Genomic DNA, 44,894 nt, shown 5'->3' with positions numbered 1-44,894 from the left:
GCCCGCCTTCGACCTGCACCACCCGAAGATCGCCGCCCAGGCGCAGCCGCGCCAGACGGACCCCACCAACCCCTCCGAGGAGATCTGAGGCGCTCCCGCCCGGCGGTCCCGCCCGGGACGGCCGGGCGGGACCGCCCGCGGGGCCGCGGCCGCCCGTCCTGAGCAGGGGAGCGGGCGTGGCAGGATGCGAGGGTGCACGACGCCTCGGACCCCCGCCTGGCAGACTTCGCCGACCTGCGCGACGTCGAACTCCGCAAGAGCCTGGAGGCCGAGCACGGCCTGTTCATCGCCGAGGGGGAGAAGGTCATCCGGCGCGCCGTCGCGGCCGGCTACCCGGTGCGCGCGGTGCTGCTGACCCGCCGCTGGGTCGACTCCCTCGCCGACGTCCTCGAAGGGCTCGGCGACCGCGTCCACGTGGTGGACGACGCCGTGATGGAGAAGATCACCGGCTTCCCGGTGCACCGGGGCGCGCTCGCCTCGATGGAGCGGCGGGCCCTGCCCCCGGTGGCGGAGATCCTCGCCGGGAGCCGGCGTCCGGGCGGGGAGCCGGTCGCGGCCCCCCGCCGCGTCCTCGTCCTGGAGGACCTCGTCGACCACGGCAACGTCGGCGCGATCTTCCGGTGCGCCGCCGCCCTCGGCGTCGAGGCGGTGGTCCTCTCCCCCCGGTGCGCCGACCCGCTCTACCGGCGGGCGGTGAAGGTCTCCATGGGCGCGGTCTTCGCGATCCCGTACGCGCGGATGGACGACTGGTACGGCGGTCTGGCGGAGCTGCGCGCGGCGGGCTTCCGCACGCTGGCGCTGACCCCCGACCAGAGCGCCGTCCCCCTGGACGAGGCGGAGATGGGGGAGCGGGTGGCGCTCCTGCTGGGCTCGGAGGGCGACGGGCTCTCCTCGCGCTGGCTGCGCGAGGCCGACCTGCCGGTCTGCGTCCCGATGAGCCCGGCCGCGCTGGAGAGGGGCGTCGACTCCCTCAACGTGGTGGCCGCCGCCGCCATCGCCTGCCACGGTCTGATGCGCCGGGACCGTCCGGCCCGGTAGGGGCCGCGCCCGGGGAGGGCCTCACGGCAGGGTGCCGTCCAGGGCCAGGGCGGGCGGCGGGCCGGACGGCCCCGGCACCGCGCCGCCGGGCACCGGGCCGTCCGGGACGGGGGCGCCCGGGACGGGGCCGCCCGGGACGGGGCCGCCGGGCACCGGGCCGTCCGGGGTCGCGCCCTCCGGGACGGGACCGTCCGGCGCGTCCTCCGCCGCGGCCCGGCCCGCCGCCCAGTCCAGCAGCCGTCCGGCGGTCCGGAAACGCCGGTCCGACCTGGTCTCGCCGAGCAGGACGCCGACCAGCCTGCGGCCGCCGCGGTCGGCCGCGAAGGCCAGGCAGTAACCGGCGGCGCCGGTGTAGCCGGTCTTGACGCCCAGCACGCCGGGCGCGCCGAGCAGCTCGTTGGTGTTGGTCCAGACGTGCCGGCGGTGCGCGGCGCTCCCGCGCACGACGTATCTCTCGGTGGCGGCGATGGCCGCCAGCACCGGGTGGCGCAGCGCGGCGTCGGTGAGCCTCGCCTGGTCGGCGGCGGTGGAGTGGTTGCCGCGGGGGCGGGGCAGCCCGTCGGCGTTGGTGTAGACGGTGTCGGCCAGCCCCAGGGAGCGGGCGGCGGCGTTCATCTTGGCCACGAACCGCGACTGCCCCGGACCGTAGACCCGGGCCAGCGCGTGGGTGGCGTCCGCGCCGGAGGGGAGCATCACCCCGTGGAGCAGGTCCCTGACGGTCAGCCGCTCCCCGGCGCGGAGCGAGGCGTGGGTGGCGTCGTTGCGCCGCGCGTACGTGACGTCCCGGGCCTTGATCGTCACGATGTCGGTCAGCCGGGCCTCGCGCAGCACGACGTAGGCGGTCATGATCTTGGTGAGGCTGGCCACCGGGAACCGCCGCCCGGCCCGCTTGCCGAGGTGCACCGTACCGGTGGTGGTGTCCACCAGGTAGGCCGCGCGCGCGGCGACGGCGGGCCGGTCGTGCGGCGCCGCCCGCCGCTCCCCGGGTGCGGTGGCGGGTACGGGCGCGGCGGCCGGGGCGGGTACGGCGTGCGCGGCGGCCGGGCCGGCGAGCCCGGTCAGACCGGCCAGGCCGGTCGCGGTGGCGCATGCGGTCAGGCGGATTCCCCCGTTAGGCATGCGAGCCATCGTGGCAGGGCCCGCCGGAGTCCTGCGTGATCCGCTCCTCCTCGGCGCGCCGGGCGGCCCGGCGCCGGCGCCGCCACCGCAGGAGGAGGGCGGCCGCGGCGAGCACGGCGAGCGCGGCGGCGCCCGCGGCCAGAGGCGACTCGGCGGCCAGCCGGACCCAGCCCCAGATGACCGAGTAGAGCCCGAAGGACGTGACCGGCACCCAGGTCAGGCAGCCGAGCGCGCTGGCCACGACGTACCACGGGTAGGAGACGCGCAGCACGCCCGCCACCCACGGCAGCGTGTGCCGGAGCACGGGCACCCAGAAGCAGCCGTAGACGGCGAGCGCGCCCCACCTGCGCACCGCGTTCTCGGCCGCCCGCACGCCCTCGGGGCTGATCCGGCGGCCGATCCGGGAGGCGTACAGCCGGGCGCCGAGGGCGTGGCCGATCCAGTAGTAGGCCTGGAACGCGCCGAACAGCGCGATCCCGCCGACGACGACCCACAGCCAGAGCGGCAGGCCGAAGACGGACGCCGACGTGGGGTCGGGAATGGCCGCCGCGAGGGGTCGCATCGTGAACGTCACCGCCAGGGTCGCTTGCTCCTCATACGTCATCTTAGGTCAGGCTTACCTCAGTTCGGGAGGCGTGCGGGGAGGCGGTCGTCACTGCAAGCAGGCCGCAAGCGGAGGTCAACCCGCCTGCCGTACACCTGGGGCGGAACGAGGAAAGGTGCCTGTCATGAGTCCGCGCAACAGTGTCGTACCGGTGGTGGCGAGCGGGACCGCGACCGTCGTGAGGCTGTCGGTGGCCGCGCTCCTCCTGGCGGGGCTCTACGCGGGGGCGGACACCCTGGGCGGCTCCGCCGCCCGGGAGCAGACCGGCGGTCAGGACCGGGTGCGGACCGTGACCCTGTCGGCCGACGCGGTCGCGGCCGCCACGGAGCGGGCGCCGCGGGAGGGCACGGTCGCCGTCGACGAGCTCGCCTCGGGCGGTCGCTGCGACCGGCCGTACCGGGCCCGGAGCGTGATCGCCGGTGCCGACCCCGAGGCGACCGTCTCCTACGACTGGCACCTGCAGCGCTGGAGCCCCGCCACGGAGCGCTGGCTTACCTACCTGACCTCCGGCGGCGGGTTCGGCGGCGGGAAGCGGACCGTCGAGTGGCGGCCCCGGATCGTCGACAACCCCGGCGTGTACCGGGTGAAGCTCTCGGTATCCGGCGGCGAGACGCTGTACAGCGGGAAGTTCACGGTCGGCTGCTGACCCCGCGCCCCCGGCCCGCTCCGGTGCCCGCACGCGCGGGCACCGCGCCGCCCGCCCGGAGGGGACCGCCCCGCGGCCCGGACGGCGGCCCCGTCCCGGCGGGCCGGGACGGGGAGGGCTCACTCGCCGTCGGAGCCGAGCGAGCGCCGGGCGGCCTCGATCCAGCGGGCCACGCCGACCCGCTCGGCCACCGCCAGCGCCTTGGCGTAGTGCGAGCGCGCCGCGTCGGCGAAGCCCAGCCGGACCGCCAGGTCGCCGAGGGTCAGCGCGACCGGCCAGAGGGCGACCACTCCGGTGCCGGCTCCCGCGATCCGCTCGGAGAACGGCTTCAGCGTGTCGTACGCCTCGACCATGCGCTCCCGGTCGTCGAGCAGCATGCCCGCCAGCGCCCGCCAGATCAGCGCCAGCTCGTACAGGAAGTCCGGGCGCACCGGCGTCTTGACGGAGATGAGCGCCCGCGCGTCCCGCTCGTGCCCGGCCGAGGCCAGCGCCACCGCGTAGGCGTCCAGGGTCCACTTGGCGCCGCGCTGGTGCGCCTCGGCCAGCGGCTCCACCATCTCCGCCGCCTGGCCGTTGACCAGCCGCAGGCAGAACGTGGTGATCAGCGGCAGGTCCTGGCGGCCCTCCAGCATCCCGGCCCGGGCCGTCAGCCGTGCCGCGTCCCGGTAGGCCCGCTCCGCCCCGGCGAAGTCACCGGCGATCATCAGCCGCTGCCCGGCGTACCACGCGCCGACGGCCAGCGGCGCGGGCAGGCCGTACTGCCGGGCCAGCCGCTCGGCGGCGGCGACGTGCCGGTCCGCCTCCGCGAACGCGCCCGAGGCCGCGGCGCACTCCATCAGCACCAGGTGGGCCAGGGCCTGCACCGCGACCTGGCCGCTGGCCTCGCCGACCTGGAGCAGCTCCCGCCCGATGACCTCCCGCTCGCCGACCGGGGCGATGCCGTACGACTGGCGCAGCCGCCCGCTCAGCGCGGTCGCCAGCAGCGCCGGGTCCCCGGTGCGGCGGGCCAGCTCCTCGGCCTCCAGCGAGGCCTGCTCGCCCCGGGACGTCGCCGAGCCCTCCAGCTCCAGTGCCACCGTGGCCAGCAGGCTCGCCCGCAGCGACTGCTCGGCCGCCGGCAGCTCCACCAGCGCCTGCTCGGCGACGTCCACGATCTCCCACGCGGTCCGCGTGAAGTCGCGGGCCATGCCCTTGTGCGGCACGGCCAGCGAGGCGGCCACCCGGGCGGTCAGCTCCAGGTCGCCGAGCGGCCGGGCCGCCTCCATCGCCTCGCGCCGGTACCGCCGGGCCGCCGCCATGTCACCGCAGAGCGCCAGCGCCCGGATCAGCCGCAGGGTCAACTGGAGCCGCTCGCGGGTCGTCTCCGGCGTCTGGGTGACCCCGGAGCGGTCGAACGCCGCGATGGCCTGCTCCCAGAGCGTGGCCGCCTCCCGGTGGGCGAAGCGCCGCTCGGCCTGCTCGGCGGCGAGCCGGGCGTAGTGGACCGCCTTGACCGCCGTCTCCGCGGTCCCGGCCGCGTCGTAGTGGTGGGCCAGCGCCGCCACGTCGGAGGGGGTCCTGCGCTCGATCACCGCCGCCACCGCGGCGTGCAGCCGCGAGCGGCGCAGCCGGGAGGCGTCGGAGTAGATCGTGTCGCGCATCAGGTCGTGGTCGAAGCGGACCCGCCCGGGGCCCGGCTCGGTGACCAGGCCGGCCAGCAGTGCGGCCTCCACCGCCTCGACCACCGCGTCCTCGTCGCCGGCCACGTCCACCAGCACGTCCACGTCGACGTCGCGCCCGATCACCGCCGCCTGGAGCAGGATCTGCTGGGCGCCGGCGGGCAGCCGGGAGATCCGCCGCCGGAGCACGTCGCGCACGCCGGACGGCACGCCGGAGATCACCTCGGCGGCCGTGGCGCGGTCGCTGACCGCCTCGGCGTCGAGCAGGCGCACGGTCTCGCGGACGAAGAAGGGGTTGCCGCGGGTGCGCTCCACGATGCTCTCGACGGCCTCGGCGTCCACCTCCCGCACGCAGGTCGCCCGGACCAGCTCGGCCACCGCCTCGGGGGCCAGCCCGGACAGCGGCACCCGGACCGGGCCGAGCCGGGCCAGCGCGGCCAGCACCTCGGACTGCTGGGCGGTCAGCTCGCTGTCACGGCCGGTCACCACCAGCAGCACCCGGCTGCCGGCCAGCAGGCTCGGCAGCGCCCGCAGCAGCGCCAGCGTCTGGTCGTCGGCCCAGTGCAGGTCCTCCAGCGTGAGCAGGATCGGGATGTCGCGCGCGATCGCGGCGATGTAGCCGCCCACCGCCCGGTGCAGCCGGAAGCCGCCGGAGGCCTGGTCGTCGTCGGGGTCGGGGGCCGTGTCGTCCAGCAGCGGCGCCAGCAGCGGCGCGTACTCGCCGGGACCGGCCATGCCCACCAGGGTGCGCAGGATCTCCACCCACGCCCAGCCGGGAGGCGTGGCGCTGCTGTCCGGGCAGGCGCCGGAGGCGGTGCCCCAGCCCTCGGCCGACAGCCGCGCGGCGAGCTGCCGGACCAGCGTGCTCTTGCCCGCGCCCGCGTCACCGCTGATCACCGCGACGGTGAAGCGGCCGGTCCTGGCCGCGGCGGCCAGCAGGCGCTCCAGCTCGGCGTCGCGGCCGACGAACGGCTCCGGCTCCAGCGGCGGCGGCTCGACCGGGGCCAGCGCGGTGGGCCGGGGCGGCCAGGTGTCGGCCGGTACCACGGGGCGCTGCCGCTGCGGGACGGGCAGTTCCAGGCCGGGGTCCTGGGCCAGGATGTCGGACTCCAGCTTGCGCAGCGCGGGGCCGGGGTCGATGCCCAGCTCGTCGGCGAGGATCGTGCGGGCCCGGCGCAGCGCGGCCAGCGCGTCGCCCTGCCGCCCGCACCGGTACAGGCCCAGCGCGAGCAGCCGCCAGCCCTCCTCGCGCAGGGGGTGCTCGGTGGTCAGGGCCTCCAGGTCGGGCACCGTCTCGGCGGCCAGGCCCAGGCGGAGCCCGGTGTCGGCGTACCGCTCCCGGGCGACCAGGCGCAACTCCGCCAGCCGGTTCACCTCGGCCTCGGCCCACGGCTGGTCGGCGAACTCGGAGTACGGGGTCCCGCGCCACATGCCCAGGGCCTTCTCCAGGCGGACCCGGGCCGAGGCCGGGTCGTCGCCCTCCATCTGCTCGGCGGCGGCGCGGACCAGGGACTCGAAGCGGAGCGCGTCCACCTGGTCGGGGGCCACCCGCAGCGCGTAGCCCGAGGCGACGGTCACCAGCAGCCGGTTGGGGCCGCCGCGCGGGCGGCCGGGCTCCAGGACCCGGCGCAGGCGGGAGATGTAGACCTGCAGGCCCGACTGCGCGCCCTTGGCCGCGTCGTCGTCCCACAGGTCGTACAGGATCGTGTCGACGGGGACGACCTGCCCCCGGGCGACGAGCAGCCGGGCGAGGACGGCGCGCTGGCGCAGCCCGCCCAGGTCGAGCGCGTCCTCACCGGAGTGGGCCTCGACCGGACCGAGAACCCGGAACGCCACCATGTCAGTCGTCACGCTACGCGGGCCTTCGAATCGCGTACAAGGTCTTTCCTCATCTGGCAGGTGAGGTCCTCCGGGGGGCCGGCGGACCCTCCGCCGGAGCGGGGGCGCCCGGCGTGTCACCCCTGACGGCCGGCCGGCTCCTCGGTGGGCGCCTGCGCGCCCTCGCGCCGGCGCAGCAGCGCCCACGCGCCCAGGGCCAGACCGCCGAAGGGGATTTCGACAGTGTAGGTCCAGAACCCGAAAAGCAGTGCGGCGGCGGCCGCCGAATCGGCGGGCACACCGAAGAAGACCAGCGCGCCGACGGTGCCGGCCTCCATGATCCCGGTCCCGCTCGGGGTGACCAGGGCGGTGGTCAGCACCCGGGACAGGGCGAAGGCCGCGATCGACTGCGCCAGGCCCGGGTAGGCGCCGGTGGCGTGCAGGCAGCAGAGCAGGACGAGCCACTGCAGGCCGAGGAAGGCGAGCATGCCGCAGGTGAGGCCGGGCCAGCGGCTGCGCACGACGGCGGAGGTGTCGGCGCGCAGCCGTGTCAGGGCGGTGGAGGCGGCGCGCTCGGCGGGGCGGACCGGCGCCGGCGCCAGCCGTACGAGGGCGTCCAGCACGCGGCCGAGCAGGGCCGCGGCGCGGTCCCAGTAGATCGCCGCGCCCGCCACGGCGACCAGGACGCCGATGGAGGCGGCGCCCGCCCAGCCCGCCTGCACGACGGCGGGGCTGAGCGCCTTCCCGCTGGCCAGCAGCGCCACGATGCCCACCGCGGGCAGCAGGAACCGGAACAGGGTGTTCCAGATGCCGCTGGTCAGGGTGGAGACCACGACGGCCCGGGTGGGGAATCCCCAGCCCTTCGTCATGGCGAAGGTCAGCGCGACCCCGGCCGCGCCGCCGAAGGGCAGCAGGTTGCTGACCGCGCTGCCGCCCGCGTTGAGGGTCAGCGCCTGCAGGTGCGTCAGCCCCGGCAGGGACGAGGTCAGCACGAGCGTGTAGGCCAGCAGGCTGGCCAGCCAGAGGACGGCCATCAGCGCGATCGCCTGCCAGCTCAGCGCGGCGAAGCGGGCGCCGATCTCCGCCCAGGAGACGGTCTTGCCCGTCAGCGCCTGCACGACCTGCGGCAGGAAGACCACCAGCACGGCGGCCAGGCCCAGTGACGCGGCCGACAGACCGATCTGGACCCATCTGTTCTTCATGTGCCCTCCCGGACCAAGTGTGCCGGGCCGGGCCTCATGCTTTGGGAGGAACTTCGAAGGGGTGCCTCAGCCTGGTGCCGGACGGCAGGCCCCGCTGGACGTACCACTCGGTGCCGAAGACCAGCCGGTAGAGCGGCTGGGGGATCTTGAGCATCACGCCCAGCGTGCGGGTGTCGGCCCCGGTGGCCTGGGTGGCGTGGGCCGCCATGCTCGCCCGCTTCTGCCGGGCGAAGCGGCGCACGTTCACCCGGTGGGTGATCTCCTCGGCGGGGGAGTAGGCCCGCTCGAAGGCCCGCACGTCCAGCTGCGGGTAGAACCTGCGGACGAGCCTCAGCCCGCGCAGCAGCGGGTCGCGGTTGACCGTCGCCTCCAGCACGATCGGGGTCCCCGCGAGCTGGGCGGCGCGGCCGCCCACCCGGTTCACCTGGACGTGGTCGGGGTGGCCGTAGCCGCCGGCGGGATCGTAGATCGTCAGCAGGTCGGCGCCCTCCTCGGTGAGGATCGCGGCCAGCCTCCTGGCCGCCTCCTCGCCGTCGGCGTCGATGAAGGCGTCGGCGGGGCGGTCCTCGGCGACCCCGCCGCCCGGGGCCAGCCCCGAGTCGCCGTAGCCGAGGTTGACCACCCGGGCGCAGCCGAGCGCGGCCGCGGACTTGTAGAGCTCGGCGATCCGGGTCTCGCCGAGCGCCTCGCCCGGGGCGATGTCGGCCTGGCCGCGCTCGCCGGAGGTGGCCACGACGAGCACCACGCGGTGCCCCTCGGCGGCGAGCATGGCCATGGTCCCCGCGGTCAGCAGGGCCTCGTCGTCGGGATGGGCGTGGAAGAACACCGCGGTGCGGGCGGTGGACGGGCGTCGTGTGGAAGCGGGCACGCGGCCATGATCTCACGCGGGACTACGCTGGCAGCGTGAGGATCATCCACGTCAGTGACTGTTACCTGCCGCGCCTCGGAGGGATCGAGGTGCAGGTCGCCGACCTGGTCCGGATGCAGCGCGAGGCGGGTCACGACGCCGAGGTGGTGACCGCGACCCCGGGGGAGCCCCTGCCGGGGGTGCACCGGATCGTCGCGAAGCTCCCGTTCGACCTGCCCGTCCACCCGACCGGGACCGGGCACCTGCTCCGGTTGCTGGCGGCGCGGCGGCCGGACGTCGTGCACGTGCACGCCGGGGCCGTCTCGCCGTTCGCCTGGATGGGCGTGCGCGCCGCAGCCCGGGCGGGGCTGCCGGTGGTGGTGACCGTGCACAGCATGTGGGACCCGGTCACCCGCGTGCTCTACCGGGCGCTGCGGGCGCTGACCGGCTGGCAGGGCTGGGGGCTGGTGGGCACCGCGGTGAGCGAGGCCGCCGCCCGGCCGATCCGCGCGGTGGCCGGGCCGGGGGTGCCGGTGCACGTGGTCTCCAACGGCCTGGACGTCTCCGCCTGGCGCCCGGAGGCTCCCGCCGTACGGCCGGCGGACGGCGGCGCGGCGGCGGGGGAGCGGGACGGCGAGGGGGACGGCGGGCCGGACGCGCGGCCCGCGGCGGTGCACGTCGTCGCGGTGGGGCGGCTGGCCCCGCGCAAGCAGCCGGTCCGCCTGCTCCGGCTGCTGAAGGAGGCCCGCGCCCAGGTGCCGGCCGCGGTGCCGCTGCGGGCCACCATCGTCGGGGACGGCCCGGCGCGCGCGCAGATGGAGCGCTACCTGCGGGCCAACGGGATGACCGGCTGGGTCTCGCTGCCCGGCCGCTACAGCCGCGAGCGGATCCGGGAGGTGCTCGCCTCGGCGGACGTGTTCGTGGCCCCGGCGCCGCGCGAGTCGTTCGGGCTGGCGGCGCTGGAGGCCAGGGCGGCGGGCGTCCCGGTGGTGGCGCGGGCGCAGAGCGGCGTGGCCGACTTCGTGCGCCCGGGCAAGGAGGGACTGCTCGGCCGGAGCTTCGACGAGCTGGTCGCCTCGGTCGCCCGGCTGGCCCGCGACCGGGGGCTGCGCGAGTCGATCGCGGCGCACAACCGCGCGACCGAGCCGGTGCGCTGCGCGTGGCCGGCGGTGCTGGAGGGCTTCGACCGCTGCTACGCGGAGGCCCGCACGCTCAAGGGGTGATCGCGGACTGTGCCGCCGGGCGGGACGGCAGCGCCCGGAGGCCCGGACGCTCAAGGGGCGATCAGGGGGGCGGGAAGACGGCGGCACGGGCCGTCGCCCCCGTGCGGTGAGGCGGCCCGTGCCGGTGTCCCCGGGCGGGGCGGCCCGTGGTGGCGGGCGCCCCTGTGGTGACGCGCGGGGCGGTCCGTGGTGGCGGAGGCCCCGGTGGGATCGGGGGCGGCCGCCGCGCCGTCCCGCCCCCCCGGCGGGCGGAGCGGCGGCCGCACCCGGCTGCGCCTCCTCCCCGAGGAGGCGCAGGACCATGTCAGGCGCAGGCGGTGCCGAGCTTGGTGCCGGCCTCCGTGGCCTTGTTGCCCAGGTCCTGGAAGGCGGTCAGCGCCGCGCTGGGGTCTCCGGCGTCGATCTTCAGGGCGCCCCAGGTGGCGGAGAACTCGTTGAGCGCGGCGGCCAGGTCCCCGTCGGTCTTCTCGGCGAGCGTCTTGAAGTCGTCGGAGAGCTTCTGGTTCGCCGCGTTGAACTTGTCGAGGTCGCCGGCGCTCGCCGCCATCGACGAGCTGTAGTCCGTCAGGAGCTTCTGGGCGGCGGTGCAGATGTCCGCCTTGGAGTCACCGCTCGCCGCGGAGGTGGAACCGCCGTCCGCCGCGGAGGTGGAACCGCCGGCGGCGGTCGTGGAGCCGCCGCCCGTCGAGGTGGCGGAACCCCCGCAGGCGGCGGTCATGGAGATGAGTGCGGCTCCCGCAACGGCTGCGGCGACGCGACGGGAGGAGAGGAGGGAGAACATCGGCTGCCTTTCACTGCAATCTGGGATGAGTGGAACTCTAGGCACCCTCCTTGCGGACCACTTACACGCGGCTTACAGCGCCGATGCCGTGAGGCCGTGCTGATCACGGGTAGGGGAGGCGCATGACCGAGACGACCGCTGATCCCGATCCCGGCCCGCACTCCCTGAAGAGGGTGATCGGGCGCCGGACGCTGCTGCTGTTCGTGGTGGGGGACATCCTCGGCGCGGGGATCTACGCGCTGGTCGGCAAGGTCGCGGGGGAGGTGGGCGGGGCGCTCTGGCTGCCCTTCCTGGTGGCGTTCGCGCTGGCCGCGCTGACCGCGACCGCCTACGCCGAGCTCGTGGGCAAGTATCCGAGGGCCGCCGGGGCCGCGCTCTACGCCAACAAGGCGTTCGAGATGCCCTTCGTCACGTTCATCGTGGCCTTCGCGGTGCTGATGAGCGGGATCACCTCGGCGAGCGCGGCGGCCCTGGCCTTCGGCGGCGCCTATCTCGGTGAGTTCGTGACGCTGCCGGTCGTGGTGGGGGCGCTGGTCTTCCTCGCCCTGGTGACCCTGGTGAACTTCGCGGGCATCTCCGAGTCGATCAAGGTCAACGTGGTTTTGACGATCATCGAGGCGTTCGGCCTGCTGGTCATCGTCGCGATCGGGGTCTACGCCCTCCTGCAGGGCGACGGCGAGCCCTCCCGGGCGCTGGAGTTCCACGCCGGGGGCGGCGCCCTGCTCGGCGTGCTGGGCGGTACGGCGCTCGCCTTCTACGCCCTGCTCGGCTTCGAGGACTCGGTCAACCTCGCCGAGGAGGCGAAGAATCCGCAGCGCGACTTCCCCAGGGCCCTCTTCGGCGGCCTGGCGGTCGCGACGCTGATCTACATGGCGGTGGCGTTCACCGCGACGACGCTGGTGGAGACCGAGACGCTGGCGAGCTCGACCGGCCCGCTCCTGGAGGTCGTCCGGGTCGCGGGGCTGGCCTTCCCGCCCAAGCTGTTCGCGCTGATCGCGCTGCTCGCCGTGGGGAACACCGCCCTGATCAACATGCTGATGGCCTCGCGCCTGGTGTACGGCATGGCGCGCGAGGGCATCGTGCCCCGGGTCTTCGCCGCCGTCCATCCCCGGCGCGCCACCCCCTGGGCGGCCATCCTGTTCACCGTGGCCGTCGCGGTGGTGCTGGTCGCCACCGGGGACGTGGGCGGTCTGGCCGACACCACGGTGCTCCTGCTGCTGTGCGTGTTCGCGATGGTCAACGTGGCCGTGCTGGTCCTGCGGAAGGACCGCGTGGAGCACGGGCACTTCCGGGCGCCGAGCTGGATGCCGGCGCTGGGCGCGGTGGTCTGCCTCGTGCTGGCGCTGCCCGTCACGGGCCGCGACGCCGACGTCTACGTCCGCGCGGGCCTGCTGATCGGGATCGGGGCGGTCCTGTGGTTCGTGAACCGGCTCTTCCTGAGCGGGCGGGACGGCCGCCGGCCCCGGTCAGAACGGCAGCCGTCGCCCTGAGGGCGTGCGGAGGTCGAGCGGGTCCGGCCGGCGGGGTGGCCGGGGCTTCTGGATAGTTTGAGCCTTTCTCATCTTTCACTCCCTTTTGTCGGAGTAGAGAGAGACTACGTCAGCCCACCGACTGTTTCGTCCACTCTCTGAGACTTTCCGTCTCGAAACCGACGGCCGGCACGGGGTGGCGGCGTCAGCCCGCGACCGGTCCGGGATCGTGCTCCGGTGCGGCCGGCAGGGTCAGGCGCACGCGGGTGCCCGCGCCCGGGTGGCTGTCGATCCGCACGTCCCCTCCGTGCATGAGCATGATCTTCCGCACGATGGGCAGGCCGATCCCGGTGCCGCCGATGGCCTGGTCCTCGACCTGCGGCGCCCGGTAGAAGTCGTCGAAGACGCGCTCCAGCTCGTCCGGCTCGATGCCGATGCCGGTGTCGGCGATCTCCACGGTGGGGACGGGATCCCCCGTCACGGTGACGGTGATCCGCCCCTTGGCCGGGGTGAACTTGACCGCGTTGTCGAGCAGCTGGGCCAGCACGTGGCGGATGCGCTCGGCGTCGGCCCGCACCGCCACGGGCCGCGGGGCCTCCAGGGCCAGGGAGTGGTCGCCGGTCCAGTCCTTGGCGGAGATCTCGCCGACCGCCTGCCGGGCGAGCTCGGCCAGATCGACGCGGGCCGGGTGGAAGGTCGCGGTCCGGGCGTTCAGGCTGGACATCAGGAGCAGGTCGTCGACCAGGCGGAGGATGCGGTCGCCGTTGCGCTCGATGACCCGCAGGAAGTGCTGCTCGGTGGCGGGGTCCAGGTCACCCTCCTGGATCAGCTGCAGGTAGCTGCGGATCGAGGTCAGCGGCGTGCGCAGCTCGTGGTTGACGGTGCGCAGGAACTGGTGCTTGAGCTCCTCCAGCCGGCTCAGCCGGGCGATGACCTCCTCGGCCTGGCGGGCGTGGTGCTGCAGCTCCAGCATGCCGACGGAGCAGACGGCCAGGGTCTCCAGCGCCCGGTGCTGCTCCGGGCGCAACCGGCGGGGGCGGTGGTCGAAGACGCACACCACGCCCAGGGCGTGGCCGCGGTCGCTGATCATCGGGGCGCCCGCGTAGAAACGCACGTACGGCTCCCCGGCGACGGCGGGGTCGTCGCGGAAGCGCGGGTCGGCCAGGGCGTCGGGCACCTCCACCAGGGCGCGGGCCGTGACGGTCGCGGGGCAGAACGCCGCCCTCCGCTCCATGGCCTCGGAGACGACGCCGGCGCGGCCCTTGAAGTACTCCCGGTCGCGGCCGAGCACGCTGACCAGCGCGACCGGCGTCCGGCAGACGTGAGCGGCCAGCTCCGCGACGGCCTGGAAGATCGGCTCCGTGACGACCTGCAGCACTCCCAGCTCGTCGATCTCCTTCAGCCGCGCGGCCTCATCGTCCGGACCCGGCGCCTGCGCCATCATGCTCCGCCCACCTGCTCCTGCATGGCATGTCCGGGGACTCCTACCCGCTCCACCCGCCGTTGGCGCCTGCCGGGGACGGCGCGCCGGGTAAAGAGCGGGCCGGACCGGCTCGTACGCGGTGGCCGGACCGGCGGCTCCGCCGGTGTGGCCGTGCGACCGGCGGTCCGGCACACTTGTCAGGGTGGCGTCCGGTTACGAGGAACTCTCCTTCGGCGGCGATCCGGACCGGGAGCCGCGGATCCGGGCCTGGGCGGCGGCGCGCGCCGGGCGGCTGGCCGTCTGCGGCGCGGCGCTCGCGGCGGCCGGGGCCGTGGGCGTGCACCTGTACGGATCTTCCCGCACGCCGCCTCCCCCGCCCGACGCCCCGTTCCCGGTCCAGTTGCGCTTCCTGGTGTTCACGTGCGACGCCGACCCGGGGCCGGGGAACTGCTCCCCGCAGGAGGGCGCGGCCCACCGCCGGACGCTCGCCGGGCGCATGCGGGCGATGCCGGAGCTGGCCGAGGTCACCGTGGTGACGGGGGAGGAGCAGCACCGGCGGGTCGTCGCCGAGGCGGCGGTGACCGGGGAGTGGACGGGACCGGCCGACCGCGCCCTGTTCGCCGACGAGCTCGGCGGGACGCTCCGTCGGAGCGGGGACTTCGCCGCCGTGGCGGCGCGCATCGAGGCGATGCCCGGCGTCTACGACGTGTTCCGGGTCCCCACGGACTTCTGGGCGGGCAGGGCGGATCTCGCCGTCATCCTGTGCGGCACCGACGGCTGGTCGATACAGGAGTGCCCGAGGAACAGGCCGCCGGGGGCCGTGGGCGCCGCCACCGACACGGAGAAGGAGGCGATCTTCGCCTGGCTCCGGGGGCGGCCCGGCGTGGAGGCGGTCCATCTGGAGGACCGCGGACACGCCGCCCGGCTGCAGCGGCACTACAACCCGGAGCTGCCGGCCGGCGACCGCCGCTTCCGGGCCGACGTGATCAACGAGTCCTTCCGGGTCAAGCTCTCCGGCCCGGCGGCCGCTCCGGAGATCGCCAAGGGGGTGCGGAGCAGACCCGGTGTCCGGAACGTCCAGGTCATCGGCTCCCGGTGACGCACCGCCCCCGGTGATCTGCCGCGTCCCGGTCGTGGCGCGGCGCGTACCCGCGCTCCCGGCGCGTCACCCGGGACGGTCGGCGGGCGGCCCGGCGAGCCCGTGCAGGATCAGGTCGGTCAGGGTGTCGATCACCTGGTCGTCGGTGACCTGCGGCCCCTTTCCACCGGAGGTGAGCAGCGCGTAGGCGAGCATCGAGAACATCGCGCCCATCGCGGCGCCGACGAGGACGGGCTCCCCGGGGAGCCGGTGGCCCCGCTCCCGCAGGTGCTCCAGGTGGTCGCGGAAGACGGCGGTCTCGCCGGTGAGCCGCTCCCAGGCACGGCCGGAGCCGAGGTCCTCGGTCATCGTCGACTGCAGGAGCGCGACCATGACCGGCAGGTGGTCGCGGAAGACCGCCCAGGCGATGGCGATGTGGTCGCGGAGCTGCTCGCGGTCGGTCAGGTCGTGGTCGGCGGGATGCTCGCGGGCGGCGATCTCACTGTCGGCCTGGGCGTCCATGTCCCGCAGGAGTGCCTGGAGCAGTTCCTCCTTGCCCGCGAAGTGGTCGTAGAAGGAGCCGGTGGCCCGTCCGGCGGCGGCCGTGATGTCGGTGATCTTGGTGTTCAGGTAGCCCCGCTCCGCGAACAGACGGCGGGCCGCGTCCTTCAGCGCGGCCTCGGTCTCGGCCGCCCTGGCCTTGCGTACACCCACCCGGTTCCTCCTCGCCTGTCTCTTGACCTACGACCGTAGCAATCCGCATACTGAATCCATATTCGGTGAATTGAGATTCAGGGAGATGTCGTGCGAGCCATCGTGGTGGGCGGGGGCGTCGCCGGTGCGGCGAGCGCGATCGCGCTGCGGAAGGCGGGGGCCGAGGTCACGGTCGCCGAGGCGTACGAGGACCCCGCGGGGGAGGTGGGCTCGTTCCTGAGCCTGGCCGTCAACGGGCTGCGTGCCCTCGACGCGCTGGGCTGCGGCGAGGCCGTCGCCGGGCGCGGGTTCGAGGTGGCGCGCCAGCGGATGCGGGCGGGCTCCGGCAGGTTGCTGGGCGACGTCCCGCGGGGGCGCCCGCCGGGCGAGCCGCGCAACAGCGTGACGCTGATGCGCGCCCACCTGGTGGAGGAGCTGCGCGCCGCGGCGCTCCGGGCGGGGGCGGAGATCGTCACGGGAGTGCGCCTGACGGCGGAGGCGGTGCGCCCGGCGCCCGTCCCGGCGGGCGGGGCCCGGGTCTCCGCGCGCGGGCCGGCGACCTCGGCGGGCCGGGGGACCGCTCCGGTGGGCGGGCTCCCCGGGGTGGACGTGGACGGGGCCGATCTGGTGGTCGGGGCCGACGGCATCTGGTCGGTCGTCAGGAGGGCGCTGGATCCGGCCGCCCCCGAGCCGCGCTACGCCGGCATCTACAGCGTCTCCGGGGTCTCCCGGAGCGTCCCCGCGGGCGTCGCGGGGGAGCCGGGGGTCTTCACCATGACCTTCGCCCGCAACGGGGCCTTCATCCACCTCGTCGCCCCCGGCGGGGAGGTCTGGTGGACGGCCCAGGTCTCCAGCGGGCGGGAGCCGGTGGAGGCGGGTCTGGAGAGGTTGGAGGAGCTCTACCGGAGGGAGGAGGCCCCCCTGGCGATCATCCGGGCGGCGACCCGGGTCCACCGGCCCGCGCTCCACCACGTGCTGGCGGAGGTGCCAGTCTGGCAGGACGGCCGGACGGTGCTGGTCGGCGACGCCGCGCACCCGGTGGGCGCCGGCCAGGGGGCCGCCATGGCGGTCGAGGACGCCGTCGTCCTCGGCCGGGCCCTGCGGCAGGAGAGGTCCGTGTCCGCCGCGCTGGCCCGCTACGACCGCGAGCGCCGCGCCCGTCTGACGAAGACGGCCAGGGCGGCGAGCGCCAACCGGGACGCCAAGACGGCGGGCCCGGTCGGCCGCCGGGTGAACGAGCTGCTCATGCCGTTCGTCCTCCGGTACTTCTATGCCAGGGCGACCGCCTGGCTCTACGCCGAGGACCTCTCCCGGGCGCTGGACTGACGGGTCCCGGCGGGTCTAGAAGGGCAGCACCCGGCCGGACGGCGTCCGGAGGTCGAGCGACACCGGCTTGCGCGGCGGACGCGGACGCTGCTGGGTGATCTGTGTCCTCTTCACGGGCCGCTCCTTTCTGCTCTTGATCACGGGTGTTACCCATGTGCCACCCAAGAAACACCTATCTCCGTATCACCTGCAGGACGGTCGCCACCCGTTCCGCCGCGGTGGCGACGTCCTCGGCGTGCCCGATGCGCCCGGCCCAGGAGAGCCAGAACCACCACTCGCCGTCCTCCTCGTGGGCGGCGAGCACGTCCTCGGTCCGGGCCGGGACCATCGGATTGGTCACCTGGAGGCGGGGGAAGAGCCCCTCGCGCGCCTGCAGACGCGTGCGGAACGCCTGCGCCTCCAGTTGGGCGGCCAGCCGCCGCAGGTGGCCCACTGCCTCGCCCCGATCAGCCGTCATCCGGATCACCCCCGATGGGCGCTGGTGACTGTCTTATCCCGCAGAGTGCGGTCTCGGGGGACAGAACGGCAATCGGTTTCCTTCGCCGGAAGCGGGGCGGATACGTGGAATACCTGGGAAACCGGCGAGTATTCCGTGCGGAAACCACGGGTAAAGGAAATGTGGTGCACAGGTCTCGTTACGCTGAGGTGCGCCCTCGTTAATCTTCTGTGAACAGGGACCGGGAGGGGCGCCGTGGCACGAGGGGAGCATTCGCCTGCCTGCGCCAGACGGTGGCGGGAGCAGGCCGAGTCCCGGCAGTGGACATTGTGGCAGACCGCGCAGGCCGTCCACGGCTGCTGCGGGGTGAGTCTGCTGAAGGCGCACCGGCTGGCCCGCGGGTGGTCGGCCAGGGAGGCGGTGCGCGAGCTGGAGGAGCTGTGCGAGCGGCAGGACCTCGGTGAGGCCCGGGTCAGCATCGACCTGCTCAACGCGTGGGAGAACCACCGGGCCCGACCGCGGCCGCAGACCATCGAGCTGCTGGCGCGGCTGTACCGCGCCAACGCCGTACGGCTCGGCCTGGCGGGCGACTACTGCGAGGACGGCGGCGGCGGGGCCAAGGTCGTGGTGGTCGCCGGCGGCGGCGCCGAGGGCGGGGCGGGCCCGCTGCACGAGGCCAGGGGACAGGGCGACGGCGACACCGAGCGGCGCGCGCTCTTCCACCACGCGCTGCTCGGCTCCCGCGTCGCGATGAGCGGGCGGTTGATGGCCGAGGTCGAGCGGACCCGCCAGGACCTCGACCGCACGCTCGCGCTCGCCGGTGTGACCGAGGACCAGCTCGACCGCCTGGACGAGCAGGTGGTCCGCTACCGGCGCGAGTACATCAGCAGCGCCCCGCTGCCGATGCTCTACCGGCTGATGCTGGAGCTGTCGGACGTGCGGACGCTGGTGGCCGCCCGGCAGCCCGCGATGCACCAGCGCCGCCTGCTCAACGCCACCGTGATGCTCACCCTGCTCTCGGCCGACGCGCTGATGAAGCTCGGTGACACCCGCCAGGCCCACGCCTGGTACGGCACCGCCCGCACCGCCGCCGACGACATGGGAGACCTGCGGCTGCGCGCCCTGGTCCGGGCGCAGCAGGCGATGCTGCCCTACTACTACGGCGATCTGACCGAGACCCTGCGGCTGGCCCGTGAGGCCAGGATGCTGGCCGGGAACGCCCCCAGCTCCCCGGCGGCGCTCGGCGCGGCGGCCGAGGCCCGGGCGCTGGCCCGGATGGGCGAGCACAAGGCCGCCCGGGCGGCGCTGGCCGAGGCCGAGCAGATCTTCGCCCGGATGCCCCCGGAGGGCCACGACCACCTGGCGTTCCGCTTCTCCGAGCGGCGGCTGCAGTTCTACCGGATCGGCACGCTCATCGAGCTGGGCGAGGAGGTCGACTGGACGCCCGCCCCCTCCGGGCCCTACACCATCGACCCGGTGCTCATCCTGCTCGACCAGGCGGCCCACCGGGTGCGGGACGGCCGCGTGGAGGAGGGCTGCCAGCTGGCGGAGCGGGCCCTGCTCCAGGTGCCGCCGGAGCACCGCACGTCGATCGTGGTGGACCGGGCCCGGACGCTGCTGGCGGCGGTGCCGGCGGGGCCGCGGAAGACGGCGGCGGCGCGCCGCCTGGCGGACCTGCTCGCCGACACCGCCCCGGCCGGATCATGAGCGCGCTCGCCGCCGAGGCGTTCGCGGTCCTGCGCGGGGTCTGCGACGGCATGGGCATCGACCACCGCGGCGCGCGGCTGCTGCGGGTGCGCAGCAACGCGGTGTTCAAGCTGCGCAGCGAGATCGTGGTCCGGATCGCCACCGCGCCCGGCGCGCAGGCCCGGCTGCCGGGGGTGCTCGCGGTGGCCCGCTGGCTGGCGGGCCAGGGCTTCCCCGCGGTGCGCCCGGCCGACGAGATCTCCGACCAGCCGGTGGTGCACGGCGGCCGGGCCGTCACCTTCTGGCACTACGTCCCGGCCAGCGGTCGGCCCACCACCACCGAGCTGGGCGAGGTCCTGCGCGCCCTGCACCGGCTCCCGGTGCCGCCGGTCGCGCTGAAGCGGTTCGCCGACCCGCTGGCCGAGGTGCGCCGGGCGGTGGGCCGCTCGACGGTGCTCACCCCCGCCCAGCGCTCCTGGCTGGGCGGGCGCATCGCGGAGCTGACCGAGCGCTGGGCCGCCCTGGAGGCGGACCACCCGCCGGTGCTGCTGCACGGGGACGCCTGGATCGACAACCTGCTGCGCCGTACCGACGGCCATGTGATCCTGTGCGACTGGGACGGCGTGGCGGTCGGCCCCCGGGAGTGGGACCTGGTGCACACCTACCACGGCCAGCGCCGCTTCGGGCTGACCGCGGCGGAGGTGGACGCCTTCGCCACCGCCTACGGCAGCGACCTGCGCGCGTGGCCGGGCTACTCCACGCTCATGGAGGTGCGGGACATGTACGCCGTGGGCATCCACATCCGCAACGCCGCCACCGACCCCTTCTCCCGCAAGGAGCTGCCCCGCCGCCTCGACTCCCTCGCGCGGGGTGAGAAGAACGCCCGGTGGTACATGGCCGAACCCGTTACTGTCTCCCCATAAAGATCACCAATATGGGGGCAAGACGGTGCCTAAGGTCACTTTGCGACATACCTTTCACGTGCGGAACAGCCCGGGCGCACTCCGGGCGCACCTGAGCCAGCCGCAGAGCTACGTGGGACTCTCGCCGCTGGTCGTGGCGGTCCACGACGTGGAGCGGGCGGAGGAGGAGACGCGCTACGTCGCGGTGGAGCGGCTGCGCCTGTTCAAGCTCGTCAAGTACGACAACCGGATCAAGGTGACGCTGCGCGGCACGCCCTCGGGGGTGGAGGGCCGGGTCGTCAGCCCCGGCGGGGTGCGCCTGGACTACCGCTTCCGGCTGACGGAGTCCGGCGGCGGGACCGACGTGGAGGACACCCTCGTCGTGCAGGCGTGGACGCGGCCGCTGCTGACCTTCGCGGCGCGCAAGGCGCGGGAGGTCCAGCTCGCCCGGGCCGAGGTGCTCACCGCCCGGCTGGGATGAGCGGGTGTCCGGGGCCGGGGTGCTCACCGCCCGGCTGGGACGAGCGGTGTCCGGAGCCGGCCGGCCCGTCCCCTCCTCCCGGGTCGGCCTGGCCCCGCGGCCCGGGATCCCTCCCGCGGGAGGGCCGTCCGCCGCCTGCTCGTGATCTGCGGCCCCGATACTGTCCCGGCGGACGGATCGCGGGCAGCCGGGGAGGCACGGAGTGGAAACCGAGGGCCGTACGGCCGAGATCATGGTCGACGAGGCCCGGAAGGCGTTCTGGGTCATGGTCGGCTTCCTGGCCCTCATCTGGGCGCTGCACATCCCCAACTGGCTGTCGGGTTACGAGCTGGCCTACGAGCACGGAAGGGTGGCCCGCGACCTCTCCAGTCTGCCCGACATCGTCTCCGCGCCCTTCCTGCACTGGAGCTGGGAGCACCTGCAGGCCAACTCCGGGCCGCTGTTCATCTTCGGGTTCCTGGCCGCCTACCGGGGTGTCGCCAAGTTCCTCGGCATGACGGGCTTCGTCATCGCGATCAGCGGCTTCGGGGCCTGGCTCACGGTGGAGGCGGGCACCACGAGTGCGGGGGCGAGCAGCGTCCTGTTCGGCTACTTCGGCTACATCCTGGTGCGCGGGCTCTTCGACCGGCACCTGATCGACATCGTGGTGGGCGTGGTCATGGCCCTGTGCTTCACCCCCACCTTCACCGGGCTGCTGCCCCAGGAGGGCATCGGCTGGCAGAGCCACCTGTTCGGCTTCCTCGCCGGCCTCGTCGGCGGCTGGCTGTTCCGCGACCGCCGCAAGAAGGCCCCCGCGGCGCCGCCGGACTCCCGGTCGGCGCTGCTGAAGGAACTGGACGACCTGGGGCTGTAGACGCGCGGGCCCGCCGGCGGGAGGCGGACGGGAGCGGGGGCGGCCGAGTGGATCCGGCCGCCCCCTCTCCGCGCCCGCGAGACGGGTGCCGCTAGAACAGCGGCACCCCGTCGCGGGTGAGCCTCCAGTTGACCTCGGCGAAGTCGGCCGGGTCGATGGTCCCGGTCGCCGCGGCGTGGTCGATCAGCGCCTGGCGGATCTCCACCTGGGCGTTGTAGACCACCGGGGCGGTGGTGATGTGCGGGAAGCCGCCGCCGCCCGACTGCCGGTAGTTGTTGACCGCGACCACGAACTGCTGGTCGTCGGTGACCGGCCGGCCCTGGTGGGACAGGCCGGTGATCCGCTGCCCGGCCGGCTTGGCGACGTCGACGTCGTAGGTGACGCCGGCGAGCTGGTCGTAGTTGTAGTCGGGCGTGCCGCCGGCGTTGGTCAGCGCGGCCGGGTCGACCGGCGCGCCGGGGGCGATCTGGTTGAAGTACTTGGCGGAGTACTCCAGGTACTCCTTCAGCTGCGCACCGGTGAGCTTCACCGCCATCAGCGTGTTGTCGTAGACGTACAGGCCCGCCATGTCGCGGACGCTGACCGGCCCGGCGGGGAAGACCGCGGTCCGGCTGAACGGCGCGGCGATGGACAGCACCGGCAGGGAGGCGTCGGCCGTGCCCTCCAGGGCCTCGGCGACCGTCTCGGCCTGCACCTTCTGGATGTAGTCCACGATCGCGGTGTCCTTGTAGGGGGACTCCGCCGCCGACAGCTGCTCCTTCGACTGGGCCACGACCGTGTTGACGTACTTGACCGTGGTCTCGTGCTGCTCCTTCATGAGCGCGACGATCTTCGGGTCCTCGGCCACGGTGTTGGTGTTCAGCAGCGTCGCGGACTTGCCGACGACCGTCCACTTTCCGCGCTTCTTGGCGAGCCGGAAGTCCAGCACGCTCAGCCGCTGGCCCCACTTGCCTGGCTCGGAGAGCAGGACCTGCTCGCCGGTGACCTTGTTGGTGACGAACTTCTCCGGCACCTCGTTGTGCGCGTGCCCGAACAGCACCGCGTCGACGCCCGGGACCTGCTCGGCCACCAGGGCGGAGGCGTTCTCGATCGGCAGGTCGCCGCCGTAGGACGACATCCCGTTGTCACCCGCGTGCGCGGTGACCACGACCACGTCGGCGCCGAGGCCGCGGATGACCGGCACCCACTTCTTGGCGGTCGCGACCAGGTCGGTGAAGCGCAGCCTGCCCTCGACGTTGGCCTTGTCCCAGATGGCCACGCCCGGGTTGGTCAGGCCGAGCACGCCGACCCTGATCGGCTTGTCGCCCCGGACCTTCATGGTCTTGATGGTGAACGGCCGGTAGGCGGGCAGGCCGCTCCTGGCGTGCACGGCGTTGGCGCCGAGCACCGGGGCCTTCATCTGCTTGACCCAGGTGGCCAGCAGCGGCAGGCCGTAGTTGAACTCGTGGTTGCCGAGCGTCACCGCGTCGTAGCCGATGGCGTTCATCGCGCGGGCCATCGGGTGGAGCTTCCCGGTCTCGTGGACCGGCTCGACCTTGGCGTAGTAGTACGCCAGCGGGGTGCCCTGGATGGTGTCACCGGAGTCGAAGAGCAGGGTGCGGTCCGCACCGCGTTCGGCCCTGACCTGATTGACGAGGGTCGAGACCTTGGCGAGACCGACGTCGTTGTTCCGGCTGTCGGTGAACTCGGCGTTCTTGAAGTAGTCCCAGTTGAGGGTGTTGCCGTGGAGGTCGGAGGTGCCCATCACGGTCACCGTCACGGTCTTCGCGGGGGAGGACGCCGAGGCGGCCGCGGGTGCGGCCAGCGCCGCCACCGTGGCCACGCCGACGACGGCGAGCTTCTTACTGTGCATGTGACCGGAGAGTAACCAGATCAGGTCGCTCTCCGGTCACGGCGCGCTCACCGGTCGGGCGGATGTCCCTCACCGGCCGCCCGGAGGCATGCCGGGCGGGCCGCGCCGGGTCCCCGGCGGATCGTCGCCTGGTCGTCGGCGACCGGAGCGGAGGCGGTCACCGGGACACCGTGATCCGCTCGGCCAGCGGGAGGGAGACCCGCACGCCGTACCCTCCGGCGGGCAGGGGGCCGGCCGACAGGCGGCCGTGGAAGAGCGCGACCCGCTCGCGCACGCCGACCAGGCCGTGACCGGACCCGCCGCCGGGGGCGCCGGGGATACGGCCGTCGCGCGGGCCGTCGTCGACGATGTCCAGGCAGAGCGCCCGGGGCCGGTAGGAGATGGTCACCCGGGAGCGGGTGGGACCGGCGTGCCGGAGCGTGTTGGTGAGCGCCTCCTGGACGATCCGGTAGGCCGACAGGTCCAGGCCCGCCGGGAGCCGCGCCGGGGTGCCCTCGACGGTCAGCGACACGTCGAGCCCGGCCGCGCGCGCCTGCTCCACCAGGTCGTCCAGCAGGGCCAGGCCGGGCTGCGGGGAGAGCCCCCCGCCCTCCCGGCCGGTGCGGAGCAGCCCGACCATGCGGCGCAGCTCCTCCACGGCCTCGCGCCCCGTCTCCTCCACCACGTTCAGCGCCTCGCGCTGGGCGACCTGGCCGGGATCGAGCATCAGCCGCGCCGCCCCCGTCTGCATGACCATCGCGCTGACGCTGTGCGCGACGACGTCGTGCAGTTCCCGGGCGATCCGGACCCGCTCCTCGGTCACCGCCTCCCGGGCGAGCAGCTCGCCGCGCTCCTCCGCCTGGACCGCGAGTTCCCGCGCGCGCAGCGCGAGCCGCCGGTGGCGCCGTGCGGTCACGCCCGCGCCGACCACGGTGGCGCACGCCGCCAGCGCGACCGCCGCCTCACCCGGCCCCGCGCTCCCGGACGGCCACGCGACCGCGGCCAACGCGGCCGTGCCGGCCACCGCGAGCAGCCACTCGGCGACGGCGGGAGGCGGACGGTGACCCATGAGGTCGAGGGTAGAACGGATCTTCGGCCATGAAATCCACCTTCGGGCGGATACCGAGCCGGATGAGCCTCGACGGTGCGCGGACGGACGGTCCCCGGCCTCCTCCCGCCGTCCGCGCTCACGCCCGCCGCCGCTCCGCCGGTGACGCGGTCACTTCTCCACGGAGGACATGTCCGCGTAGCGGTCGCCGCGCACGGCGCCGCTGGGCACGGCGGTCTCCAGGGCGGCGACCTGGGCGGCGGTCAGCGTGATGCCGGCCGCCGCCGCGTTCTCCTCCAGGTAGCGCAGCCGCTTGGTGCCCGGGATCGGGACGACGTCCTCGCCCCGGGTCAGCAGCCAGGCCAGCGCGAGCTGGGCCGGGGTGCAGCCCACCTCGTCGGCGATCTTGCGGACCTCCGCGACGAGCTCCTCGTTGCGGGCCCCGCTCTCGCCGGTGAAGCGGGGCAGGTGCCTGCGGAAGTCGCCGTCGGGCAGCTGCTCGGCCGGCGGCAGGGTCCCGCCGAGCAGGCCCCGGCTGATCGGGGAGTAGGCCACCAGCGCGATGCCCAGCTCCCGCGCGACCGGCAGGATCTCCTCCTCGATGCCCCGGGTGAACAGCGAGTACTCGCTCTGCAGCGCGGCGACGGGGTGGACCGCGTGCGCCCGGCGCAGGGTCTCGGCGTTCACCTCCGAAAGGCCGAGATGGGCGACCTTGCCCGCGGCGACGAGCTCGGCCATCGCGCCGACGGTCTCCTCGATCGGCACCCGCGTGTCGCGGCGGTGCATGTAGTACAGGTCGATGTGGTCGACGCCGAGCCTGCCCAGGGAGGCGTCGCAGGCCTGCCGGACGTACTCGGGGCGGCCGTCGATGGCGCGCGCGGCCGGGTCGTCGCCCCGGACGATGCCGAACTTGGTGGCCAGCACCACCCGGTCCCTGCGGCCGGCGATCGCCCGCCCGACCAGTTCCTCGTTGTGGCCTCTGCCGTACATGTCCGCGGTGTCGAGGAAGTCCACCCCGAGCTCCAGCGCCCGGTGGATGACGGCGATCGACTCGGACTCGTCGGCCGGGCCGTAGAACTCCGACATCCCCATGCAGCCGAGCCCGATGGCGGACACCTCGGGGCCTGCGGCGCCCAGACGTCGCTTGTTCATGTGATCTCCATGGCGTGGTAGGAATCGATCTTGTGGTCGAGGGCGGCGAGGTCCTCGTTGAGCCGGGCGATCCGCTCCCGCACCCGCTCGCGGTGGACCTCGAGCATGCGCCGCCGCTCGGCCGCGGTCTCCGGTCCCTGGCGGCGCAGGGCGGCGTAGCGGCACATGTCGGCGATCGGCATCCCGGTCGTGCGCAGCTTCGTCAGGAACTCCAGCCAGGCGAGGTCGGAACCGGCGTAGGTGCGGTGGCCCGCCGCGTCGCGTTCCACCTCGTGGATGAGCCCGATCCGCTCGTAGTAACGGAGCGTGTGCGCGCTCAGCCCCGAGGTGCGCGCGGCCTCCTGGATGGTGATGCCCATGGGCACCACCGTGCACCTTTGAGCGCACTCCAAGTCAAGCGGCCCCGCCGCCGGTCCGCCGGTCGGCGGGGCCTCTCCCCGTCCCCGCACCCTGAGGGGGAGGGCCCTACCCCCGGGGGCGTCCGCGCAGCTCACCGGCCCGCCCCGGAGGGCGTCCCCCTGAGGCGTCCCGTACCTGCCGCGGGTGTCCCTCCGGGGTCGCTCAGGGCCGCTTGGGGATCATCTCGGATGGCCCGTGACCTGGCCCGCGGCGATCGTTGGGGCATGGCGAGCACAGCGACTTCGGGAACCAGGACGATGCTTGTCGGCTACGCGGCGATCGGCGCCGGGGCCCTGTCCATGCTGGGGCTGCACGTGGCCGCGGGCCTCGATCCGCTGCACACCGTGATCAGCGAGTACGCGTTCGAGCCGGACGGCTGGCTGCTGCCGACCTCGCTGACGCTCTTCGCGGTGGGCGCGACGGCCTTCGCGGTGCTGCTGGCCCGCCGCGGCGAGGACCGGCAGGCGGCGCTGCTCGTCGGACTCTGGGGGCTGTGCATGCTGCTGGTCGGGGCCTTCCCCACCGACCGGCCCGGGGTGCCGCTGTCGATGTCGGGCGGCATCCACCGCTACGCCGCGTTCGCCGCCTTCCTGGCGATGCCGGCCGCAGGGCTGATCCTGGCCCGGCGGTACGAGGGCCGGCCGTACGCCCGGGCGGTGAGGGCGCTGAGCCTGCTCTCGCTGGGTGTGCTGGTCCTGGTGGTGGTCCCGTACGCGGTGCGGATGCTCGGCATGGAGCCGGCCGGGGTGCCGGCCGGGGTGGTCCAGCGGGTGGTGGTCGTCTCCGAGGTCGCGGTGCTGGTGCTGCTCGGACTGGTGCTGGCCGTCGGCGGGCGGCCGCACGGGGCCGGGTGCTCAGCCGAGACGGGCGGCGAGCCTGCCGTAGGCGGCCAGGGCCAGCTCCCAGCAGCGGCCGGCGTCGAGGCCGGTGGCGACCAGCGCGTTCGCCGGGCCGTCCGGGTGGCGGACGGCGACCGCCGTGCCCGCGGTCTCCGGCCCGCCCGTGTCGACGGTGACGCGGGCGGGTACGGCCGGCACCACCCGGGGGTCGACCACCCGGGCGACCGCGCAGGCGTCGTGGACCGGCGGCCCCTGCGCGGGGTCGTCCCCGCGGGCCCGGCCGTAGGACTCCACGCACGGGACGAGCAGCTCGCGGCCGAGCCGTCCCAGCGCCCGCATGCGCTGCCGTACGGCGGGGCCCGCCCTGGCCCGCGCGGAGACGCCGAGGCCGATGGCGGTCACCGGCCGGCCCGCCCCGAACACGACCGCGGCGGCCTCGGGGTCGGCGGCCAGGTTGAACCCCGGGTCCGGCCCGGCGGCGCCCGGCGGGGCGGCGGGCCCGGGGGGACCGCCCACGACGACGAGGTCGCGGGCCCACTCGGAGACCCGCGGCTCCTGCCGCAGCGCCAGCGCCACGTTGGTCAGCGGGCCGATCGCGATCAGGACGACCTCGCCGGGGCGGTCCCGGACCGTCTCGGCGATGAAGTCCGCGGCGTGGCCGTCCGCGGCGGGCAGGAGCGGCTCCGGCAGCACGGCGGCCCCGAGGCCGGACGGCCCGTGCGCGCGGCCGGTGCGCTCCGGGCCGTCCCGCACCAGCGCGCGTGGGCTCCCGGGCACGACCGGTACGCCGTGCGCACCGAGGAACTCGCGTAGCCGGAGCGCGTTGCCGGTGGCGCGCTCCAGGGAGACGTTCCCGGCGACCGTGGTGACGCCCAGGACCTCCAGCTCCGGGCTGCCGAGGGCGAACGCGAGGGCCAGCGCGTCGTCGACGCCGGGATCGCAGTCGACGATCACCTTGGTGGGCGCCATGGACGGCACCGTACACCCGTTGACGTGATCCGCCTCACAGCCCTACGTTCGCATGAACCGACCAGTCGGTACGAAACGGGTGTGTGGAGGGTGCGCACGTCGTCGAACGCCAGCTCCGGGACCGGCCCGACCGTGGAGACCGTGCGCGGCCCCGTGCCCGTCGCCGACCTCGGCCCCACCCTCATGCACGAGCACGTCTTCGTCCTGTCCACCGAGCACCTGGACAACTACGGCCGCGGCTCCTGGTGGGACGAGGAGTTCCGGGTCGCCGACGCGGTCGCCAAGCTGCGGAACGTCGCCGCCAAGGGCGTGCGCACGATCGTCGACCCCGCGGTCTGGGGGCTCGGCCGCTATCTCCCGCGGGTCCAGCGGGTGGCCGAGCAGGTGCCGGAGCTGAACGTCGTCGTCGCCACCGGGCTCTACTCCTACGACGCGATCCCCCACCAGTACGAGCACCGCGGCCCCGGCCTGCTGCTGGACATGCCCGAGCCGATGGTCGAGGACTTCGCGCGCGACCTGACCGAGGGCGTCGCCGACACCGGCGTCCGGGCGGCCTTCCTCAGGTGCGTGGTCGAGAGCAAGGGGCTGACCCCCGGCGTCGAGCGCATCTGCCGCGCGGTGGCCCGCACGCACCTGCGGACCGGGGCGCCGATCACCGTGCACACCGACTCGTCCACGCGGAGCGGCCTGCCCGCCCTCGGCCTGTTCGCCGAGGAGGGCGTCGACCTGACCAAGGTCGTGGTCGGCCACGCCGGCGACAGCAACGACCTGGACTACCTGATGCGGCTGGCCGACACCGGGGCGACGCTCGGCATGGACCGGTTCGGGCTCGACCTGTACAATCCGACGCCGCAGCGGGTGGCGACCGTCGCGGCGCTGTGCGAGCGCGGCTACGCCGACCGGATGGTGCTCAGCCACGACGCCGCCTGCTTCATGGACTACTTCGGCGACGCCTGGGACGGCACGCTGAGCCAGGCCGCGCCCAACTGGCGCTTCGACCACATCCACGACGACGTGCTCCCGGCGCTGCGCGAGGCCGGGGTGAGCGACGCGCAGATCGAGCAGATGCTCGTCGGGAACCCGCGGCGGTACTTCTCCTGACGGCCGCCGGCCCGCCCGGTCACCCGGCGCAGCGTGGTCAGCTCCCGCTCCACCGCCAAGCAGGCGCCGGTGCTGTGGCGCTTCGCCAGCGGCGCGGCGGCCTTCGGCGTCTTCGTCGACGCCGAGCGCTGCTGGGTCGGCAACCAGCGGGGCGACGTCTACACCGTCACCCACGGCGGCACCGTCACCGGCCGCTTCCGGCTGCCCGACGGCGTCAAGTGCATCGTCGCCGACGACTTCTGGATCTACGCGGGCGCCGACGACGGCAAGGTCTACGACCTCAGCGGCAAGGTGCCCCGGGTCGCCTACGAGATCGCCGAGGACGTCGACATCTACTGGCTCGACATCCACGACGGCGTGCTCGGCGTCTCCGACCGGGCCGGGCGGATCACCGCCATCGACCACGAGGACGAGTTCCAGTGGGCGCGCACCGGTTACGGGCAGTACGCCTGGATGGTCCGCTGCGACGGCGAGGCCGTCTACCACGGCACCACCACGGGCGTGGCCCGCTACGACGCCGCCGACGGCACCCCCGCCTGGCGGGCCGACCTGCGCGGCGAGGTGCTGTTCGGCTGGCAGGAGGCCGCCTCGGTCTACGCGGGCACCTCCGACGGCGCGGTGCACCGCCTCCGCAAGTCCGACGGCGCCACCGAGGCGGTCTACCGCTGCGACGCGACCGTCTTCTCCTGCGCCACCGCCCCCGGCGGCCGCTACGTCTTCGCCGGGGACAACCACTCCTCGATCTACTGCTTCGCCGCCGACGGCACCCGCCTGTGGAAGCTGGGCACCGGCTGCGGCTCGGCCTTCTCGATGCAGTACCTCGACGACCGCCTCTACATCGTCACCACCGACGGCACACTGGCCTGCATCGACGCCACCGAGGCCGCGATCGGGGCGGCGCAGGCCGGCACCGTCCCCGAGCCGGTGGACGTCAAGGCAGCGGCGGGCCTGGCCGCGGTGGAGCCGGCCGTGACGCTGGAGACCGCCTCGCAGATCGCCGTCGACGCGGGCGGCGGCGTGGTCGTCGAGTGCGTCCGCGAGGGCGACCGGCTCCGGGTGCGGGTGGTCAGCGAGGGCTACGACTCCGGATGGAACGTGCAGTTCCCCAAGGGCGTGCGGGAGGCGGGCGCCCGCTACGTCGTCGAGGGCGTGCGGCCCTCCGCCCAGGACGGCTTCTACCGCGCCTACGGAGACATCCGGCGCCTGGTCTGACGCGGGCGGCCGGGTCCCCCTCGCGGGAGCGCCCGGTCCGGGAGCACCGCGGCGGCGCTCCCGGCGCGAGGAGGGACCCGGCGGACGGCCGGCGGTCACCTCCCGGCAACGCCGCGGCCACCTTCCACCGGTTGGCTGGGGCCATGGCATGGCCGGAGAGCGACGTCGTCGGGATGCACGTCGGCGAGCCCGTCACCGTCTACGGGAAGGTCGCCCTGACGCCCGCCGGGGAGCTCGCCCACGAGGGGAACCGCGTCCCCGACATCGCCGTCCTGGACGCCCGGCGCCTGGTGGTCGGCTGGCGGGCGGGCGTGCGGGACGCGCGCGACCCCACCCCGACCGACCAGGGCTCCATCATGTACGGCAGGTCGCAGGACGGCGGCGCGACCTGGACGACGGGTGTGCTGGCGCGGGCGACCGCCACCCGCCGCTACCACTACGTCGTCTTCCTCCGCGACGGCGGCACCCTGTACGCGCTGCTCGGCCTGATCCGGGTCGGCGAGGACCGGGACCGGGCGGGGAACGTGGACGGCTTCCCCACCGAGCTGACGGTCAAGCGCAGCACCGACGCCGGGCTGACCTGGACCGACGTCCCGGTCACCGTGGACGTTCCGGCCAACGGCCGGGGCGTGGTGGTCGCCGGGAAACCGCTCCGGTACGGCGGGCTCTGGCTGGTGCCGTACTGGCGGCAGGCGGGCGGCACCACCCGGGCCGGGGTGCTGCGCTCGGCGGACCTGAGCACCTGGACCTCCGGAGCCCTGGCGGAGAACCCGCCCGGCGTCGCGGTCGAGGAACCGCAGCTCGCCGTCGCCCAGCACGACCCCGGCACGCTCGTCATGGTGACCCGCACCCTCGACCTGCGGGGCGGGGCGTCGGCGGCCGAGCGCGAGGCGCGCTACCGCACCCACACGGCCCACTGCGCCACCGCGGCCAGCACCGACGCGGGGCTGACCTGGACGCCGATGACGTTGGACGAGGACCTGCCGAACCACTACGTCAAGACGTTCTTCGCCGGTGACTCCGCCGGGCGCCACCTGGCGATCTACAACACGTTCGCCGGGCCGTTCACCGGGCCCTCGGAGAGCAGGCCGGACCAGTACCGGGAGGTCCTGCACTACAAGGTCAGGCGGCCCGGCGAGCCGTGGGGGCCGGGCCGGCTCTTCGCCGACGGCAGGCGGCTGACCCGGGGCGCGGCGCGCGGCTGGGACGTCTACCCCAGCGCCGAGGAGTACGAGCCGGGCCGGTTCTTCGTCGTCTGGGAGCACAACCAGACCAACATCAGGGTCGCCCGGCTCGACATCACCCGCGACCCGCCCGCCGGCGACCTGCTGACCGCCGGCTGGGAGCTGGGCGGCGGCGCACGCCGTACCGCCGCCGGAGGGTTCCTGCTGCGCAGTGCCGGGACGGCGGCGAGCTGGGCGACCTGCCCGCTCGACATCCGCCTGGCCTGCGACTTCACTCTGGAGTTCCGCGGCCGGATCGACGACGACAGCGTGCTGGACCCCCGGACCGGCGCCGGCGTCTGCCTCGGCGCGAAGGTCGCCGACGGCGCCCGGCGGCTGATGCTGACCGTGCAGCGCGGCGGGGTCTGGACCATGCGCAAGGGCTCGTCCGTCTGGGAGCGGGTGCACGCGGCGGACGACGCCGGGCGCCCGGCCACCTGGCGGGTGACCGTGGACAGCGCCGGTGTGGCCCGCCTGCGGCGCGACGGCGCGGACACCGGCGCCTCCTGGGTGGTCCAGAACAGCCGGGAGACGCCGCAGGTCACGCACTGGGTGACCGGCACCCCCGGCGGGAACGCGGCCGCGGCCACCGTCGAGTGGACCCGCCTGACCCCGGCCCTGCCCGAGGTGTGACGGGCCGTCCCGGGTCCGGCCGCGGGGGAGGAGCGGACCCGGGTCCGGGCGCCCGCCGCGGCGGGCCGGTCCGCGGGCGGTACGGCATCGGGCCGTCCGGCCGCCGGGGCACGCGGTAGCTTTGGGGCGTCCATGACTAGGGGAAGAAGATCGTGACGACTTCTATTCATCAGCGGATCGCCGAAGAGCTGGGCGTACGCGAGCGGCAGGTGCAGGCCGCGGTGGAGCTGCTCGACGGCGGGGCCACGGTGCCGTTCATCGCGCGCTACCGCAAGGAAGCCACGGGGATGCTCGACGACGCGCAGCTGCGCACGCTCGAGGAGCGGCTGCGCTACCTGCGCGAGCTGGAGGAGCGGCGCACGGCGATCCTGGAGTCGATCCGGAGCCAGGGCAAGCTCGACGACGCCCTCGAAGCGCAGATCATGGCGGCCGACTCCAAGGCCCGCCTGGAGGACATCTACCTGCCCTACAAGCCCAAGCGGCGCACCAAGGCGCAGATCGCGCGCGAGAACGGGCTCGAGCCGCTCGCCGACACCCTGCTCGCCGACCCGCGGACCGACCCGCAGGCCGCCGCCGCGGCCTTCGTCAGCGAGCAGGTGCCCGACGCCGCCGCCGCGCTGGACGGCGCCCGGGCCATCCTCGTCGAGCGCTTCAGCGAGGACGCCGACCTGGTCGGCGAGCTGCGCGAGCGCATGTGGAACCGGGGCCGGCTGGTGGCGGCGGTGCGCGAGGGCAAGGAGGAGGCCGGCGCGAAGTTCTCCGACTACTTCGACTTCGCCGAGCCCTTCACCAAGCTGCCGTCGCACCGCGTCCTGGCGATGTTCCGGGGGGAGAAGGAGGAGGTCCTCACCCTCACCCTGGAGCCGGAGGAGGAGCCCACCGGCTCCTACGAGGCGGCCATCGCCCACCGCTTCGGCATCTCCGACCAGGGCCGGCCCGCCGACAGGTGGCTGGCCGACACCGTGCGCTGGGCCTGGCGCACCCGCATCCTCGTCCACCTCGGCATCGACCTGCGCACCCGCATGTGGCAGGCGGCCGAGGACGAGGCGGTCCGGGTCTTCGCCGCCAACCTGCGCGACCTGCTGCTCGCCGCCCCCGCGGGCACCCGGCCGACGATGGGCCTCGACCCCGGCCTGCGCACCGGCGTGAAGGTCGCGGTGGTCGACGGGACCGGCAAGGTCGTGGCGACCGACACGATCTACCCGCACGAGCCGCGCCGCCAGTGGGACCAGTCCCTGGCCACCCTCGCCAAGCTCGCCAGGGAGCACGCGGTGGAGCTGGTCGCCATCGGCAACGGCACCGCCTCCCGGGAGACCGACAAGCTCGCCGGCGAGCTGGTCAAGCTCGTCCCGGGCCTGACCAAGGTCGTGGTCTCGGAGGCCGGGGCGTCGGTCTACTCCGCCTCCGCCTACGCCTCGCAGGAGCTGCCCGGCCTGGACGTCTCGCTGCGCGGCGCGGTCTCCATCGCCCGCCGCCTGCAGGACCCGCTGGCCGAGCTCGTCAAGATCGACCCCAAGTCGATCGGCGTCGGCCAGTACCAGCACGACGTCGCCGAGACCAAGCTCTCCCGCTCGCTCGACGCGGTCGTCGAGGACTGCGTGAACGCGGTCGGCGTGGACGTCAACACCGCCTCGGCGCCGCTGCTGACCAGGGTGTCGGGCATCACCTCCACCCTCGCGGAGAACATCGTGGCCCACCGCGACGCGTGCGGCCCGTTCCGCTCCCGCAGGGCGCTCAAGGACGTGCCCAGGCTCGGCCCGAAGGCCTTCGAGCAGTGCGCGGGCTTCCTGCGCATCCCCGACGGCGACGACCCGCTCGACGCCTCCAGCGTGCACCCCGAGGCCTACCCGGTGGTGCGGCGCATCCTGTCGGCCACCGGCGGCGAGATCACCCGGCTGATCGGCAACACCGCGGTGCTGCGCTCCCTGAAGCCGCAGGACTTCGTGGACGACACCTTCGGCCTGCCGACCGTCACCGACATCCTCGCCGAGCTGGAGAAACCCGGCCGCGACCCGCGCCCGGCGTTCAAGACCGCGACCTTCGCCGAGGGCGTGGAGAAGATCTCCGACCTGGCGCCCGGCATGGTGCTGGAGGGCGTGGTCACCAACGTCGCGGCGTTCGGCGCGTTCGTCGACGTCGGCGTGCACCAGGACGGCCTGGTCCACGTCTCGGCCATGTCGCGCACCTTCGTCAAGGACCCGCGCGAGGTGGTCAAGCCCGGCGACATCGTCCGGGTGAAGGTGCTCGACGTCGACATCCCGCGCAAGCGCATCTCGCTCACCCTCCGCCTGGAGGACGAGACCGACGCGCGTCCCGACCGGTCCGGCCAGGGCCGCGGTGGCGACCGGAACCGGGACCGGGGCCGTGACCAGGGGCGCGACCGCGGCGGCGACGGGAACCGGCGCGGGGACGGCCGGCAGGACCGGAGCGGCCGGCAGCAGGGCGGGCAGCGTGGTGGACAGCGCGGGGGGCAGCGCGACGTGCCGGGCGGCGCGATGGCCGAGGCCCTGCGCCGCGCCGGGCTCGGCGGCTCCGGCGGCCGGTGACCCGGCCCGCGGCGGCCTGACGGCCCCCGGCCCGCCGGATCCCGTGTCCGGCGGGCCGGGCCGTACGGTTCCGGAGGCCGGAGCGGCGGCCGGGGGCCGCGGCGGCTACCCTTGGCCGTCATGATCGAGTCGATGGTGAACAGACGGTTCCCTGTACTGCTCGCGGCGGTGGCGCTGACCGCCGCCGCCTGCGGCGGCGCCGATGGGACCTCCTCGTCCGCGCCGTCCCCCGCCGCCCCTCCCGCCTCCGGTCAGCCGTCCGCGCAGTCGTCCGGACCCCCGGCGAAGCAGGAGCAGACCCGCGAGGTCACCCTGGAGGTGGACGGCACGGGCAAGCTCATGCAGCCGATCGTCTACATCGCCGGCGATCAGGGCACCGAGTCGGACGCCACCCTGCCGTGGAAGAAGACCGTGACGCTCGAACTGACCCCGGCCGAGCAGGAGGTCGGGGTCCTGATCTCGATCATCCCCGGCTCGTTCCGCGACTCGGGCGGCAAGCTCGTGCCGGGTGAGTGCCGCATCCTCGTCGACGGCGAGGAAGTCGCCACCAACGAGGGCGGCGAGAGCATGTGCAAGCACACCCTGCACTGACGGTGAGGATGTAGGTGAACGCCTCCCGGCGGAGCCCGGCTCCTGCTCCGACCGGGTGATCGGGAGTCCGGGCGGGGGCGTCCCCGGCCCGGGCTCCCGCCCGGTGGGCGCGGTCAGCGTGACGTGCGGGCCAGGGCCTCCAGCGCCGGGCCGGTGAGGCGGTACCTGTCCCAGCCCTCGACCTCCCGCGCGCCGATCGACCGGTAGAACTCGATCGTGGGGGAGTTCCAGTCGAGGACCGACCACTCGAAGCGGCCGTAGCCGCGCGCCACGCAGATGCGGGCCAGCTCCGCGAGCAGCGCCTTGCCGTGCCCGGCACCCCGGTGCTCGGGGCGGACGAAGAGGTCCTCCAGGTAGATGCCGTGCCGGCCCTGCCAGGTCGAGTAGCTCAGGAACCACAGGGCGAACCCCGCGATCCGCTCCCCCTCGGCGGCGATGTGGCAGAACAGGGCGGGGGCCGGTCCGAAGAGGTGCTCGTGGAGCCGCTCGGGGGTCGCCTCGACCTGGTCCAGGGCCTTCTCGTACTCGGCGAGTCCGCGGATCATGTCGATGACCGCCGGGACGTCCTCCGGCGTTGCGGGACGGATCATGCGGAGATTCTAGAAGGGACCGTTCCGGGTGGATCGCGGCCGGTCGGGATAGTCTGCTGGTCGCACGTGCGGTTCCTCCCGGATGCCGCGGGACGGCCGCCACGGGCGGGGAGGGCATCATGGCCGGTACGGCGTTGCGGGCGGGCGATCCCGCGCAGATCGGCCCCTACCGGCTGCTGGGCCGGCTGGGCCGCGGCGGGCAGGGGGTCGTCTACCTCGGGCAGGCGGAGGGCGGCGACCGGGTGGCGGTCAAGGTGCTCGACCGCGGGCTGGCCGGGGACCGGTCGGCCCGGGAGCGGTTCGTCCGGGAGATCGAGGTGGCCCGGCAGGTCGCCGAGTTCTGCACCGCCCGGGTGCTCGACGCCGGGGAGAGCGACGCCGGCCTCTACGTGGTGAGCGAGTTCATCGACGGGCCCTCCCTGCAGCAGGCCATCACCGAGGGCGGTCCCCGGGACGGGGCGGCGCTGCAGCGCATCGCGGTGGGCACGGTCACGGCGCTCGCCGCGATCCACCAGGCGGGCATCGTGCACCGCGACTTCAAGCCGGCCAACGTGCTGCTCGCCCCGGACGGCCCGCGCGTCATCGACTTCGGCATCTCCCGGGCGCTGGACGCCTCGGCCTCCCTCACCAGCGGGGTGGTCGGCACCCCGACCTACATGTCGCCGGAGCAGATCGCCGGAGAGCGGGCCGGGCCCGCCTCGGACGTGTTCAGCTGGGCGGTGACGACGGTCTTCGCCGCGACCGGCAGGCCCGCCTTCGGCGCCGACACCATCCCCGCCGTGCTCCACCGGATCCTCAACGCCGAGCCCGACCTGTCCGGGGTGCCGGAGTCCCTCCGGCAGGTGGTCGCCGACTGCCTGGCGAAGGACCCCGCCGCCCGGCCCGCCGCCGCCGACCTGCTGCTCCGGCTCATCCGGCAGGAGCGGCCCGGGACGCCCCCGGTCCTCCCCTCCGGGGCCGCACCGGGGCTCTCCTCCGGCCGGGCGCCGGGTGCCCCCGCCGGATCCGCGGGCCCGGCCCCCCGGACGGGTCCGGGGACGGGCCCCGCGTCCTGGGCGGGGCAGGCCGCGGGTCCCGCGGCGGATCCCGCGTCCTGGGCGGGGCAGGCATGGCCGACCGGCCCGTCCGCGGGGAGCGCCGAGCCCGCCGTACCGTCCGCGCAGGGCGCGCCGCCGACGGTGCCGAGGTGCCTCGCTCCGGGCGGGAGCGGCGCGGCCGGGTCGGGGACCCGGCGCAGGGGCGTGCTCGCCGGTGCGGCCGGGATGGCCGTCGCGGTCGTCGCGGCCGGGGCCGCCGTCCTGCTGGCGCAGGGACCGGCGGGGCGGAGCGGTCCGTCGACCGGCCCCGTGGCCGTGACCGCGGGCGGCGCCTCCCCGGGCCCCGTCGGCTCCTCGGGCGGCGGCGGCACGCCGGAGACCGGCTCCTCTCCCACGCCGAGCGCGGCCGCCACCGGGACCGCGCAGACCGCCGCCACCCCGCTGCCCAGCCCGGGCACGCCCGTCGGGAAGTGGACGAGCAAGCAGGTGGGCGGGGCCCTGCGCGGCCACGGAGGCGGCGCCGAGGACGTCGCGGTCGCCGAGGCCGGGGGCGGGCCCGTCATCGCCTCCGGCGACCAGGGCGGGACCGTCCGGCTCTGGGACCCGGCCACCGGCAGGCAGACCACGAAGATGACCGAGCATTCCGCGTGGGTCGGCGAGATCGAGACGGTGCGGCTCGGCGGCAGGACCGTCGTGGTCTCCGGGAGCTTCGACAGGACCGTCCGGCTCTGGGACCCGGCCACCGGCAAGCGGATCGGCAAGCCCATCGCCACCGGCTCCGAGGTCTACGCGCTGGCGACCGCCGTCGTGGACGGGGAGCCGATCGCGGTGGTCGGCGGCGGGGACGGCCGACTCCGCGTCTGGAACCTGGCCACCGGCGAACGCGTCGGGAGGACACGGGACACGCGCGGCGGCACGGTGTTCGCGGTGGCCGTCGCCGAGGTCGACGGGGAGCCCGTCGTGTTCACCGGCGCGAAGGACGGCAGAGTGCTCCGCTGGGGCCTGCGCGGGGGAGAGCCGCTGGAGGTCGGAAGGCAGAACGGGTACGTCTCCGCGCTCGCCACGGCCGAGCCGGACGGCCGGCTCGCGGTGCTCTCGGCCGGCGGTGACCAGGTGATCCACGTGGACGACGCGTCCGGGAGCGGGCCGGTCCGCTCGCCGATCACCGGGCACACCGGATGGATCTTCACACTCGCGGTCGCCCGGGTCGGCGAGACGACCGTCGTGGTCTCCGGGAGCAACGACTCCACCGCGCGGGTCACCGATCTGGCCACGGGGAAGGCCGCCGGGAAGCCGTTCAGGGATCACGACCACAACGTGTTCGGCTCGGCGGTGACGGAGCTGGACGGCCGTCCCGTGGTCGTCACCGCGGGCGGCGACGGCACCGTGCGGATCTGGCGGCTCGGCTGAGCGGTCCGCGGGGCGCGTCCGCGCGGTGAGGCGGTCCCCGGGGGTCCGGGCCGTGGGATCCGGCCGCGACGGGCCGGGTCACGGGGGTCCGGTCGAGGTGCCGGGCCGGGCCGCGGGGTCCGGCCGGGGCTCAGCCGCAGGAGACCTCGGTGAAGGCCGGGGGTTCGGGGGCGGCGCCGACGAAGCCGATGCCGGTGACGGCGGCGCCGGGCGCCAGGACGGGGTCCTGCTCGGGGGCGTGGATCATCCCGATGGGCCCGCTCACCATGTGGGTGCCCTTCCACGCCTGGGTGATCGTCGTGCCGAGGGGGAAGGTCCACTGGATGTACCAGCCGCGCATGGGCTCGTCGGTGAGGTTCTCGATCGTCGCCTCGGCGCGGTAGCCGCCCGGCCAGGTCTCGGCCAGCCGTACCGTGGCCGTGCACCGGGGGGAGGCCGCCGCGGACGGCGTGGCGGGGTGGGCGGGGGAGGAGGACGGCACCGCGGGCGGGGAGGACGGGGCCGCGGGCGGGGAGGACGGGGCCGCGGGCGGGGAGGCGCCCGCCGCGGCCGCGGGGTGGGCGGCCGCATGCCCGCCCGGCCGCCCGGCCTCGGGAGGATCGGCGAGGCAGGCCGCCGCGAGCAGCGCCACCGCGGTGCCCAGGGAGGCGGCGCCCAGCAGCGTCGTCGTCTTCGCGCGTGGCACGGCGGGCCTCCTCTGCGGGCGTTCACGGGGTCTCCGGGCTCTCCCGGAGGAGGGACGGGGCGGTCCCGGCCGGAAGGGAGGACCGGCCGGGACCGCGGGTCGTCAGGGACTGGTGCAGGTGAGCGTCGGGGAGCCGGCGCCGCCGTTGGCGGTGAACCCGAAGGTGGTCGAGCCGTTCGCCGGGATCGACCGGTTCCAGTCGGCGTTCTTCACCGTCACGGAGGAGCCGGAGACCGTGTGGGTGCCGCTCCACAGACTGTTGATGGTGCTGCCGCCGGGCAGCGTCCAGGTGACGGTCCAGCCGTTGAGCGCGGAGCCGCCGGAGTTGGTCACGGTGACCTCGCCCTGGTAGCCGCCGGACCAGGAGCTGACGGTCTTGAAGGAGGCGGTGCACGCGGCGGGCCCGCCGGTGGGGGTGCTGGTCGGGGTCGCGGTCGGGCCGGGGTCGGGGGTGGTGTCGCGGCCGACGCCGGTCACCTCGCCGTTGCCGCCGTCGAAGACGACGTCGGAGCAGTTGTAGAAGGTCTCGGCGCTGTCGGAGCGCTTCCACACCGAGTAGATGATGTGGCGGCCGGACTTGCCGGAGGGCAGGGTCGCGTTCCAGTAGTAGTGGGCGTCGTTGGTGCCCGGCGAGCCGACGCTGTCGGGGTGGTCGGCGGTGTGGAAGGGCTGCTCCTCCAGGTCGTCCCAGCCGAGCGGCTCGTTGGGGTTCCAGCCGTCCTTGGTGACGTACAGGTAGAACCAGCCGGGGTGGGCGGCCCACTTGTTGTACTTGAACTGGATCTGCTTCCCGGCGGTCAGGTGGGTGACCGGCCAGTCGCTGCGGGCCAGGTCGTAGCCGCGGAAGCCGGGGTTGCCGCCGCTGCACAGCTGCCCGTCGGGGATGAACCCGCGGGTACGGCCGGCGCCGTCGGAGCGGAGCACGCTGAACCAGTTGTAGAGGGAGTTGGCCCCGCTCTGGGCGACGGCCGCCGAACAGGCCGGGTTGATGGGGACGATGTTCCCCTGCGGGCTGAGCCCGTCCTGCCAGCAGAAGTAGGTACGGCTGCCGGGCACCATCATGGCGCCGTGAGCCGAGGCCGAGCCGGGGACGAGGACGACCGCGAGAAGCGCGGACATGAGTGTGGCCGCGCAGGCGACAGCGATTCTTCGCCAATTGCGCACTGGACTGACCGACCTTTCGAGATGGCGGGCTTATCGATCGACTGCAGCGAAGCGCTTGCGCGGATCGGACTCTAGGTCGGCGTTATCAGGGTGTAAACGGAGCGCACTCCCGAAAGCCGCCTCCCGCGGTGTATGCGCTGCTCGCGGTGGCGAGCGGCGGGCCGGATCCGATGAAAGATTCATCGGGGCGCGGCCGGCGCCGGGGACGCCGTGCGGGGCGCCCCGATGTCACCCGGACAGGCCGCCGAAGACGTCCCGGTGGGCGGCGGCCAGGGCGGTGAACACGGCGCCGCGCAGGACCGCGTTGCCCTCCACCGCGCTCGGGCGCACCCGGGTGGGGGCGGGGGAGAGCGCGGCCAGGTGCTCGCCGACCCGCTCGGCCAGAGCCTCGCCGCCGGAGCGCCCCGTCGTCCCGCCGAGGACGACGAGGCCGGGGTCCAGGACGGCGACCGCGGCGAAGGCGACCTCGGCGATGCGGGCCGCCAGCGTGTCGGGGTCGAGGTCGCGCACGGCCGCGGCGCCCACCAGGTCGCAGAGCGGAGTTCCGGACAGCCGCAGCCAGCCGACCTCGCCCGCGCCGCCGGACGCGCCGTGCCGCAGCCGCCCGCCGAGGACGACCGCACCGCCCACCCCGTCGTCGAGCCAGAGCAGGACGAAGTCCTCGCATCCCCGGGCGGATCCGGTGCGGTGCTCGGCGACGGCGGCGAGGTTGACCTCGTTCTCCAGCGTGACGGGGGCGCCGATCCGGCGGCGCAGGGCCTGCGGCAGGTCGGGCCGCCAACCGGGCACGCCGTTGTCGGCCAGGAGGCTCCCCGTGGAGGGGTGGAACAGGCCGGGGGCGCCCAGCACGACCGTGTGCACGGACAGGGCCCCGGCCGCCTCCGCCAGGGCGCCGGCCACGGTCTCCACCAGGTCGGCGCCCGGTTCCAGGGGCCGCGCGGCGGAGCCGACGGCCCGGCCGGTGATGTCCGCGACGGTGATGCCGACCGCGCCGCGGCGCACGTCGACGCCGGCCACGTGGGCGCGGTCGGCGACGATGCCGTAGAGGCGGGCGTTCGGCCCCCGCCGGACCTCCTCGCTCTCTCCGGTGACCTCGATCAGCCCGCCCTCCCGGAGCCGCTCGACCAGGTCGGAGACGGTCGGGCGGGACAGGCCGGTGAGCTCCCGGATCTGGGGGGCCGTCAGCGGCCCCCGCTCCAGCAGCAGGTCGAGGGCGAGGCGGTCGTTGATCGCCCGCGCCGTCCGCGGGGTGGCGGTCCTCATGGTGCTCATTGTCCATACTCCGGCGGGCGAATTTTAATCAGGTAACCTAACTGATAATTTCTGCTCCATGCATACTGATGCGAAACGGGCGCGGATCGCGGTCGCGGGGGTGTTCGCCGTCCACGGCGCGGTGGCCGGCACCCTGGCGACCCGCATTCCCTGGCTGCAGGACCAGCTCCGGCTGGACTCCGCGGCCCTGGGCCTCGCCCTGCTCTGCCCCGCCCTCGGCGCCTTCGTCGCCATGCCGATGACCGGGCGGCTGGTCCACCGGTACGGCGGGCGGGCCGCCACGCGCGGCCTGCTCGCCCTGTGGTGCGCGGCACTGGCGCTGCCCATGCTCTCTCCCGGGCTCGGCTGGCTCTGCGCGGCCCTCCTGCTGTACGGCGCCGCGGCGGGCACCAGCGACGTCGCGATGAACGCCCAGGGCGTGACCGTCGAGCAGCGGCTGGGCCGCTCCGTCATGTCGGGGCTGCACGGCATGTGGAGCGTCGGCGGCCTGGTCGGCGCGGGCGCCGGCACGCTCGCCGCCGGTTTCGGGATCGACGCGCGGCTCCACCACGCGGTGGCGGCGCTGGTCCTGCTGGCGGTCGGGGCCGTCGCGGGCCGCGCCCTGCTGGACACCCGTCCGGCGCCGGGGGAGCAGGCCCCGCCCCGCTTCGCCGTACCCTCCCGGGCGATCGCCGCGATCGGCGTCGTCGGGTTCTGCGCCACCTTCGCCGAGGGCGCGGGCCGCAACTGGGCGGCGGTCTACGTCGAGGAGGTCACCGGCGCGGGGGCCGGCCTGGCGGCGGCGTGCTTCGCCGTCTTCTCCCTCGCCATGTCGGTCACCCGGCTCGCCGGCGACCTGGTCGTCGACCGGTTCGGGCCGGTCCCGACCGTCCGCGCCGGAGGCCTGCTCGCCGCCGCCGGGTGCGCCGTGGTCGCCCTGGCCCGCACCCCGTGGCAGGGCATGGCCGGGTTCGTCATGCTCGGCCTCGGGGTCGCGGTGACCGTGCCGCTGGTCTTCACGGCCGGGGGCAACGCCACGCCCACGCCCGGGGAGGGGGTGGCGGGGATCGCGACGATCACCTACCTGTCCGGGCTCGTGGCCCCGGCGGTGATCGGCTGGGTGGCCGACGCCACCTCGCTGCCCGCCGCGTTCGGCCTGATCGCGGCCGTGTCGCTGACGGGCGCGCTGCTCGCGGGGGCCCTGCGGCCCCGCCCCGTGATGCCCGCGGCGCCCGCCCGCCAGCGCGTGGGCTCCTGAGATCCGCCGGCGGGCGGCCGCGCTCGGGGGCGGACCGGGGGTGCCGGTGAACCCTGCGGGGTAGGAGAAGGGTCCGGGACCGTCACGGCTCCGCGTCTCCCTCCGCCGTGCTCTCGCCCGCCTCCGGCGGGGACCGCGGAGCGTTCCGGGGGAGACCGACGGGCCCGGGACGTCGCATGCGGGGAGGACAGCGATGGACACCGCCGGGGGCCGGGTGCGGATGCTGGAGGGCCTGATCGCGGGCAGTCACCTGTCGGCGCTGGAGCAGCTGCCGTCGCTGGTCGAGGAGTGCGCCGCGCACGCCGGGCTGCGCGAGGTGCTGATCTACGTGGTCGACCTGCGCCAGGAGGTGCTCCGCCTGGTCACGGGGCACGGGGTGCACTACTACGAGGAGCCGGAGCTGGAGGCGGACGAGCTGCGGATCGAGGGGACCCTGGCCGGCCGGGCCTTCCAGGAGACACGGGTCATCGCCCGGCCGGGCGGGAACGGCGGCGGGGGCTGGTGGGTGCCGCTGCTGGCCGGGACCGAGCGCCTCGGGGTGCTGCGGATCAACGCCGACGGCACGGACGAGCGGGTCCACGAGGACATGCGGGCCCTGGCGTCGCTGGTGGCGCTGCTGATCGCGAGCAAGCGCACGCACAGCGACTCCTACGCCCGGCTGGTGCGGACCCGCTCGATGAGCGTGGCCGCGGAGATGCAGTGGAACCTCATGCCGCCGCTGACCTTCGCCAACGAGGAGGTCATGGTCGGCGCGGTGCTGGAGCCGGCCTACGAGATCGGCGGCGACGCCTTCGACTACGCCCTCGCCGGGGACGTCGCGAACCTGGCGATCTTCGACGCGATGGGGCACGACGCCTCCGCCGGGCTGACCGCGAGCCTCGCCGTGGCCGCCAGCCGGAACAGCCGCCGCCAGGGGGCGGACCTGATCGGCGTCGGCGCGGCGGTCGAGCACGCGCTGATCGAGGAGTTCGGCCGGGCCAACCGCTTCGCCACGGCGATCCTCGCCCAACTGGACGTGCGTACGGGCGTGTTCTCCTGGGTCAACCGGGGGCACCATCCGCCGATCGTGATCCGGGGCGGGCGCTGGGTCTCCACGCTGGAGTGCGCGCCCGCCCACCCCCTCGGCCTCGATCTCGGCCTGCCCGTCCTGCTCTGCCAGGAGCAGCTCGAGCCGGGTGACCGCGTCCTGCTCTACACCGACGGCATCACCGAGGCCCGCAACCGCGACGGCGAGGAGTTCGGGCTGAGCCGCTTCACCGACTTCATCATCCGGCGCAACGCCGACGGGCTGCCCGTGCCCGAGACCCTGCGCCGCCTGGTCCGCAGCGTCCTGGAGTATCACCACGGGCAGCTCCAGGACGACGCCACGGTGCTGCTGCTGGAGTGGCGCGGGGCGGGCCAGCGGAAGCTGCAGCTCTCGGAGGACCCGGTCTGAGACAGGGCCCGGCGGCCGGGCGCCCCGGCCGCGCAGGCGGCCGCCCGTGTGCCGCATGACACGGATGCGGCACGCGGGCGGAATCCCCGGCTCCAGGCCGCAGGGCACGTCAGACCCGCACCTGTTCGGCCAGCCGCTCCAGGCTCTTCTCCAGGGCGTGGTCGATCTCCTCGCGAGCGGGGGCGTGGGCCTCGTCGAAGAAGGACAGGTGCACGGTCACCTCGCTGGCCTGGTCGCTGATGCTCGAAACCTGCAGCCAGCCCGAATAGCGGTCGTCGTCGCGCGTCCCCCATTCGAGGCGGAGCTGGTCGCGCTGCGCCCGGAACAGCGCGCGCTCGTCCTTGCCGGTGCCGTCCTCGTGGACGGTCACCGCGGGCGGGTCCTCCGGGCGGACGTGCAGCTCGTGGGGGAGCCAGCTGTCGAGCCGGTCCACGTCGCTGGCCTTGTCGAACACCGTCTCCGGCGGCGCGGTCATCGTGCGGGAACGCTCGTACTCGCTCATCTGATGATCACTCCTCGGTTCGGGAACGTCATCCCCGGGCGTACCCCTGCCGACCCGGTCCATCCATCCGCTCCGGTCGGACCGGTCCGCGGCCGTCTCCCCCCGTCCGCCCTCCCGGCGGGGCCGCACGCGCTCCGGGATCCTCCGGAGGCGGCCGGTGCGGGGCTTCCGGGCGGCCGCAGGCAGCCGGGGCCCGCGGGCCGCCGACCTGCGAAAGGGCCCTGTCGGGCGCCGGTGCGGAGCGCCTACCGTAGGGACATGCGCCTGACCGCCTTCACCGGCATCTCGCTGCGCATCGTGATGCGGCTGGCCGTGGCGCGGGAGGGCGGACTGCTGACCACCCGCGCGGTCGCGGACGCGCTCGCCGTGCCGTACACCCACGCGGCCAAGGCGGTGGCGCGCCTGAGCGAGCCCGGTCTGGTGGAGGCGCGCCGGGACGGGGAGCCGCCGCGGCCGCCGGGAGGGTCCTGTGCGCTCCCCGGGCCGGCGTGGAGGGCCGAAGGTCCCACGGGACGGGGACTTCGGGACGGCCGGGCGGTGCCGTACGGCTCTGGGGGCGAGGGGGTGCGAGCAGGTGTACTGGGTGACGTAAGGGAAACCACCCCCACCAAGGAGCCGATCATGGCCATCATCGAAGGACGCGCCCCGCGCACCTACCCCGGCCGCCCCGCCCCCGCCCCCGCCCCCGCCCCCGCCGCTCCGGCCGCTCCGGCCGCCGCGGCCGCGCTCGCCCCG

At 74.9% G+C, this 44,894-nt stretch carries 37 protein-coding genes and 2 pseudogenes; 20 read left to right on the top strand and 19 right to left on the bottom strand.

All coding sequences use genetic code 11. From position 1 onward, the window contains the following. Nucleotides 1-192: 192 nt before the first annotated feature. Complete coding sequence (locus ABD823_RS27355) at nucleotides 193-1,038, top strand: TrmH family RNA methyltransferase (RefSeq protein ID WP_344864505.1); 846 nt, start codon at nucleotides 193-195, stop codon at nucleotides 1,036-1,038. Nucleotides 1,039-1,059: 21 nt separating this feature from the next. Here the strand turns inward: ABD823_RS27355 and ABD823_RS27350 are convergent, their stop codons facing one another. Both ABD823_RS27350 and ABD823_RS27345 read right to left on the bottom strand, forming a co-directional pair. After that, nucleotides 1,060-2,157: a D-alanyl-D-alanine carboxypeptidase family protein gene (locus ABD823_RS27350; RefSeq protein ID WP_344864503.1), complete on the bottom strand. Its 1,098-nt coding sequence runs from the start codon at nucleotides 2,155-2,157 to the stop codon at nucleotides 1,060-1,062. Then, nucleotides 2,150-2,761 carry a DedA family protein gene (locus tag ABD823_RS27345; protein ID WP_344864501.1) on the bottom strand — a complete coding sequence of 204 codons (612 nt, stop codon included), beginning with the start codon at nucleotides 2,759-2,761 and terminating at the stop codon, nucleotides 2,150-2,152. Before ABD823_RS27345 ends, ABD823_RS27350 begins: the two co-directional genes overlap by 8 nt. A gap of 124 nt (nucleotides 2,762-2,885) precedes the next feature. Here ABD823_RS27345 and ABD823_RS27340 point away from each other — a divergent pair, with 124 nt between their 5' ends. Next, nucleotides 2,886-3,407 (top strand): hypothetical protein, encoded by a 522-nt coding sequence (locus tag ABD823_RS27340; RefSeq protein WP_344864499.1) that lies wholly within the window; start codon nucleotides 2,886-2,888, stop codon nucleotides 3,405-3,407. Between the two features lie 119 nt (nucleotides 3,408-3,526). Here the strand turns inward: ABD823_RS27340 and ABD823_RS27335 are convergent, their stop codons facing one another. The 3 genes from ABD823_RS27335 to ABD823_RS27325 all read right to left on the bottom strand — a co-directional run bounded on the left by ABD823_RS27335 (nucleotide 3,527) and on the right by ABD823_RS27325 (nucleotide 8,953). Further along, nucleotides 3,527-6,916 carry an ATP-binding protein gene (locus ABD823_RS27335; RefSeq protein ID WP_344864497.1) on the bottom strand — a complete coding sequence of 1,130 codons (3,390 nt, stop codon included), beginning with the start codon at nucleotides 6,914-6,916 and terminating at the stop codon, nucleotides 3,527-3,529. Nucleotides 6,917-7,020: 104 nt separating this feature from the next. Beyond that, the gene (locus tag ABD823_RS27330; RefSeq protein WP_344864495.1) at nucleotides 7,021-8,085 is read right to left on the bottom strand and encodes a lysylphosphatidylglycerol synthase domain-containing protein; all 1,065 of its coding nucleotides are present in this window, start codon (nucleotides 8,083-8,085) and stop codon (nucleotides 7,021-7,023) included. A gap of 34 nt (nucleotides 8,086-8,119) precedes the next feature. Beyond that, the gene (locus tag ABD823_RS27325) at nucleotides 8,120-8,953 is read right to left on the bottom strand and encodes a PIG-L deacetylase family protein (RefSeq protein ID WP_344864494.1); all 834 of its coding nucleotides are present in this window, start codon (nucleotides 8,951-8,953) and stop codon (nucleotides 8,120-8,122) included. A gap of 35 nt (nucleotides 8,954-8,988) precedes the next feature. Between ABD823_RS27325 and ABD823_RS27320 the strand changes: the two genes are divergently transcribed. Next, the gene (locus ABD823_RS27320) at nucleotides 8,989-10,155 is read left to right on the top strand and encodes a glycosyltransferase family 4 protein (RefSeq protein WP_344864492.1); all 1,167 of its coding nucleotides are present in this window, start codon (nucleotides 8,989-8,991) and stop codon (nucleotides 10,153-10,155) included. A 304-nt stretch (nucleotides 10,156-10,459) separates the two neighbouring features. Here ABD823_RS27320 and ABD823_RS27315 read toward each other — a convergent pair whose 3' ends face one another. Then, a complete protein-coding gene (locus ABD823_RS27315; protein WP_344864490.1) occupies nucleotides 10,460-10,873 on the bottom strand; it encodes a hypothetical protein in 414 nt (137 codons plus the stop codon). 185 nt (nucleotides 10,874-11,058) lie between these two features. Here ABD823_RS27315 and ABD823_RS27310 point away from each other — a divergent pair, with 185 nt between their 5' ends. Continuing rightward, on the top strand, nucleotides 11,059-12,426 hold the full coding sequence (locus tag ABD823_RS27310) for an APC family permease (RefSeq protein WP_344864488.1): 1,368 nt from the start codon (nucleotides 11,059-11,061) through the stop codon (nucleotides 12,424-12,426). Between the two features lie 184 nt (nucleotides 12,427-12,610). On the opposite strand, the gene ABD823_RS27305 is transcribed toward ABD823_RS27310, so the two are convergent. Beyond that, complete coding sequence (locus tag ABD823_RS27305) at nucleotides 12,611-13,849, bottom strand: sensor histidine kinase (protein ID WP_344864486.1); 1,239 nt, start codon at nucleotides 13,847-13,849, stop codon at nucleotides 12,611-12,613. 181 nt (nucleotides 13,850-14,030) lie between these two features. Here ABD823_RS27305 and ABD823_RS27300 point away from each other — a divergent pair, with 181 nt between their 5' ends. Next, nucleotides 14,031-14,927 carry a permease-like cell division protein FtsX gene (locus tag ABD823_RS27300; protein ID WP_344864484.1) on the top strand — a complete coding sequence of 299 codons (897 nt, stop codon included), beginning with the start codon at nucleotides 14,031-14,033 and terminating at the stop codon, nucleotides 14,925-14,927. A gap of 66 nt (nucleotides 14,928-14,993) precedes the next feature. Here the strand turns inward: ABD823_RS27300 and ABD823_RS27295 are convergent, their stop codons facing one another. Beyond that, complete coding sequence (locus ABD823_RS27295; RefSeq protein WP_344864482.1) at nucleotides 14,994-15,620, bottom strand: TetR/AcrR family transcriptional regulator; 627 nt, start codon at nucleotides 15,618-15,620, stop codon at nucleotides 14,994-14,996. A 90-nt stretch (nucleotides 15,621-15,710) separates the two neighbouring features. Between ABD823_RS27295 and ABD823_RS27290 the strand changes: the two genes are divergently transcribed. Continuing rightward, complete coding sequence (locus ABD823_RS27290) at nucleotides 15,711-16,925, top strand: FAD-dependent oxidoreductase (RefSeq protein WP_344864480.1); 1,215 nt, start codon at nucleotides 15,711-15,713, stop codon at nucleotides 16,923-16,925. Between the two features lie 172 nt (nucleotides 16,926-17,097). Here the strand turns inward: ABD823_RS27290 and ABD823_RS27285 are convergent, their stop codons facing one another. Continuing rightward, nucleotides 17,098-17,382 (bottom strand): hypothetical protein, encoded by a 285-nt coding sequence (locus ABD823_RS27285; protein WP_344864478.1) that lies wholly within the window; start codon nucleotides 17,380-17,382, stop codon nucleotides 17,098-17,100. A 234-nt stretch (nucleotides 17,383-17,616) separates the two neighbouring features. Between ABD823_RS27285 and ABD823_RS27280 the strand changes: the two genes are divergently transcribed. The 4 genes from ABD823_RS27280 to ABD823_RS27265 all read left to right on the top strand — a co-directional run bounded on the left by ABD823_RS27280 (nucleotide 17,617) and on the right by ABD823_RS27265 (nucleotide 21,283). Then, entirely contained in the window at nucleotides 17,617-19,068 is a 1,452-nt protein-coding gene (locus tag ABD823_RS27280) for a helix-turn-helix domain-containing protein (protein ID WP_344864476.1), read from the top strand. Further along, entirely contained in the window at nucleotides 19,065-19,970 is a 906-nt protein-coding gene (locus ABD823_RS27275; protein ID WP_344864474.1) for a phosphotransferase enzyme family protein, read from the top strand. Before ABD823_RS27280 ends, ABD823_RS27275 begins: the two co-directional genes overlap by 4 nt. 58 nt (nucleotides 19,971-20,028) lie before the next feature. Then, nucleotides 20,029-20,430: an SRPBCC family protein gene (locus tag ABD823_RS27270; protein ID WP_344864472.1), complete on the top strand. Its 402-nt coding sequence runs from the start codon at nucleotides 20,029-20,031 to the stop codon at nucleotides 20,428-20,430. A 202-nt stretch (nucleotides 20,431-20,632) separates the two neighbouring features. Next, entirely contained in the window at nucleotides 20,633-21,283 is a 651-nt protein-coding gene (locus ABD823_RS27265; protein WP_344864470.1) for a rhomboid family intramembrane serine protease, read from the top strand. 91 nt (nucleotides 21,284-21,374) lie between these two features. On the opposite strand, the gene ABD823_RS27260 is transcribed toward ABD823_RS27265, so the two are convergent. The 4 genes from ABD823_RS27260 to ABD823_RS27245 all read right to left on the bottom strand — a co-directional run bounded on the left by ABD823_RS27260 (nucleotide 21,375) and on the right by ABD823_RS27245 (nucleotide 25,673). Next, the gene (locus ABD823_RS27260; protein WP_344864468.1) at nucleotides 21,375-23,135 is read right to left on the bottom strand and encodes a bifunctional metallophosphatase/5'-nucleotidase; all 1,761 of its coding nucleotides are present in this window, start codon (nucleotides 23,133-23,135) and stop codon (nucleotides 21,375-21,377) included. 157 nt (nucleotides 23,136-23,292) lie between these two features. Then, complete coding sequence (locus ABD823_RS27255; RefSeq protein WP_344864466.1) at nucleotides 23,293-24,183, bottom strand: sensor histidine kinase; 891 nt, start codon at nucleotides 24,181-24,183, stop codon at nucleotides 23,293-23,295. Between the two features lie 150 nt (nucleotides 24,184-24,333). Further along, a complete protein-coding gene (locus tag ABD823_RS27250) occupies nucleotides 24,334-25,314 on the bottom strand; it encodes an aldo/keto reductase (protein WP_344864464.1) in 981 nt (326 codons plus the stop codon). Then, entirely contained in the window at nucleotides 25,311-25,673 is a 363-nt protein-coding gene (locus ABD823_RS27245) for a MerR family transcriptional regulator (protein WP_344864462.1), read from the bottom strand. The genes ABD823_RS27250 and ABD823_RS27245 overlap by 4 nt, the downstream gene beginning before the upstream one ends. A 228-nt stretch (nucleotides 25,674-25,901) precedes the next feature. Between ABD823_RS27245 and ABD823_RS34705 the strand changes: the two are divergent. Continuing rightward, nucleotides 25,902-26,468, top strand: a pseudogene (locus tag ABD823_RS34705) (DUF998 domain-containing protein); the annotation flags it as partial. A gap of 99 nt (nucleotides 26,469-26,567) precedes the next feature. Here ABD823_RS34705 and ABD823_RS27230 read toward each other — a convergent pair. Continuing rightward, the gene (locus ABD823_RS27230) at nucleotides 26,568-27,521 is read right to left on the bottom strand and encodes a nucleoside hydrolase (RefSeq protein ID WP_344864457.1); all 954 of its coding nucleotides are present in this window, start codon (nucleotides 27,519-27,521) and stop codon (nucleotides 26,568-26,570) included. A gap of 183 nt (nucleotides 27,522-27,704) precedes the next feature. Between ABD823_RS27230 and ABD823_RS27225 the strand changes: the two genes are divergently transcribed. The 5 genes from ABD823_RS27225 (at nucleotide 27,705) to ABD823_RS27205 (ending at nucleotide 34,827) form a co-directional block, all read left to right on the top strand. Further along, nucleotides 27,705-28,622 (top strand): phosphotriesterase family protein, encoded by a 918-nt coding sequence (locus tag ABD823_RS27225; protein ID WP_425566667.1) that lies wholly within the window; start codon nucleotides 27,705-27,707, stop codon nucleotides 28,620-28,622. 33 nt (nucleotides 28,623-28,655) lie between these two features. Then, nucleotides 28,656-29,834 (top strand): PQQ-binding-like beta-propeller repeat protein, encoded by a 1,179-nt coding sequence (locus ABD823_RS27220; RefSeq protein ID WP_344864453.1) that lies wholly within the window; start codon nucleotides 28,656-28,658, stop codon nucleotides 29,832-29,834. Between the two features lie 143 nt (nucleotides 29,835-29,977). After that, nucleotides 29,978-31,690: a sialidase family protein gene (locus ABD823_RS27215; RefSeq protein WP_344864451.1), complete on the top strand. Its 1,713-nt coding sequence runs from the start codon at nucleotides 29,978-29,980 to the stop codon at nucleotides 31,688-31,690. A gap of 152 nt (nucleotides 31,691-31,842) precedes the next feature. Beyond that, on the top strand, nucleotides 31,843-34,236 hold the full coding sequence (locus tag ABD823_RS27210; protein ID WP_344864449.1) for a Tex family protein: 2,394 nt from the start codon (nucleotides 31,843-31,845) through the stop codon (nucleotides 34,234-34,236). A 120-nt stretch (nucleotides 34,237-34,356) separates the two neighbouring features. Beyond that, nucleotides 34,357-34,827, top strand: coding sequence for a hypothetical protein (locus ABD823_RS27205; protein ID WP_344864447.1), 471 nt, complete (start codon nucleotides 34,357-34,359; stop codon nucleotides 34,825-34,827). Nucleotides 34,828-34,940: 113 nt separating this feature from the next. Here the strand turns inward: ABD823_RS27205 and ABD823_RS27200 are convergent, their stop codons facing one another. Beyond that, nucleotides 34,941-35,417, bottom strand: a complete 477-nt coding sequence (locus tag ABD823_RS27200; RefSeq protein ID WP_344864445.1) for a GNAT family N-acetyltransferase — start codon at nucleotides 35,415-35,417, stop codon at nucleotides 34,941-34,943. A gap of 119 nt (nucleotides 35,418-35,536) precedes the next feature. On the opposite strand from ABD823_RS27200, the gene ABD823_RS27195 reads away from it, so the two are divergent. Then, nucleotides 35,537-37,864, top strand: a complete 2,328-nt coding sequence (locus tag ABD823_RS27195) for a WD40 repeat domain-containing serine/threonine protein kinase (RefSeq protein WP_344864443.1) — start codon at nucleotides 35,537-35,539, stop codon at nucleotides 37,862-37,864. Nucleotides 37,865-37,994: 130 nt separating this feature from the next. On the opposite strand, the gene ABD823_RS27190 is transcribed toward ABD823_RS27195, so the two are convergent. The 3 genes from ABD823_RS27190 to ABD823_RS27180 all read right to left on the bottom strand — a co-directional run bounded on the left by ABD823_RS27190 (nucleotide 37,995) and on the right by ABD823_RS27180 (nucleotide 40,976). Continuing rightward, the gene (locus tag ABD823_RS27190) at nucleotides 37,995-38,549 is read right to left on the bottom strand and encodes a cellulose binding domain-containing protein (protein WP_344864441.1); all 555 of its coding nucleotides are present in this window, start codon (nucleotides 38,547-38,549) and stop codon (nucleotides 37,995-37,997) included. Between the two features lie 102 nt (nucleotides 38,550-38,651). Continuing rightward, complete coding sequence (locus ABD823_RS27185; protein WP_344864439.1) at nucleotides 38,652-39,668, bottom strand: lytic polysaccharide monooxygenase auxiliary activity family 9 protein; 1,017 nt, start codon at nucleotides 39,666-39,668, stop codon at nucleotides 38,652-38,654. A gap of 273 nt (nucleotides 39,669-39,941) precedes the next feature. Further along, nucleotides 39,942-40,976, bottom strand: a complete 1,035-nt coding sequence (locus tag ABD823_RS27180) for an ROK family transcriptional regulator (protein WP_344864437.1) — start codon at nucleotides 40,974-40,976, stop codon at nucleotides 39,942-39,944. A 67-nt stretch (nucleotides 40,977-41,043) separates the two neighbouring features. Here ABD823_RS27180 and ABD823_RS27175 point away from each other — a divergent pair, with 67 nt between their 5' ends. Both ABD823_RS27175 and ABD823_RS27170 read left to right on the top strand, forming a co-directional pair. Beyond that, nucleotides 41,044-42,222 (top strand): MFS transporter, encoded by a 1,179-nt coding sequence (locus ABD823_RS27175; RefSeq protein WP_344864435.1) that lies wholly within the window; start codon nucleotides 41,044-41,046, stop codon nucleotides 42,220-42,222. A 193-nt stretch (nucleotides 42,223-42,415) separates the two neighbouring features. Continuing rightward, nucleotides 42,416-43,657: a PP2C family protein-serine/threonine phosphatase gene (locus ABD823_RS27170; RefSeq protein ID WP_344864433.1), complete on the top strand. Its 1,242-nt coding sequence runs from the start codon at nucleotides 42,416-42,418 to the stop codon at nucleotides 43,655-43,657. A 109-nt stretch (nucleotides 43,658-43,766) separates the two neighbouring features. On the opposite strand, the gene ABD823_RS27165 is transcribed toward ABD823_RS27170, so the two are convergent. Further along, nucleotides 43,767-44,159: an SRPBCC family protein gene (locus ABD823_RS27165; protein ID WP_344864431.1), complete on the bottom strand. Its 393-nt coding sequence runs from the start codon at nucleotides 44,157-44,159 to the stop codon at nucleotides 43,767-43,769. 258 nt (nucleotides 44,160-44,417) lie between these two features. On the opposite strand from ABD823_RS27165, the pseudogene ABD823_RS27160 reads away from it, so the two are divergent. Further along, nucleotides 44,418-44,894: pseudogene (locus tag ABD823_RS27160) on the top strand (hypothetical protein); the annotation flags it as partial.

Origin of the sequence: Planomonospora alba (genome assembly GCF_039534085.1) — a bacterium.
GTDB lineage: Bacteria > Actinomycetota > Actinomycetes > Streptosporangiales > Streptosporangiaceae > Planomonospora_B > Planomonospora_B alba.
Note: the sequence above shows the minus strand (reverse complement) of the source record. Positions and strands in the feature narration are given on the sequence as shown.

Coding starts and splice junctions, on each gene's coding strand:
- ABD823_RS27350 (WP_344864503.1), bottom strand. CDS start 2,157: ATGCCTAACGGGGGAATCCGCCTGACCGCATGCGCCACCGCGACCGGC.
- ABD823_RS27345 (WP_344864501.1), bottom strand. CDS start 2,761: ATGACGTATGAGGAGCAAGCGACCCTGGCGGTGACGTTCACGATGCGA.
- ABD823_RS27340 (WP_344864499.1), top strand. CDS start 2,886: ATGAGTCCGCGCAACAGTGTCGTACCGGTGGTGGCGAGCGGGACCGCG.
- ABD823_RS27330 (WP_344864495.1), bottom strand. CDS start 8,085: ATGAAGAACAGATGGGTCCAGATCGGTCTGTCGGCCGCGTCACTGGGC.
- ABD823_RS27315 (WP_344864490.1), bottom strand. CDS start 10,873: ATGACCGCCGCCTGCGGGGGTTCCGCCACCTCGACGGGCGGCGGCTCC.
- ABD823_RS27310 (WP_344864488.1), top strand. CDS start 11,059: ATGACCGAGACGACCGCTGATCCCGATCCCGGCCCGCACTCCCTGAAG.
- ABD823_RS27305 (WP_344864486.1), bottom strand. CDS start 13,849: ATGATGGCGCAGGCGCCGGGTCCGGACGATGAGGCCGCGCGGCTGAAG.
- ABD823_RS27285 (WP_344864478.1), bottom strand. CDS start 17,382: ATGACGGCTGATCGGGGCGAGGCAGTGGGCCACCTGCGGCGGCTGGCC.
- ABD823_RS27275 (WP_344864474.1), top strand. CDS start 19,065: ATGAGCGCGCTCGCCGCCGAGGCGTTCGCGGTCCTGCGCGGGGTCTGC.
- ABD823_RS27260 (WP_344864468.1), bottom strand. CDS start 23,135: ATGCACAGTAAGAAGCTCGCCGTCGTCGGCGTGGCCACGGTGGCGGCG.
- ABD823_RS27255 (WP_344864466.1), bottom strand. CDS start 24,183: ATGGGTCACCGTCCGCCTCCCGCCGTCGCCGAGTGGCTGCTCGCGGTG.
- ABD823_RS27250 (WP_344864464.1), bottom strand. CDS start 25,314: ATGAACAAGCGACGTCTGGGCGCCGCAGGCCCCGAGGTGTCCGCCATC.
- ABD823_RS27245 (WP_344864462.1), bottom strand. CDS start 25,673: ATGGGCATCACCATCCAGGAGGCCGCGCGCACCTCGGGGCTGAGCGCG.
- ABD823_RS27230 (WP_344864457.1), bottom strand. CDS start 27,521: ATGGCGCCCACCAAGGTGATCGTCGACTGCGATCCCGGCGTCGACGAC.
- ABD823_RS27225 (WP_425566667.1), top strand. CDS start 27,705: ATGCACGAGCACGTCTTCGTCCTGTCCACCGAGCACCTGGACAACTAC.
- ABD823_RS27215 (WP_344864451.1), top strand. CDS start 29,978: ATGGCATGGCCGGAGAGCGACGTCGTCGGGATGCACGTCGGCGAGCCC.
- ABD823_RS27205 (WP_344864447.1), top strand. CDS start 34,357: ATGATCGAGTCGATGGTGAACAGACGGTTCCCTGTACTGCTCGCGGCG.
- ABD823_RS27200 (WP_344864445.1), bottom strand. CDS start 35,417: ATGATCCGTCCCGCAACGCCGGAGGACGTCCCGGCGGTCATCGACATG.
- ABD823_RS27195 (WP_344864443.1), top strand. CDS start 35,537: ATGGCCGGTACGGCGTTGCGGGCGGGCGATCCCGCGCAGATCGGCCCC.
- ABD823_RS27185 (WP_344864439.1), bottom strand. CDS start 39,668: ATGTCCGCGCTTCTCGCGGTCGTCCTCGTCCCCGGCTCGGCCTCGGCT.
- ABD823_RS27180 (WP_344864437.1), bottom strand. CDS start 40,976: ATGAGGACCGCCACCCCGCGGACGGCGCGGGCGATCAACGACCGCCTC.
- ABD823_RS27175 (WP_344864435.1), top strand. CDS start 41,044: ATGCATACTGATGCGAAACGGGCGCGGATCGCGGTCGCGGGGGTGTTC.
- ABD823_RS27170 (WP_344864433.1), top strand. CDS start 42,416: ATGGACACCGCCGGGGGCCGGGTGCGGATGCTGGAGGGCCTGATCGCG.
- ABD823_RS27165 (WP_344864431.1), bottom strand. CDS start 44,159: ATGAGCGAGTACGAGCGTTCCCGCACGATGACCGCGCCGCCGGAGACG.